This window comes from Cupriavidus sp. FW305-F7 (genome assembly GCF_058782875.1).
The window spans coordinates 282,998-338,960 of the sequence record NZ_JBYSYC010000002.1; the positions used below are offsets into that span (position 1 = coordinate 282,998).

53 protein-coding genes, 1 tRNA gene and 1 pseudogene are annotated in these 55,963 nt (G+C 64.7%); 39 read left to right on the forward strand and 16 right to left on the reverse strand.

The window, feature by feature from the left end; genetic code table 11:
* The first annotated feature begins 385 nt into the window (after positions 1-385).
* From AC3WL8_RS03080 to waaA, 3 genes are read left to right on the forward strand one after another with little or no spacing between them, the layout of a single operon-like run.
* On the forward strand, positions 386-1,771 hold the full coding sequence (locus tag AC3WL8_RS03080; RefSeq protein ID WP_492377876.1) for a phosphomannomutase/phosphoglucomutase: 1,386 nt from the start codon (positions 386-388) through the stop codon (positions 1,769-1,771).
* On the forward strand, positions 1,752-2,858 hold the full coding sequence (gene waaC / locus AC3WL8_RS03085; RefSeq protein WP_492377877.1) for a lipopolysaccharide heptosyltransferase I: 1,107 nt from the start codon (positions 1,752-1,754) through the stop codon (positions 2,856-2,858). The genes AC3WL8_RS03080 and waaC overlap by 20 nt, the downstream gene beginning before the upstream one ends.
* Complete coding sequence (gene waaA, locus AC3WL8_RS03090) at positions 2,858-4,147, forward strand: lipid IV(A) 3-deoxy-D-manno-octulosonic acid transferase (protein ID WP_492377878.1); 1,290 nt, start codon at positions 2,858-2,860, stop codon at positions 4,145-4,147. Before waaC ends, waaA begins: the two co-directional genes overlap by 1 nt.
* Before the next feature lie 8 nt (positions 4,148-4,155).
* On the opposite strand, the gene AC3WL8_RS03095 is transcribed toward waaA, so the two are convergent.
* Both AC3WL8_RS03095 and AC3WL8_RS03100 read right to left on the reverse strand, forming a co-directional pair.
* Complete coding sequence (locus AC3WL8_RS03095) at positions 4,156-5,247, reverse strand: glycosyltransferase family 4 protein (protein ID WP_492377879.1); 1,092 nt, start codon at positions 5,245-5,247, stop codon at positions 4,156-4,158.
* Positions 5,244-6,533, reverse strand: coding sequence for an O-antigen ligase family protein (locus AC3WL8_RS03100; RefSeq protein WP_492377880.1), 1,290 nt, complete (start codon positions 6,531-6,533; stop codon positions 5,244-5,246). Before AC3WL8_RS03100 ends, AC3WL8_RS03095 begins: the two co-directional genes overlap by 4 nt.
* Positions 6,534-6,887: 354 nt before the next feature.
* Here AC3WL8_RS03100 and AC3WL8_RS03105 point away from each other — a divergent pair, with 354 nt between their 5' ends.
* Entirely contained in the window at positions 6,888-7,712 is an 825-nt protein-coding gene (locus AC3WL8_RS03105; protein WP_492377881.1) for an META and DUF4377 domain-containing protein, read from the forward strand.
* A 68-nt stretch (positions 7,713-7,780) separates the two neighbouring features.
* On the opposite strand, the gene AC3WL8_RS03110 is transcribed toward AC3WL8_RS03105, so the two are convergent.
* The 6 genes from AC3WL8_RS03110 to AC3WL8_RS03135 all read right to left on the reverse strand — a co-directional run bounded on the left by AC3WL8_RS03110 (position 7,781) and on the right by AC3WL8_RS03135 (position 15,629).
* Complete coding sequence (locus AC3WL8_RS03110) at positions 7,781-9,298, reverse strand: TolC family outer membrane protein (protein WP_013957705.1); 1,518 nt, start codon at positions 9,296-9,298, stop codon at positions 7,781-7,783.
* Between the two features lie 75 nt (positions 9,299-9,373).
* Positions 9,374-9,697 carry a rhodanese-like domain-containing protein gene (locus AC3WL8_RS03115; protein ID WP_013957704.1) on the reverse strand — a complete coding sequence of 108 codons (324 nt, stop codon included), beginning with the start codon at positions 9,695-9,697 and terminating at the stop codon, positions 9,374-9,376.
* Positions 9,698-9,710: 13 nt separating this feature from the next.
* Entirely contained in the window at positions 9,711-10,364 is a 654-nt protein-coding gene (locus AC3WL8_RS03120; protein ID WP_010813784.1) for a protein-L-isoaspartate O-methyltransferase family protein, read from the reverse strand.
* Between the two features lie 113 nt (positions 10,365-10,477).
* Positions 10,478-13,714, reverse strand: coding sequence for an efflux RND transporter permease subunit (locus tag AC3WL8_RS03125; protein ID WP_492377882.1), 3,237 nt, complete (start codon positions 13,712-13,714; stop codon positions 10,478-10,480).
* Positions 13,715-13,725: 11 nt separating this feature from the next.
* On the reverse strand, positions 13,726-14,838 hold the full coding sequence (locus tag AC3WL8_RS03130; RefSeq protein WP_492377883.1) for an efflux RND transporter periplasmic adaptor subunit: 1,113 nt from the start codon (positions 14,836-14,838) through the stop codon (positions 13,726-13,728).
* 2 nt (positions 14,839-14,840) lie between these two features.
* On the reverse strand, positions 14,841-15,629 hold the full coding sequence (locus AC3WL8_RS03135; RefSeq protein WP_492377884.1) for a TetR/AcrR family transcriptional regulator: 789 nt from the start codon (positions 15,627-15,629) through the stop codon (positions 14,841-14,843).
* A gap of 298 nt (positions 15,630-15,927) precedes the next feature.
* On the opposite strand from AC3WL8_RS03135, the gene AC3WL8_RS03140 reads away from it, so the two are divergent.
* From AC3WL8_RS03140 to AC3WL8_RS03150, 3 genes are all read left to right on the forward strand, one after another.
* On the forward strand, positions 15,928-16,233 hold the full coding sequence (locus AC3WL8_RS03140) for a YkgJ family cysteine cluster protein (protein WP_211980115.1): 306 nt from the start codon (positions 15,928-15,930) through the stop codon (positions 16,231-16,233).
* 41 nt (positions 16,234-16,274) lie between these two features.
* Positions 16,275-16,835 carry a DUF1439 domain-containing protein gene (locus AC3WL8_RS03145; RefSeq protein WP_035816686.1) on the forward strand — a complete coding sequence of 187 codons (561 nt, stop codon included), beginning with the start codon at positions 16,275-16,277 and terminating at the stop codon, positions 16,833-16,835.
* An 80-nt stretch (positions 16,836-16,915) separates the two neighbouring features.
* A complete protein-coding gene (locus tag AC3WL8_RS03150; protein WP_153956473.1) occupies positions 16,916-17,797 on the forward strand; it encodes an undecaprenyl-diphosphate phosphatase in 882 nt (293 codons plus the stop codon).
* Between the two features lie 69 nt (positions 17,798-17,866).
* Here the strand turns inward: AC3WL8_RS03150 and trmB are convergent, their stop codons facing one another.
* The 5 genes from trmB to AC3WL8_RS03175 form a co-directional block, all read right to left on the reverse strand.
* Positions 17,867-18,655, reverse strand: a complete 789-nt coding sequence (gene trmB / locus AC3WL8_RS03155) for a tRNA (guanosine(46)-N7)-methyltransferase TrmB (protein ID WP_013957697.1) — start codon at positions 18,653-18,655, stop codon at positions 17,867-17,869.
* A 66-nt stretch (positions 18,656-18,721) separates the two neighbouring features.
* Positions 18,722-18,796: transfer RNA gene (locus AC3WL8_RS03160), tRNA-Gly, on the reverse strand.
* A gap of 98 nt (positions 18,797-18,894) precedes the next feature.
* On the reverse strand, positions 18,895-19,755 hold the full coding sequence (locus AC3WL8_RS03165) for a transglutaminase-like domain-containing protein (RefSeq protein ID WP_013957696.1): 861 nt from the start codon (positions 19,753-19,755) through the stop codon (positions 18,895-18,897).
* 138 nt (positions 19,756-19,893) lie between these two features.
* The gene (locus AC3WL8_RS03170; RefSeq protein WP_492377885.1) at positions 19,894-21,288 is read right to left on the reverse strand and encodes a PhoPQ-activated protein PqaA family protein; all 1,395 of its coding nucleotides are present in this window, start codon (positions 21,286-21,288) and stop codon (positions 19,894-19,896) included.
* A gap of 80 nt (positions 21,289-21,368) precedes the next feature.
* Positions 21,369-22,400, reverse strand: a complete 1,032-nt coding sequence (locus AC3WL8_RS03175) for a LysR family transcriptional regulator (protein WP_492377886.1) — start codon at positions 22,398-22,400, stop codon at positions 21,369-21,371.
* Positions 22,401-22,490: 90 nt separating this feature from the next.
* On the opposite strand from AC3WL8_RS03175, the gene AC3WL8_RS03180 reads away from it, so the two are divergent.
* From AC3WL8_RS03180 to AC3WL8_RS03190, 3 genes are all read left to right on the forward strand, one after another.
* The gene (locus tag AC3WL8_RS03180) at positions 22,491-23,480 is read left to right on the forward strand and encodes a tripartite tricarboxylate transporter substrate binding protein (protein WP_492377887.1); all 990 of its coding nucleotides are present in this window, start codon (positions 22,491-22,493) and stop codon (positions 23,478-23,480) included.
* A gap of 8 nt (positions 23,481-23,488) precedes the next feature.
* A complete protein-coding gene (locus AC3WL8_RS03185; RefSeq protein ID WP_492377888.1) occupies positions 23,489-24,601 on the forward strand; it encodes a CoA transferase in 1,113 nt (370 codons plus the stop codon).
* Between the two features lie 80 nt (positions 24,602-24,681).
* Positions 24,682-25,059, forward strand: a complete 378-nt coding sequence (locus AC3WL8_RS03190; protein WP_013957691.1) for a DUF5594 family protein — start codon at positions 24,682-24,684, stop codon at positions 25,057-25,059.
* Between the two features lie 14 nt (positions 25,060-25,073).
* Here the strand turns inward: AC3WL8_RS03190 and AC3WL8_RS03195 are convergent.
* Positions 25,074-25,400, reverse strand: a pseudogene (locus AC3WL8_RS03195) (aldose epimerase family protein); the annotation flags it as partial.
* A gap of 538 nt (positions 25,401-25,938) precedes the next feature.
* On the opposite strand from AC3WL8_RS03195, the gene AC3WL8_RS03200 reads away from it, so the two are divergent.
* The 27 genes from AC3WL8_RS03200 to AC3WL8_RS03330 all read left to right on the forward strand — a co-directional run bounded on the left by AC3WL8_RS03200 (position 25,939) and on the right by AC3WL8_RS03330 (position 51,858).
* A complete protein-coding gene (locus AC3WL8_RS03200; protein ID WP_492377889.1) occupies positions 25,939-27,624 on the forward strand; it encodes a ParB family protein in 1,686 nt (561 codons plus the stop codon).
* An 8-nt stretch (positions 27,625-27,632) separates the two neighbouring features.
* Complete coding sequence (locus AC3WL8_RS03205) at positions 27,633-28,193, forward strand: DUF2857 domain-containing protein (protein WP_013957688.1); 561 nt, start codon at positions 27,633-27,635, stop codon at positions 28,191-28,193.
* 262 nt (positions 28,194-28,455) lie between these two features.
* Complete coding sequence (locus AC3WL8_RS03210) at positions 28,456-29,232, forward strand: PFL_4669 family integrating conjugative element protein (protein WP_492377890.1); 777 nt, start codon at positions 28,456-28,458, stop codon at positions 29,230-29,232.
* Positions 29,229-29,777: a DUF3158 family protein gene (locus AC3WL8_RS03215; RefSeq protein WP_035816698.1), complete on the forward strand. Its 549-nt coding sequence runs from the start codon at positions 29,229-29,231 to the stop codon at positions 29,775-29,777. Before AC3WL8_RS03210 ends, AC3WL8_RS03215 begins: the two co-directional genes overlap by 4 nt.
* 1,627 nt (positions 29,778-31,404) lie before the next feature.
* Positions 31,405-31,983 (forward strand): PFGI-1 class ICE element type IV pilus protein PilL2, encoded by a 579-nt coding sequence (pilL2, locus tag AC3WL8_RS03220; RefSeq protein WP_013957682.1) that lies wholly within the window; start codon positions 31,405-31,407, stop codon positions 31,981-31,983.
* Positions 31,980-32,633: a hypothetical protein gene (locus tag AC3WL8_RS03225; RefSeq protein ID WP_013957681.1), complete on the forward strand. Its 654-nt coding sequence runs from the start codon at positions 31,980-31,982 to the stop codon at positions 32,631-32,633. The genes pilL2 and AC3WL8_RS03225 overlap by 4 nt, the downstream gene beginning before the upstream one ends.
* A 9-nt stretch (positions 32,634-32,642) precedes the next feature.
* Positions 32,643-33,368 (forward strand): TIGR03759 family integrating conjugative element protein, encoded by a 726-nt coding sequence (locus AC3WL8_RS03230; RefSeq protein WP_013957680.1) that lies wholly within the window; start codon positions 32,643-32,645, stop codon positions 33,366-33,368.
* Positions 33,353-33,928: a lysozyme family protein gene (locus tag AC3WL8_RS03235; RefSeq protein WP_013957679.1), complete on the forward strand. Its 576-nt coding sequence runs from the start codon at positions 33,353-33,355 to the stop codon at positions 33,926-33,928. The genes AC3WL8_RS03230 and AC3WL8_RS03235 overlap by 16 nt, the downstream gene beginning before the upstream one ends.
* A 7-nt stretch (positions 33,929-33,935) precedes the next feature.
* Positions 33,936-34,472: an integrating conjugative element protein gene (locus AC3WL8_RS03240; RefSeq protein ID WP_035816702.1), complete on the forward strand. Its 537-nt coding sequence runs from the start codon at positions 33,936-33,938 to the stop codon at positions 34,470-34,472.
* Positions 34,473-34,487: 15 nt separating this feature from the next.
* Positions 34,488-36,659 (forward strand): type IV conjugative transfer system coupling protein TraD, encoded by a 2,172-nt coding sequence (traD, locus tag AC3WL8_RS03245; protein ID WP_492377891.1) that lies wholly within the window; start codon positions 34,488-34,490, stop codon positions 36,657-36,659.
* A complete protein-coding gene (locus AC3WL8_RS03250) occupies positions 36,656-37,405 on the forward strand; it encodes a TIGR03747 family integrating conjugative element membrane protein (protein ID WP_492377892.1) in 750 nt (249 codons plus the stop codon). Before traD ends, AC3WL8_RS03250 begins: the two co-directional genes overlap by 4 nt.
* Positions 37,406-37,760: 355 nt before the next feature.
* The gene (locus tag AC3WL8_RS03255; RefSeq protein ID WP_492377906.1) at positions 37,761-38,081 is read left to right on the forward strand and encodes an integrative conjugative element protein, RAQPRD family; all 321 of its coding nucleotides are present in this window, start codon (positions 37,761-37,763) and stop codon (positions 38,079-38,081) included.
* Positions 38,078-38,317 carry a TIGR03758 family integrating conjugative element protein gene (locus AC3WL8_RS03260; RefSeq protein WP_492377893.1) on the forward strand — a complete coding sequence of 80 codons (240 nt, stop codon included), beginning with the start codon at positions 38,078-38,080 and terminating at the stop codon, positions 38,315-38,317. Before AC3WL8_RS03255 ends, AC3WL8_RS03260 begins: the two co-directional genes overlap by 4 nt.
* A 23-nt stretch (positions 38,318-38,340) precedes the next feature.
* Positions 38,341-38,706, forward strand: coding sequence for a TIGR03745 family integrating conjugative element membrane protein (locus AC3WL8_RS03265; RefSeq protein WP_035816709.1), 366 nt, complete (start codon positions 38,341-38,343; stop codon positions 38,704-38,706).
* A gap of 12 nt (positions 38,707-38,718) precedes the next feature.
* Positions 38,719-39,168 (forward strand): TIGR03750 family conjugal transfer protein, encoded by a 450-nt coding sequence (locus AC3WL8_RS03270; RefSeq protein WP_492377894.1) that lies wholly within the window; start codon positions 38,719-38,721, stop codon positions 39,166-39,168.
* A complete protein-coding gene (locus AC3WL8_RS03275; protein ID WP_492377895.1) occupies positions 39,165-39,854 on the forward strand; it encodes a PFL_4703 family integrating conjugative element protein in 690 nt (229 codons plus the stop codon). Before AC3WL8_RS03270 ends, AC3WL8_RS03275 begins: the two co-directional genes overlap by 4 nt.
* Positions 39,851-40,771 (forward strand): TIGR03749 family integrating conjugative element protein, encoded by a 921-nt coding sequence (locus AC3WL8_RS03280; RefSeq protein WP_492377896.1) that lies wholly within the window; start codon positions 39,851-39,853, stop codon positions 40,769-40,771. The genes AC3WL8_RS03275 and AC3WL8_RS03280 overlap by 4 nt, the downstream gene beginning before the upstream one ends.
* Complete coding sequence (locus AC3WL8_RS03285; protein WP_492377897.1) at positions 40,761-42,227, forward strand: TIGR03752 family integrating conjugative element protein; 1,467 nt, start codon at positions 40,761-40,763, stop codon at positions 42,225-42,227. The genes AC3WL8_RS03280 and AC3WL8_RS03285 overlap by 11 nt, the downstream gene beginning before the upstream one ends.
* The gene (locus AC3WL8_RS03290; protein WP_211980085.1) at positions 42,208-42,642 is read left to right on the forward strand and encodes a TIGR03751 family conjugal transfer lipoprotein; all 435 of its coding nucleotides are present in this window, start codon (positions 42,208-42,210) and stop codon (positions 42,640-42,642) included. The genes AC3WL8_RS03285 and AC3WL8_RS03290 overlap by 20 nt, the downstream gene beginning before the upstream one ends.
* The gene (locus AC3WL8_RS03295) at positions 42,642-45,527 is read left to right on the forward strand and encodes a conjugative transfer ATPase (RefSeq protein WP_492377898.1); all 2,886 of its coding nucleotides are present in this window, start codon (positions 42,642-42,644) and stop codon (positions 45,525-45,527) included. The genes AC3WL8_RS03290 and AC3WL8_RS03295 overlap by 1 nt, the downstream gene beginning before the upstream one ends.
* Before the next feature lie 10 nt (positions 45,528-45,537).
* Positions 45,538-46,296 (forward strand): DsbA family protein, encoded by a 759-nt coding sequence (locus tag AC3WL8_RS03300; RefSeq protein WP_211982312.1) that lies wholly within the window; start codon positions 45,538-45,540, stop codon positions 46,294-46,296.
* Between the two features lie 193 nt (positions 46,297-46,489).
* Complete coding sequence (locus AC3WL8_RS03305; protein ID WP_013957664.1) at positions 46,490-46,981, forward strand: JAB domain-containing protein; 492 nt, start codon at positions 46,490-46,492, stop codon at positions 46,979-46,981.
* 193 nt (positions 46,982-47,174) lie between these two features.
* The gene (locus AC3WL8_RS03310) at positions 47,175-47,615 is read left to right on the forward strand and encodes a TIGR03757 family integrating conjugative element protein (protein WP_492377899.1); all 441 of its coding nucleotides are present in this window, start codon (positions 47,175-47,177) and stop codon (positions 47,613-47,615) included.
* On the forward strand, positions 47,612-48,562 hold the full coding sequence (locus tag AC3WL8_RS03315) for a TIGR03756 family integrating conjugative element protein (protein ID WP_492377900.1): 951 nt from the start codon (positions 47,612-47,614) through the stop codon (positions 48,560-48,562). The genes AC3WL8_RS03310 and AC3WL8_RS03315 overlap by 4 nt, the downstream gene beginning before the upstream one ends.
* A 30-nt stretch (positions 48,563-48,592) precedes the next feature.
* Positions 48,593-49,975, forward strand: a complete 1,383-nt coding sequence (locus tag AC3WL8_RS03320) for an integrating conjugative element protein (RefSeq protein ID WP_492377907.1) — start codon at positions 48,593-48,595, stop codon at positions 49,973-49,975.
* Positions 49,972-50,325 carry a hypothetical protein gene (locus AC3WL8_RS03325; protein ID WP_211980081.1) on the forward strand — a complete coding sequence of 118 codons (354 nt, stop codon included), beginning with the start codon at positions 49,972-49,974 and terminating at the stop codon, positions 50,323-50,325. The genes AC3WL8_RS03320 and AC3WL8_RS03325 overlap by 4 nt, the downstream gene beginning before the upstream one ends.
* A 15-nt stretch (positions 50,326-50,340) precedes the next feature.
* Complete coding sequence (locus tag AC3WL8_RS03330; RefSeq protein WP_492377901.1) at positions 50,341-51,858, forward strand: conjugal transfer protein TraG N-terminal domain-containing protein; 1,518 nt, start codon at positions 50,341-50,343, stop codon at positions 51,856-51,858.
* 26 nt (positions 51,859-51,884) lie between these two features.
* Here the strand turns inward: AC3WL8_RS03330 and AC3WL8_RS03335 are convergent, their stop codons facing one another.
* The gene (locus AC3WL8_RS03335; RefSeq protein WP_492377902.1) at positions 51,885-52,268 is read right to left on the reverse strand and encodes a DUF3742 family protein; all 384 of its coding nucleotides are present in this window, start codon (positions 52,266-52,268) and stop codon (positions 51,885-51,887) included.
* A gap of 318 nt (positions 52,269-52,586) precedes the next feature.
* Here AC3WL8_RS03335 and mobH point away from each other — a divergent pair, with 318 nt between their 5' ends.
* Positions 52,587-54,431: a MobH family relaxase gene (gene mobH / locus AC3WL8_RS03340; RefSeq protein ID WP_492377903.1), complete on the forward strand. Its 1,845-nt coding sequence runs from the start codon at positions 52,587-52,589 to the stop codon at positions 54,429-54,431.
* 677 nt (positions 54,432-55,108) lie between these two features.
* Here the strand turns inward: mobH and AC3WL8_RS03345 are convergent.
* Positions 55,109-55,354, reverse strand: a complete 246-nt coding sequence (locus AC3WL8_RS03345) for a helix-turn-helix domain-containing protein (protein WP_041228056.1) — start codon at positions 55,352-55,354, stop codon at positions 55,109-55,111.
* Between the two features lie 194 nt (positions 55,355-55,548).
* Here AC3WL8_RS03345 and AC3WL8_RS03350 point away from each other — a divergent pair, with 194 nt between their 5' ends.
* Entirely contained in the window at positions 55,549-55,899 is a 351-nt protein-coding gene (locus tag AC3WL8_RS03350) for a DUF2958 domain-containing protein (RefSeq protein WP_492377904.1), read from the forward strand.
* The last annotated feature ends 64 nt before the right edge of the window (positions 55,900-55,963 follow it).

Sequence of the window (55,963 nt, forward strand, 5' to 3'; positions counted from 1 at the left end):
TACGCGAGTTTGTCACTGTACAGATTTACAAGATTTTGCAACTGCAACCGGTTTTTCCCGGGCCACCGGCTAGGTAAGCAAAGGTATGATGGTTAGTCCGGGTGGATGAGTGTGCACAATCTTGCGCTTCCCTGCGCACTTGGGCCCAAGCCCCACCGAGGGCGGGAATTCTGCAATCGGGGCGCATGATTATAACTGCCTCCCTATCCGGCGGTTCGAGGTGTGCACATTAGTGCATTGTGTGCGCCTTGACGTCGCAATCCAGTGTCCTTCCTCAATCTCGACGGTTACTGCGGTTGCACAATCCGGCACAATGCTGCTTTGCACACATTGGCGGTATCGACGCTGTCCTGTCGTAAACACGCATTCAACCATCGTAACGCTCATGCAAATTGACTCATCGATTTTCAAGGCCTATGACATTCGCGGCATCGTTGGCAAGACGCTGACGCGTGAAGCTGCGCGCTTCATCGGTCTCTCCTTCGGCTCCGCCGCGGTTGACCTGGGCGAAAAAACCATCGCCGTAGGCCGCGACGGCCGTCTCTCCGGCCCCGACCTCATCTCCGGCCTGGTAGAAGGCCTCCGCGCCGCCGGCCTGGACGTGATCGACATCGGCCTGGTAGCCACCCCCATGGTTTACTTCGCCACCAACATCGAGATCGACGGCGTCCGCCCGACCTCCGGCATCATGGTCACCGGCAGCCACAACCCGCCGGACTACAACGGTTTCAAGATGGTGCTCGCCGGCAAGGCGATCTATGGCGAGCAGATCCAGGCGCTGCGCCAGCGGATCGAAGCCGGCAATTTCACCGGCGGTGCCGGCACCTACAAGCAAGTCGATGTGCGCCAAAAGTACCTCGACCGCATCATCAGCGACGTCAAGCTGGCCCGTCCGATGAAGGTTGCCCTGGATGCCGGCAACGGCGTGGCCGGCGCGTTCGTGGGTGACCTGTTCCGTGGCCTGGGCTGTGAGGTGACTGAGCTGTTCTGCGACGTGGACGGCAACTTCCCGAACCACCACCCTGATCCCGCCCATATCGAGAATCTGCAGGATCTGATGAAGGCCCTGCGCGAGACGGACTGCGAGCTCGGCCTGGCCTTCGACGGCGATGGCGACCGCCTTGGCGTGGTGACCAAGGACGGTCAGGTGATTTTCCCGGACCGCCAGCTGATGCTGTTTGCCGAGGAGATCCTGTCGCGCAACCCCGGCGCGCAGGTGATCTACGACGTCAAGTGCACCGGCAAGCTGGCCCCCTGGATCCGCGAGCACGGCGGTGAGCCGCTGATGTGGAAGACCGGCCATTCTCTGGTCAAGGCCAAGCTGAAGGAAACGGGCGCGCCGATCGCGGGCGAGATGAGCGGTCACGTGTTCTTCAAGGACCGCTGGTATGGCTTTGACGATGGCCTGTACACGGGGGCGCGCCTGTTGGAGATCCTGTCGCGCCACGCGGATCCGAGCGCGGTGCTGAATGCGCTGCCGAATGCCAACAACACGCCGGAACTGCAACTCAAGTGTGCCGAGGGTGAGCCGTTCACGCTGCTGGACCAGATCAAGGCGAACGCGAAGTTCGAAGGCGCGCGCGAGGTGATCACCATCGACGGCGTGCGCGTGGAATATGCCGATGGCTTCGGCCTGGCGCGCCCGTCCAACACCACGCCGGTGGTGGTGATGCGTTTCGAGGCGGACAACGACGCCGCACTGGCGCGTATCCAGGCGGAGTTCAAGCGCGTGATCCTGGCAGAGAAGCCGGATGCTCAGCTCCCGTTCTGAGCGCGCGACGGTGCCGGCGGCATCGTCGGACGCGGCCGGTGTGGTGCAGCCCACGCCGGCCGCGGTTCCTTTCACACTGCCGGAACGGCCTCGCATCCTGCTGGTCAAGGTGTCGTCGCTCGGTGACGTGGTGCACAACATGCCGCTGGTGCACGATCTGCGCGCACGCTGGCCGGGTGCCGAGATCGACTGGGTGGTGGAAGAAGGCTATGTCGCGCTTGTCCGGCTGTTGCCGGAGGTGCGCCGGGTAATTCCGTTCGCGCTGCGGCGCTGGCGCAAGCGCATCCTGCAGGGCGGCACCTGGCGCGAGGTGGGCGAGGTGCGTGACGCGTTGCGCCAGGAGCGCTATGACGCGGTGATCGAGAGCCAGGGTTTGCTCAAGACCGCGGTGGTCGCGCGCGTGGCCGCGCGGGCGCCCGGTGCGCCGATTATCGGGCTGGGCAATGCCACGCAGGGCTCCGGCTATGAGCCGGCGGCGCGGCTGCTATACACCGATCCGGTGCGGGTGCCGCGCCAGACGCATTCGGTGCGGCGCTCGCGCTTGCTAGGTGCTGCGCTGACCGGGCTTGCGCCGGCGGAGCCGCCGCAGTTTTTCGGGCCTGCCGCGCAATCGCTGCATATTGACGATCCGCTGTGGGGCGACTTGCCGGCGCGCTATGCCGTGTGCTTCCATGCGACTGCTGGCGCGCGCAAGAAATGGGCGGTGCAGAACTGGCATGCGCTGGGCAAGCGGCTGGCTGATGAGGGTCTGGTGATGTTGCTGCCGTGGGGCAATGACAAGGAACGCCAGGCTGCCGAAGAGATTGCTGCCGGTGTGCCGCAGGCGAGGGTGTTGCCGCGATTCTCGGTAATGCAGGGTTTCGGGCTGATCAACCGGGCCGAGGTGGTGATCGGGGTCGATACGGGCCTGGTCCACATTGCCGCGGCGTTGTGCCGGCCGACGGTGGAGATCTATACGGCCACGTGGCGCTGGAAGACTGAGGGCTACTGGTCCGGGCACATCGCCAATGTCGGTGATGACGGCATCGTGCCGTCGGTCGATGAGGTCTACGACGCGGCTTGCCGCGTGCGCGGAGTGGCTGCCTGATGCTGCGTTTGCTCTATAGCATGTTGTGGGTGGTGGTGCTGCCGCTGGCGCTGCTGCGCCTGGCCTGGCGTGCGCGCAAGGAGCCGGGCTATGTGCAGCATGTCGGCGAGCGCCTGGGTGTCTACGGCAGCCTGCCACGGAAAGGTCCGTGGCTTTGGGTCCACGCGGTGTCGGTGGGCGAGACCCGCGCGGCGCAGCCGCTGATCGACGCGCTGCTCGGCGCCTATCCGCACCACCGCCTGCTATTGACGCACATGACGCCGACCGGCCGCCAGACCGGTGCCCAGTTGTTCGGCAAGGAGCCGCGCATCCTGCAGTGCTACCTGCCGTATGACCTGCCATGGCTGGTGGGGCGGTTCATGCGATATTTCCGGCCGCAGGCGGGCATGCTGATGGAGACGGAGGTGTGGCCCAACCTGGTGCGCGGCGCGCGCAAGGCCGGAGTGCCCCTGTTCCTGGTCAATGCGCGCCTGTCGCCGCGCAGCTTCCGGCGCACGGCGCGGTTTGGGCGCGCGGCGGCGGTTATGTATGGGGATTTTGCGGGCGTGCTGGCGCAGACGGCGGGTGATGCCGATCGCTTTCAGGCGCTGGGCGTGCCGGCGGTGCAGATCACGGGCAACCTGAAGTTCGATATGCAGCCGGCGCCGGCAGGCGTTGCGCTGGGTGAGCAGTTGCGCAAGGTCTTTGGCGCGCGTGCGGTGCTGGCAGCCGCCAGCACGCGTGAGGGAGAGGAGCCGATGTTGCTCGACGCCTTCTCCCGTTGGCAATCACTGGCGGGCAATGTCCCGCGTCCCGCTCTGCTGCTGATCCCCCGTCACCCGCAGCGCTTCGATGAAGTCGCCGCAATGGCGGCGCGTGCGGGGTTTTCGGTCGAGCGCCGCAGTGCACTGGATCTTGACGGCATCCAGTCGTCGCTGACTGCCGATATCGTGCTGGGCGATTCGATGGGCGAGATGGCAATGTACTTTGCTGCGTCGGATCTCGCCTTTATCGGTGGCAGCCTGTTGCCGCTCGGGGGGCAGAATCTGATCGAGGCCTGCGCGGTCGGCACGCCGGTACTGGTTGGCCCGCATACCTTCAACTTTGCGCAGGCGACGGAAGACGCGATTGCCGCGGGCGCTTGCCTGCGCGTCGACAATGCCGATGCGCTGATGCGCACCGCAGCAAGCCTGCTGGCCGATCCGGCCCGGCTGGCCGATATGCGCGCGCATGCGCAGACCTTTGCGGGCCTGCATCGCGGCGCCACCGTCCGCACCCTCGCTGCGCTGGCCCCGGCGCTGGAGGGCTGATCCGGTGCTTACCCTGGTGCCTTGACCAGGGCCTCCCACTGCAGGGCAAGCCGCTCCAGCGTGAAATGGCTTGCCTTGTGGCGGCCACCGGCGCCAAGGCGGCTCGCCAGTTCCGGTTGGCGGATCACCGTCAGCAGCGCCTTGGCCAGCGCATCGGCATCATCCGCTGCAACCACCAGCGCATCCTGCCCCGGGGTGAGCAGTTCGCGGGGTCCGGTCTCGCAATCGGTCGATACGATCGGCAGGCCAAAGGCCATCGCTTCGATCAGCACCAGTCCGAATCCCTCATAGCGCGAACTCAGGCAGAAGACCGATGCACGCCCGTAGGCTTGCGCCGGATCCTGGCAGATACCCGGCAGGCTGGCCCGGTCTTGCAGTTGCAGCTGGCCGATCAGGGCAGTGAGGGCAGGGCGCTCTTCGCCTTCGCCGTGGATGACCAGTTGCCATGCCGGTTCCGCTTCCGCCACCTTCTGCCAGGCGCGCAGCAAGACATCGAAGCCTTTCGCCGGAACCAGCCGGCCCATGGCCAGCACGGTCTTCTGCATGCGTGGCGCGGATTCGGCCGGCATCGGAAATGGCAGCGGATTCGGCAGGCAGACGACCTCGCTGCGCGGCCGCAGTGCCTCAAGCCAGCGGCGGCGGTCCCGCTCTGTCAGCACGACTACCTGCCGGCAGAACTGCGCGGCCAGTCGCCGAGCCACCTTGCGCGCCGGCCTGCCGAGATCCTCGTCGAAATGGCAATGCTCCCACGCGATATGGTGCAGGCCCAGGCCGAGGGTGGCAGGCAGCACGAACAGTTCGAGCATGGTGTCGACCTGTACCAGGACGTCGATGCGATGCGTGGTGCAGTGCCTGCGGATGCCGGCGACCGTGGCGAAGTAGGCGCGTTTGAAGGAGGGCCGTTGCGTGTACAGCGCTTCATGGCGCACGCGCGGATGTAACGGAAACTGGCTGGTAGCGTCCCAGAGGCTAAGAATAGTGACATGATGGCCAAGATCGGCCAGCGCATTGGCGATCGTTGCGGTCATCCGTTCCGCGCCGGCCATCGCATTCAATGTCCCGGTCAGGAAGCAGATGTGCCGTCGTGAGTCCTGGCTCAACTGGCCGCCTGCGCGGGCAAAGCGTCCTTGCGCGCAACCACGTAAGCAAAGCATACGGCCATGATCAGGCTGTAGAAGGCATTGACCAGGGTCGTGGCGAACATGACCTCGGTCAGGCCGAACACCATGAAGCCGCAGCACAGGGCCAGGCCCATGGCGCTGGCGACTTGCGTGCCCCGGTCTGCATTGCCAAGGTGGCGCAGGAAGAAGGCGGCCGGTACCAGATACAGAGCAAGGATTGCCAATAGGCCCGGGATGCCGAGCGTGGCCGTAGCATGCAGGAGTTCATTGTGTGAATGCGGCATGGTGGCAGCGAGCGGGGAGATCACGTGCTGCGCCCCAAGCGTTTCCAGGGTCTGCTCGAAGTTCTCCGGCCCCACGCCGGTCCAGGGGTGAGCCTGCACCATCTGGAGCGATGCTCGCCACAGCTGTAGCCGTATCCCGATCGACGTGTCCGGTGTTACATGGTGATCAAATTGAGACAGTTCGGATACAACCTCTGTCGTGCGCTGCTGCACCCAGGGGCTGCCGAACCAGATGAGGGCCATGAGACCAGCCAGTCCGACGAGGGCAGCCGCCTTGTGTAAGCGAGTCAATCTGCGTGATGCTGCCAACGCAATGATCGCCAGCACGGGGATGGCGATCCAGCCGCCACGCGTGCCGCTCATGTATGAGGCGTACAGGCCGGCAAAGCCGGCCAGCAGCTTCATGCCCGATTGCAGATAGTCTCTGGGACGATCCCATCCAATTGAAATCAGGGCGAGTATCCCCATCAGCATGGAAAGATTGCTAAGGGGAATGATATTGGAAGAGCCTACGTGAGCTGGGCGACCGGCAGCTGCCGCCTCGTGAATCCAGGCGGCGGAAAGGAGTGCGCAGGCCACGAAGCCCCACTGCACACTCCGCATCCCACCCCTGCCAAGCCGTACCATCCCAAAAACCAACGGAATGAACAAAGCAAAGCGCAGGTACAGGTAAGAAACATGCGGCTCCTCCGCCCCGGCCAGCAGTTGCTGCAACAGCACCGCAAGCGGCAGCGCCGCCATGGCCAGCATGAAGAACCAGTACCTGCGCAGCAGCGCGCCACATTCCGTCCGGCCCGCGCGCCCGCCGGCAACGAGAGTGATGGCGCTCCAGCCGAGCAGGAGTCCGTAGCAGAGGTTGCTAACCGTCGGCTTGACAAACATCAGCGCAGGGAACGCAGCCAGGACGGCACAGGCGGCCAGGTACAGAGCTTTGTCGACCCCATACGATTGGGATCTCTGCAATCTCGTCATCAAGAGCATGGAGAGAGGTTTCCGGAGGAAGGGTTGTGCACTCGGGATGCGGGCCGATCCATCCTTCTTATTATTGTTGCCGCCTGTTGAGCAGCGGAGCCTGTCGGTCACATTGCTGCGCCGGGCGAGGCAATTATATCGGATGGTCAGGGTGGGATTTCTTGACGTTCCGCATCCTAGCCCGCCGACGCGGTTGGGACGTTACAGGATGTATGTGATTTAATCGGTGCTTGACCGGGCTTTGGCGCAACCGCCTTGCTAAACTGATGTATCAGTAGGGGTGCACTTTTCGGCATGCCCTTTGTCAGATCTGTCGATTGCATCCATGCGGCCGTCTTGAGCGGCCTGTTACAGGAGTCCTTCATGCACAGCCGTACCAGCCTGTTCCCCTTCGCCCTGGCTGCCCGCAGCGCGGCCGCCTTGCTGGTGGCAACCGCGCTAGGTGCCTGCACGACCGCGACAGCACCGGACCTCCCCTCCGCTGGCACCAACCTCAACCAGACCCAACCCTCCGGCCCCAGCCGCTGGGAGCTGGTGCGCTGGCAGCAGCCCGACGGCGCGTTGCGCGATATCCCGCACGGCGACAACGGCCAGCCCATCATTTTTGAGTTCAATGAGGGCATAGACGCCGCGCAGGGTACGGTCAGCGGCACCAGTGGCTGCAACCGCTTTACCGGCAGCTATGGCAAGACCGATACCGGCATCCGCTTCGACCGCATTGCCGGCACGCGCATGGCTTGCCCGCCGCCGCGCATGGAACTGGAATCGGCCCTGCTCAAGGCGATGCAGACGCCGTTTGCCACGGTCGGCACACAGCCGTCGGCGGGCAGCACGGGTCGGCAGATCATCTGGAAGACTGCCGGCGGCGACCTGCTGCAGTTTGTTGAGCGCGAAGGCCTGGGCAAGCGCGGTGCGAGCGTGGACGCCGGGGGCGTGGAGAAGGTGGTCTACATCGATTCGCAGCGCGTGGAGTGCTCTGGCGTGGGCAAGATGACGTGCTATCGCTGGCGCGAATCGCCGGAGGCGCCGTGGCGGCTCTGGTATGGCCCGATCGAGGGGCTGGACTTTGAGCCGGGCGTGGCCTACAAGCTGCGCGTGCGTGAATACCAGGTGCCGAACCCGCCGGCGGATGCGTCGTCGATCCGCTGGCAGCTGCTGAAGGTGGAGTCGCGTACGCGGGCGAACTAGGGCGCGACGTCGTTTATGCAAATGGGCCGCAATTGCGGCCCATTTGCGTTGCGGCGCGCTGCGGAGGATCAGGTGCGCGGTGCGCCGGCAGGCGTGGCTTCGCGCCGCGTGCCGCGGCGCTCGACCGAGGCGCGCGGGGTTGCCGGGGCCCTGGCGCCGGCCTGGGCGGGCGCGGGCAGCTTGTACAGCGCACCCGGCGACGAGGTCAGCAGGGTGTTGATCTGCACCACGTCGGCTTCCTGCAGCACGCCAGTGGAGGCCTTCAGCCTCAGGCCGTTCATGATGGTGTCGTAGCGGGCTTTGGCGAGGTCGCGCCGGGTGGAGAACAGTTGCGCTTCGGCGTTCAGCACGTCGATATTGATGCGCACGCCCACTTCATAGCCGAGCTGGTTGGATTCCACCGCGCTGGTGGCCGAGCGTTCGGCGGCTTCCAGGGCCTTGACCTGGGCCAGGCCGTTGGACACGCCGGAGTAGGTCTGGCGTGCCGTCTGCGCGGCGGTGCGGCGCGCGAATTCCAGGTCGCTGGCGGCCTTGTCGGCCAAGGCCAGGGTCTCGCGCACGCGCGACTGGATCTGGCCGCCGGCGAAGATCGGCATGGTCAGTTGCACGCCGATCTGCGAGGCGTTGTAATGGGTGGAGATCGCCTGCGTGGCGCTGCCGGTCTGGTTGGTGAAGCCGTATGACGCCACCAGATCGACCGAGGGCAGGTGGCCGGCCTTGGCCTTGTTGGTCTCGCGCTGGGCGGTTTCCAGGTTGTAGCTGGCCAGGTTCACCTGCAGGTTGCTGGTCTCTGCCTGCGCGGCCCAGGCGTTGACGTCGGGCGGCTGCGGGCCAGGGATGGGCGCCTCGGGGCGCAGGCCCAGCACTTCGTCGACCGGCTTGCCGGTGATCTGCTGCAGCGTGGCGCGCTTGATCTCCAGGTCGCTCTGCGAGGCGATCTCGGTCGAGGTGGCCAGATCGTAGCGGGCCTGGGCGTCGTTGGTGTCGGTGATGGTGGCGGTGCCGACCTCGAAATTGCGCTTGGCCTGCTCCAGCTGCTCGGAGATGGCCTTTTTCTGCGCGCGTGCCAGGTAGAGGTTGTCCTGTGCCGCCAGCACGTCGAAGTAGGCCTGCGCGCTGCGGGTGATCAGGTCGAGCTCAGCCTGGTGGAAGCTGACTTCACCGGCGAGCGACGCCAGTTCGCCCTGCTTGTAGGTTTCCCAGCGGTCCCAGCGGAACAGCGGCTGGCTCAGTTGCAGCTGCCAGTTGTTGTTGTTGAAGAAGCGCGTGCCGGAGGCGCTGGCCCCGGCGCCGACCGGCAGCGAAGCCGTCTGGTCGAGCTTGGTGCGGTTGGCGCCCGCGGTGCCAACCACCTGCGGCAGCAGCCCGGCGCGGCCCTGGGGCAGCCGCTCGCGTGTGGCCAGCAGCTGCGAGCGCGCGCTGGCAAACTGCGCGTCATTGGCTTGCGCATCGCGATAGACCTGCAGCAGGTCGGCCGCGCTTGCCGGTGCCGCCGGCAGCATGGCCAGCAGCGGGGCAAGCACGGAAACCGCGATCGCCAGGCGTGTCCGGATCACTCCGGGCAGGGCGTTGGGCGCAAACGTCATGAAAGCTCCAGGTTGCCGGGCGCGGGCCGCGGCTACAGTCATTTCTTCTTGGTGTTGCTGTGCTGGACTGCCGCTTCAGTACTTCGGCATGGCCGGGTCGACATCGCTGGCCCAGGCGTCGACGCCGCCGGTCAGGTTGTAGACCCTTGCGTAGCCCTGGCGCTCCAGGTAGGCCGCCACCTGCATGCTGCGTGCGCCGTGGTGGCAGATGCAGACGATGTCGGCGTCTTCGTCCAGTTCGGCCGCGCGCGCGGGGATGTCCCGCATCGGGATGTGGGTGATGCCGGGCATGGCGCAGGTCTGCACCTCCCAGCCTTCACGCACGTCGAGCAGGACCGGTTTGGCGCGGCTGGCATCGGCCAGCCACTGGGCCAGTTCGGCCGCTTTGATGACCTGCATGGTGGTTACGTCCTCAGAACTGGAATTGCGACGGCCGGGCCGCGCCCTGCAGGGGCTTGACCGCAGTTTCGAACAGGTTGACGACCTGGTATTCGGTCTCGGACACGCGCGTGACCAGGCGCGCTTCCATCACCGGCAGCTCGCCGATGAAGGCGGCGATGCGGCCGCCCACCTTGACCTGCGACAGGATCGACTGCGGAATCGCCGGCAGCGAGCCCGAGATGCAGATCACGTCGTAGGGCGCGGCGGCGCTCCAGCCGTCGGCGGCGTTGCCTTCGGCCACGTCGACGTTGGTGACGCCGGCGTTGGCCAGGTTGGTGCGGGCCAGCTCAACCAGCTCGGGCACGATGTCCACGGTCAGCACGTGGCGCGCGCGGTTGGCCAGCAGGGCGGCCATGTAGCCGGAGCCGGCGCCGATTTCCAGCACGTTCTCATGCTTGCGCACGGCCAGGTCCTGCAGGATGCGGGCTTCCACGCGCGGGGCCAGCATGTTCTGCCCGGCGGGCAGCGGAATCTCCATGTCGACGAACGCCAGCGAGGCGTACGCGGCCGGGACGAACTGCTCCCGCTTGACCACCGCCAGCAGGTCCAGGATTTCCTGGTCCAGCACGTCCCACGGGCGGATTTGCTGTTCGATCATGTTGAATCGGGCTTTTTCGAGATCCATCTTGCCATTCCTTACCAATGCCAACCGCTGTCGGTCTGTGCGCCGGCCGCGCGGTGCCACGGCCGGACAGTCTTATCAAACCCTTTATTTTAACCTTGCAGACGCCGCCGGGCTCATTCCGCGCTGGCGTCCGCCGGGGCCGGCCGGTCCGGAGCCGCTTGCCGGCCGGGTGTGGGCGGGGCGTGCGCTGCGGGCCCGCTGGCCGCCTTGCCTTGCCACAGCCGGCGCAGCCAGGCCCCGAAATCATCAAGATACGTATAGATCACCGGCACCACCACCAGCGTCAGGATCGACGAGGTAATGATCCCGCCGATCACGGTCTGGCCCATTGGCGCGCGCTGCTCGGCGCCTTCGCCCAGGCTGAAGGCCAGCGGCACCATGCCGAAGATCATGGCCAGCGTGGTCATCAGGATGGGGCGCAGCCGCACGCGCGCGGCCTCCACCAGCGCCGCCTCGCGCGACAGCGGCTGGCGGCCGTCGGCGCCGTCGACATGGCCCTGGCGCGCCTGGTTGGCGAAGTCCACCAGCAGGATCGCGTTCTTGGTCACCAGCCCCATCAGCATGATGAAGCCGATGATCGAGAACATGTTCAGCGTCGAGCGGAACAGCAGCAGCGCCGCGAACACCCCGACCAGCGTCAGTGGCAGCGAGGTCATGATGGCGATCGGCTGGAAGAAGCTGGCGAACTGCGAGGCCAGGATCATGTAGATGAAGATCACCGCCAGTGCCAGCGCCGACACGGCGTAGCCGAAGGACTCGTTCATCGACTTGGTCGAGCCGCCAAAGCGGTACTTGTAGCCGGCCGGCCAGTTCATGCCGTCCAGCGCGGCCTTGACGTCGCGTGCGACTTCACCGGCAGAGCGCCCGGCCACGTTGGCGGTCAGCTCGACCTCGCGGTTCAGGTCGCGCCGGCTGATCTGGTTGGCGCCGGTGGTCGGCACCAGCTCGGCGATCTGGCGCAGCGGCACCATCCTGGGCGAGCCGTCGGCGTTGGTCTGGCTGCTCGCGATCATCAGCGCGCTCAGGTCGGCCATGCCGGTGCGCGCGTCCTTGGGCAGGCGCACGCGCACGTCGTAGTTCTCGTCATCGGGCGCGCGCCATGAGCTGATGGCGTCGCCGGCCAGCAGCGGGCGCAGGGCGTTGCCGATCTGCGCCACGCCCACGCCCAGGTCCGAGGCCAGCTCGCGCCGGATGCGCACCTCGATGGTGGGGCGGTCGTCCTTCATGCTCGAGTCCAGGTCGGCCAGGCCGCGGATCGCTTTCATGCGTGTGCCCGCTTCCCTGGACAGGCGCCGCAGTTCGTCCAGGTCATCGCCCTGGATCGATACCTGAATCGCCTTCTGGCCGCCGGCGCCGTCGGGCATGCCCACCATGGTCAGCGTGATGCCGGCAATGCCCGCCAGGCGCTGCCGGATCAGCGGGTTGAGCTGCGCGGTGGACAGCTGGCGCGAGCGCCGCTCGGTCAGGCGCACCGACACCAGCGCGTTGTTGCGGCCCGAGGCATTGCCCGAGTTGATGGTGGCGTAGGTGTAGGCCACTTCGGGGAAGGATTTCAGCGCGGCTTCCACCTGCCGCACCTTGGCTTCGGTGACTTCGATCGAGGTGCCCACCGGCGTGGTGAAGCCCACCTGGGTCTCGCCCAGGTCGGCATTAGGCACGAATTCCGTGCCGATCAGCGGCACCAGCGCAAAGCTGCCGAAGAAGGTCACCGCGGCGATGATGGCAGTGGCCAGCCGGTGCTTCAGCGCCCAGCCCAGCATGCCGGCATAGCCGTTGCCAAGCTTGTCCATCTTTGCCGAGAACCAGTCCAGCAACCGCCCCACCGTGCGCCCGTACCAGCTCTTCTTGTTGCCGGTGCCGTGCAGGTCCGGGTCGTGCCAGACCGACGACAGCATCGGGTCCAGCGTGAACGAGACGAACATCGAGATCAGCACCGCTGCCACCACGGTGATGCCGAACTGGTGGAAGAAGCGCCCGATGATGCCGCCCATGAAGCCCACCGGCAGGAACACCGCCACGATCGAGAAGGTGGTGGCCAGCACCGCCAGCCCGATCTCGTTGGTGCCGTCCAGCGCCGCAGTGCGGTGGTCCTTGCCCATCAGGTTGTGGCGCACGATGTTCTCGCGCACCACGATGGCATCGTCGATCAGCAGGCCCACGCACAGCGACAGCGCCATCAGCGTGATCACGTTGAGCGTGAAGCCGCACATATACATCACGCCGAAGGTGCCGATCAGCGCAATCGGCAGCGTCAGCCCGGTGATCACGGTGCTGCGCCACGAACCCAGAAACAGGAACACGATCGCCACCGTCAGGAAGGCTCCTTCCAGCAGCGTCGATCGCACCTCCTTGACGCTGCTGCGGATGCCGCGCGCGGTGTCGTTGACCACGTTCAGCTGCACGCCAGCCGGCACCAGCTTGCGTGTTTCTTCGGTCATGCGCACCAGGCCGTCGACGGTATCGACGGTGTTCTGGCCCTGTGCCTTCACCACCGACAGGAACAGCGCGCGCTTGCCGTCCAGCAGCGCCAGGCTTTCCTGCTCTTCCTGGCCGTCGCGCACGTCGGCAATCTCGCCCAGCGTCACCGGCTGGCCGGCGCGGCGCGCCACGATGATCTGGCGGAACGCCTCCGGCGTGGGCACGCGGCCCTTGATCTGCACCACCGTTTCCGTGGCCGAGGAACGCAGCTCGCCCGCGGGCAGTTCCTGGTTCTCGTTGCGGATGGCGTTCATCACCTGGTCCACGCCGATCCCCAGCGCCTCGAGCTGCGCGGGCCGGATGCGAATCTCGACCTCGCGCTTGGTGCCGCCCACGATATTGATGGCGCCCACGCCGCGCACGGTCTCCAGTCGCTTGCGCACGATCTGGTCGGCGATGGTGGTCAGCTCGCGCTGGCTGCGGGTGGCGCCCGGTGCGTTGGAGACCGAGAGATAGAAAATCGGTGCGTCGGACGGGTCATAGCGCAGCACGCGCGACTCTTTCACCTCGTCGCGGAACTGCGGGCGGATCAGCGCGATCTTGTCGCGCACGTCCTGCGCGGCCTGGCCGACGTCGACGCTCAGGTCGAACTTGATGACGACGACCGAAGTGCCCTGGTAGGAGTGCGAAAAGATCTCGTCGATGCCCGAGATGGTGTTGACGATCTCCTCGACCTTGCGCGTGACGTCGGACTCCACCGACTCGGGCGCGGCGCCCGGGTATTCGGTCTGCACCACCACCACCGGGAAGGTGATGTCGGGGAACTGGTCGACCGGCAGCCGCTGGTAAGAGAACAGCCCCACCACGATGAAGGCCATCATCATCATGGTGGCCAGCACCGGGTTGCGGATCGACAGGCGGGTGAACCACATGGCGCGGGTCCCTACGCCTTGACGCGCTTTACCTGGCTGCCGCTGCGCAGCGTGCCAAGGTTGTTGCGGACGATCTCGGTGCCGGCGTCCAGCCCCGAGACGATTTCCACCATGCCGCTGGCCTCGTCGCGGATGCCAAGCTGCACCGGGCGCTCGGCCAGCGTGTCCTTGTCGATGGCATAGACGAAGGCGCGCTCGCCTTCCGTGCGCACCGCCGAGGACGGCACTGCCACTACGCCGGCCCGCTCGCCCAGCACCAGCGCGCCGCGCGCGAACATGCCGGCGCGCAGCGTCTGGTCTGCATTCTCGACGCGGATATAGACCATGATGCTGCGCGTGCCCTGGCTGACGGCCGGGTTGATGCGTACCAGCTTGCCGGTAAAGCGGCCGGCGCCTTCCACGTCCAGCGCCACCGGCTGGCCGACCGCGGCGCGCGCCACGTCCGCCATCGGGATCGGTGCTTCCAGTTCCAGCACGCGCAGGTCGACCACGTCGACCAGGCGCGTATCCGGCGAGACCTTCTCGCCCGGCTGGACCGCGCGCGCGGCCACCATGCCGTCGAGCGGCGCCTTGACTACGGTGTCGGCCAGCGCCTTCTGCGCCACCGCCAGGCCGCCCTGGGCGGCGTCAAGGTTGGCGCGGGCGACGTCCAGGTCGGCCTGGTACTTGTCGAACGCGGTCCTGGAGATAAAGCCCTTGCCGACCAGTTCGCGGTTGCGCTCCCAGGTCTGGCGCGAGTTCTCGAACTGTCCGCGCGTGGCCAGCATCTGGCCGCGCGCCTGCGCGACCTTGGCCTCGTACTCGGTGGGATCGATGCGCACGATCACCTGGCCGGCGCGCACCGGCTCGCCTTCGCGCACCAGCACCGTCTTGACCTCGCCGGAGACCTTGGCCTTGACCGAGGCCTGGTTTAGCGCACGCAGGCTGCCCGACAGCGGCAGTGACACCCGGAGGTCCTGGCGCGCAACGCTGACCAGGTCGGTCTGCAGGAATTCCACCACGTTGACGGCGGCCTGTGCCGGCGTCTGCGGCTGGCGCGCGCTGCCGGCCTTGCGCACGGCGACCGTGGCGGTCAGCGCAAGGGCGACGCAGGCGGCGGTGATCAGCAGGGTCTTTCGCTTCATGTTCAGGGGCCGGGTCGCGGCGCGGGGGGATCGGGGTCGGCGTCGGCTTCCATGGCGGCGGCGCGTTGCGCCAGCATGTCGTCGCGGATGCGTTCCCAGATGTAGGGGCCGGTCTGCGGCGGCAGCGGGCGATTGCGGGCGTCGCCGCTGGTGAGCCCGAACAGCAGCGTGTCCAGCAGGCCGTCCAGGAAGGCCTCGGGGTCGATGTCCTTCTCGGCGGTGGCACGCAGCGCGCGCTGCCACAGCATCAGGAACACCAGCGGCGCACAGACCAGCGTCGTGGTGGGGTTGGCCGGCATGGCGCGGAATTCGCCGCGCGCTACACCACGGGCCAGCACCTTGGCGAACAACTCGTCGCCCGGCACCATCACTTCCTGGTTATAGAAACGGGCGATGTCCGGGAAATTGGCCGACTCGGCCATGATCAGCTTGGTCAGTCCCGCCACCGGCGTGGCGCCGATCAGGCCCCACCAGCCGCGCAGCAGCTCGCGCAACAACTCGGGCGTGCTGCCGTCGTAGGCGTCGACCAGGTCGGAGCCGCGCGCCAGTGCCGGCACCAAGTTCGCGCGTACCACCGACTTGAACAGCTCTTCCTTATTGGCGAAGTAAAGATAGACCGTGCCCTTGGACACGCCGGCCGCGGCGGCCACGTCTTCCAGCCGCGTGGCCGCATACCCGCGCTCCACGAAGAGGTCGAGTGCCGCGGCCACCAGCTCTTGCGGGCGGGCGGCCTTGCGCCGGCTCCAGCGCGGCGTGTCTGCATCCTTGTGCGGATCGGCGGGCGTTTTCATGGATGTCTTGCGGGTCCTGCGGGGCACGGGGGGACGGGTCGGAAAGTTAATAACTTGTCGGTCAGTAATGTAGATGAGCGCCATGGGAGGGTCAAGCACAGGCCGGCGACCCTCGGGAACACACCGAGACGGCACTGAGGCTAAATTACGACTTGTGGCTTACGGTGCGCTTTTTTTCCGGCGGTGCGCGGGCGCGGCTTACTGCGTTTTCCTTTTCTTACAGGACGGCAGCGGCCCTTCGGGCACAATGTCCTCTTTGTGCTGGCCGCCTGGCGGCCGCCCATCCTGAACCATCGTCATGAGTTGCCGGTCAGACCTTTCCTGTCGCGCAGGCTGCGGCGCCTGCTGCATCGCCCCGTCGATCGCCTCGCCGCTGCCCGGCATGCCTGGCGGCAAGCCGGCGGGCGAGCCGTGCGCGCAGCTGCTGCCGGATATGCGCTGCGCGGTGTTCGGCAGGCCGGACCGGCCTGTGTTCTGCGGCGGCCTGAAGCCGTCGGCCGAGATGTGCGGCGATTCGCGTGAAGCCGCGCTGCACTGGCTGACCCGGCTGGAAATCCTGACCGCGCCGCAGGCCACGCCCGGGCGGCCCGGTGCGCGCGCATGACGCCTGGTACGCGACCCGACTATCCCGCAATCGGAGGCAATATGATCCGGACTTCCCGACGGCGCTGGCTTGCCGCGGCTGGCGCGGCCACGCTGGCCGTGGTCCTGGCCGCCTGCGGCGCCTTCCGCAACGAATACACTTTCTCGCAAAGCCAGCTGCAGGCGGCGCTGGAGCGCAAGTTTCCGTTCAACAAGCGCTATATGGAGCTGTTCGACATCCAGCTGGCCAACCCGCAGCTGACGCTGGACCCGGCGCGCAACCGCGTCAACGTGCAATTTGACGCCATGATCGACAACAAGCTGTTCTTCAGCCGGGCCCTGTCAGGGCGTTTTGCGCTGGACAGCGGCCTGCGCTATGACGAGCCCACGCGCTCGGTGGTGCTGCAGGACCCCGAGGTGCAGCGCTTCGACGTCCAGGGCATGCCCGCGCAGTTCTCGCGCCAGCTCAACGCCCTGGGCGGCATCCTGGCCGAGCAGCTGCTGCAGGGCTATCCGCTCTATACCTTCCGCGAAGACCAGCTGCGGGTTGCCGGCATGAATGTGGCACCCGGTACAATCACCGTTTTGCCCGACGGCATCAACGTCAAGATCAACCGCCCCTGACCGGGGCGCTCAAACAACAATCCAGGGCGGTCCCGGCGCGCATGCCGGGCAACGCCCATGACAACGTTTCTCCGTTCCGCATGGAAATCGCACTTGCCCTGAAAGCCGTGATACTCGGTATCGTCGAAGGACTGACCGAGTTTCTGCCCATCTCCAGCACCGGCCACCTGATCCTGGCCGGCCAGCTGCTTGATTTCAACGACGAGAAGGGCAAGATCTTCGAGATCGTGATCCAGTTCGGCGCGATCCTGGCGGTCTGCTGGGAATTCCGTACGCGCATCGGCAACGTGGTGCGCGGCCTGCGCGCCGACCCGCTGGCGCAACGCTTTGCCGCCAACGTGGTGATCGCCTCGGTGCCGGCCATCGTGCTGGCCTTTATCTTCGGCAAATGGATCAAGGCCCACCTGTTCAACCCGATCTCGGTGGCGCTGGCCTTTATCGTTGGCGGCGTGGTGATCCTGCTGGCCGAATGGCGCGACGCGCGCCGCGGCACGGTCTCGCATCCGCAGGGCAATGCACTGCTGGAGGCCGCCAAGGCCGGCGCGCCGCGGATTGAATCGGTCGATGACCTGAACTGGCACGACGCCCTCAAGGTCGGCCTGGCACAATGCTTCGCGCTGGTGCCGGGCACCTCGCGCTCCGGTGCCACCATCATCGGCGGCATGCTGTTCGGGCTGTCGCGGCAGGTGGCCACCGAGTTCTCGTTCTTCCTCGCGATCCCGGTGATCTTCGGTGCCACCGTCTACGAACTGTACAAGGCGCGCGCGCTGCTCAACGCCGACGACCTCGGCATCTTTGCAGTGGGTTTCGTCTTTGCCTTCCTGTCCGCCTTCCTGTGCGTGCGCTGGCTGCTGCGTTTCGTCGCCACGCATGATTTCAAGCCGTTTGCCTGGTACCGCATCGCCTTCGGCATCGTGGTGCTGGTGACCGCATACTCCGGCCTGGTGTCCTGGCACGCCTGAGCGGGTTTGCCGCGGGCAACAAAAAAGCGTGGCATCTGCCACGCTTTTTTGTTGGTCGGCTGCGAGCGCTCAGGCGCGCTTGCGGAAGACCACGTCCCACACGCCGTGCCCGAGGCGCACGCCGCGCCGCTCGAACTTGGTCACGGGCCGGTAATCCGGCCGCTCGGCAAATCCGTCCGCAGCGGTCGAGGTGTTCTCCAGCAACGGCTCGCCCGACAGTACTTCCAGCATCTGGTGCGCATACTCTTCCCAGTCGGTCGCGCAGTGGATATAGCCGCCCGGCTTCAGGCGCGCGGCCAGCACCTTCACCAGCGGCGGCTGCACCAGCCGGCGCTTGTTGTGGCGCTTCTTGTGCCAGGGGTCGGGGAAGTAGATATGCACGCCGTCCAGGCAGTCGTCGGTCAGCATATGCGCAATCACTTCCACCGCATCGTGCTGGAGGATCCGCACATTGCCCAGGCCGCGCTCGTCGATCAGCTTGAGCAGCGCGCCCACGCCGGGCTCATGTACCTCGCAGCCCAGGAAGTTGTCTTGCGGCCGTAGGCCGGCGATATGCGCGGTGGTCTCGCCCATGCCGAAGCCGATCTCCAGGATCGACGGTGCCTTGCGGCCAAATACAGCTTCCCAGTCCAGTGGCTGTGGCGCATACGGCACCATCATGCGCGGCCCGACTTCGTCGATGGCACGCTGCTGCCCGGTCGAGGTCCGCCCCGCGCGGCGCACGAACGAACGGATCCGGCGCGGATGCGCAACGCCTTCAGGATCGGCAGGAGAGGGAGCGGACGCTTGTCCGGCGCTGTCTACCGGCGCGGCGTCGTCAGCCGGCGTCGGATCGGTGCTGGGGTCTTGGGGAAGCATGGCAACAAAAAAGCCGCCGGGCAGATCACCGTAATGGTGGCAAAGGCGGCTTGTCTCGACTGGAAGTGGAGCGGGCGATGGGAATCGAACCCACGTCTTTAGCTTGGGAAGCTAAGGTAATAGCCATTATACGACGCCCGCGAACCCGCGATTTTATGCGGATTTCTGGCGAGGACGCAAGCAGCCATCTGCGGTGCTGGCAAAATAAGTGCCTGTGCCAGCACTAACGTCCTGATCCGCTACCACGTCGAAATCGCCTGCGGCGTAAACACCGGCATGCCGATACCAGCCGCCGCATCCGTCAACGGCTCGATTTCCACCGCGGGCCGCTCCGACCTTACCTGGCCGAAGATGGCCGCAAACGGTATGTCCGCGGCATCCCGGCCGGTGCCGATGCGAAGCAGGCCGGTGGGGATCGAGATGCCCGAAGGATCCAGCAGGTACCAGCGGTGCGACAGGTAGACCTCCACCACCGCGTGGAAATCCGGCGCGCCCGTGCTTGGGTCCGCACCATAGTCGAGGCTGCTGGACATGCGTGCCGGGATGCTCAGCGCGCGGCACAGGGCGATCATCAGGTGGGCGAAATCCCTGCAGACACCGGTGCGCTCCACGATGGTGTCGGCAGCCGAGGTGCGTTCGTTGGTGGACCGCGACAGGAAGCGCACGTGATTGCGCACCCACTCGCGGATGGCGTAGACGCGCACATAGCCCCGCAGCATGCCGCCGAACTCGCGGCTGGCGAATTCCATCAGGCGGTCAGACTCGCAGTAGCGGCTTGGTGCCAGGTAGGGCAGGACATCGAAGGGCAGCTCGGCAACGGGCACTTCCGACAACCTGTCGCCGTCTTCCAGGTAGTGATCGATGTCGATGATCGCCTCATAGCGGATGCCGAGGCGGCCCCGGGGCGCGCGCAGCCTGAGCAGCCGGTTGGCCAGCACGGGATCGGTGTAGCGGGCGGTCTCGAGGCCGGGCGGCAGCGTCAGCTGCTCCGAGACGACGGACTGCCGGGGCGTGCGGGCGGCTTCGATATTGAGCAGGAAGTCTGCCATGGGATCCATGACCTCATAGGACAGGCTTACTGCGTACCTGAGGCGGTTCATCGGGTGGTCAGCACTGGCTGGGGCCGGGAAAAGGCGGCCGGTTCCCTTGCGCCGGAAATGGCGGTACATCCATTTCCAGTGTAGTGCGGGCCGCCGGCCCTGCCTGCGCCACGGATGCCGCGGCAGGTTCCTGCTGTGCTAGTTCGCAAAGTTCACCAGCGAACTGACAAATCCTGTCCCGCCTGTGCCTTTGTCCTCCACTTCTATGTAGTACGCCAGCCGATACCCATCGCGCAGCGGCAGTCCGGCGGCATACATCTCGCCATCGGTGCGCATCGGCACCGACTCCCACCTGGCCTTGCGCCAGTCGGCGGTGACCGGGTTGTAGGCGTAATAGAGCAGCACGCGGGCAGGCGCCGCTTCGGCCCTGACGCTCGCCCGCACCGCGAACTGCCCGCCCTGCGCCACCCCGCTGGCTTCGATCGTGGGCAGCTTCCGGCCCAGGAAGGTATGCGCCAGCCACATGCGCCATGCAGCCAGGTGTTTGGCCGAGACCCACGAGTGAGGCAGGTTGTCCACCGCCAGGAAGGCCTTGTCGCCGGACATCTCGGTCAGCATGCTGTTGGGAGTGCCCAGCGCGAAGAACTCGTCGTTGGTGCCGAGCGCGACCAGGAAGCTGGATCGCATTTGCTTGCGCCACATATACGGGTCAAAGTGCGTCAGCATGCGAAAGCCCGTGGGGTTGTTGATCGTGCGCAGCACGGTGTCGGCGGGCTGGAAGCCGGGGCCGGTGCGCTGCTGCGCGGGGCCGCCGACGCCGGGGCCGAACTCGGCGTACTTGCGCGCAAGGAAGTACAGGCTGTTGCCGCCGTAATAGCAGGTGGCCATCACCCCCGCGACGCGGTCAGGGTCGACGCCGGTGGCGATGCTGACGGCGAAGCCGCGCTTGGAGCAGCCCATCAGCACGGCGCGCTCGGTGCGTACGCCGGGCAGGTTGTGCATCAGGGTGATCGCGCGCAGGTAGGCCATTGCGATCGGGTAATAGCCGTTCCAGGTCAGGTCGCCGGTTTCCATCACCTGCTTCAGCGCATAGCCGGTCAGGTCGGATTCGTTCATGCCCCAGTAGTCTTCGGCCGGGTTGGAGAACAGCATGACGGGCATGCCCAGGTCGATGGCGGTGCCTTCGGCGTATTCGGCTTCGGTGTTCAGGCCAGTGCCGGGGATGGTGTGGCGCGGCCAGGCAGGCTCGTCAAAGAACTGCCGTTCGGTGCCGATGATGCCCGCGTTGCCGCCGCCCTGGTAGCCGTCGGGCACGTAGATGCGCGCCGGGTGCGTCCATGGCAGGCCCTTCCAGTCCTGGCTGGTGAAGCGCAGTTCGATCACGCGCACGCGCTTGCCGGGGCGCGCGCGGCTGGGCACCACGGCATCGCGGGAAATCACCGGTGCCAGCGTGCTTTCGTCGCGTACGGCCTGCATGTCGAAGAACGCCGCCGGGCCGGCCGGCTGCGCTTGCGCTGCGGCGATGCCGGGCAGCAGCAGCGACGCAAGCAGCCAGGCCGCTTGCCGCGCAATGCCCATGATCCGTGTTGTCACGATGTCTCCTTCCTGTGATGGGAAGAGGCATTGTCGTGAGCGCGGCCATTACCGGCAATTCGCCAGTTTGCATAGCGCCATCACGAATTGATATGACCCGTCAAGCGTTGCCGCGCGCGTGCCGGCGGTGCACCGGTGTCCTGCCTTGTCACCGCTTCGAGGGCTTCGCGCAACCGGATTACGGCGGGCGGCGCCTCGATCTCCGCCGGGGTGATGAAGACCAGCCGGCCCGAGGCAAACGGGGTGCGCAGCCGCACTTCCCGCACCATCGACATGGCCTGGTAGTGGGCCAGCGCCGTGGCCGGCGCCACCGTCAGGAAGCCACCGGAGGCGGTCATGGCCAGGTTGCTGTGGAACGAGGCCGATTCGATATGCGGCACGGGCGGCAGCTGGCCGGCGTCGAGGAATGGCTGCTCGAACACGTCGCGCGTGTGGGTGCCGCGCGGCGGCAGGATCCAGGGGCCTTCATGCAGGTCCGCCAGCGCAACCTCGCGGCGCCGCGCCAGCGCGTGGCCGGGGGCGCAGACCACGGCCAGGTATTCGTCGCGCAGCGGGGTGATGTGGACCCTGGCCTTGAGCTGGTCGGTGTCGCCTTTCTGCAGCCGGCCCACGATGCAGTCGAGTTCGCCTTCGCAGAGCATTGCGGTCAGGCCGCCGACGGTATGTTCGCGTACTGCCAAGCGCGGCAGCGCGTCCTGGGCCCGCAGCAGCGCGACCGCCTGCGGCAGCACGTCCACGCCCACCAGCGGCAGCATGCCCAGCCGGACCAGTGGCACCTCCGGGCGCGCCTGCAGCGCCTCGCCGGTGGCGTCGATCACGCCCAGCACTACGCGCAGCCGCTCCAGCGCGCGTTCGCCCGCGGCGCTCAGCCGCCCGCCGCGCGTGGTGCGTTCGATCAGCTTGCAGCCGAAGGCGTGCTCCAGTTCCTGCAGCATCTTGGTGACGGCGGGCTGGCTGATATGCAGCGCTTCGCCGGCCGCGGTCAGCGAGCCGCTGCGCGCCACCAGGTCAAGCAGGCGCAGGTGCCGGATGCGCAGCCGGTCGATCCGGTTGGGAGAAGGGGTGGCGGCGGGGGCGGCGGCGCTGGCGCGCGTTGGGGAGGCGGGACTCATAACAAAGCGTGATGGCTCCATCAAGACTGGATAATTGTTTCGAATGGCCCGGCGCCGGACAATCGGGGCAAACCATGGAGGAGACATGCGATGCATGCCAACGTCGGGCGCCGCCTGCTGCTGAAGTCCCTGCTGGCGCTGCCGGCCGCTGCCGCGCTGGGCAGGGCCGATGCGGCCAGTCCCTATCCCAACCGGCCGATCCGGCTGGTGGTGCCCTACGCCGCCGGCGGCGGTCCGGATATCCAGACCCGCAAGCTGGCTGAGTTGCTGGCGCGCGAGCTTGGCCAGCCGGTGGTGGTCGAGAACAAGGTCGGTGCAGGCGGCATTTTGGCCGCGGAGTTCGTCGCGCAGCAGCCGGCGGATGGCTACACGCTGATGCTGGGTGCCTCGACCCATGTCACGCAGAAGCTGCTGCAGCCCGGCGCAAAGTTCGACCCGATGGCGTTCACCCACATCATCCGCGTCGGCGTCAGCCCGGCGGTGCTGGTGGTCAGCGCCAGCTCGCCGTACCGGAACGTGGCCGACCTGGTCGCCGCGGCGCGCCGCGCGCCCGGCACGCTGAACTATGCCTCGGGCGGGATCGGCTCGGCCGCGCATGTGTCGGGTGCGGCGTTTGCGTCGGCCACCGGCATCGACGTGGTGCATGTGCCGTACAAGGGCTCGGTCGAGATCGTGCCATCGCTGATCAAGGGCGACACGCAGTTCGGCTTCCCGGTGGCGGCGACGGCGATTCCACAGATCGCCAGCGGCAAGGCGCGGGCCCTGGCGGTGACCTCGGCCAGCCGCGCTGCGGTGCTGCCGCAGGTGCCCACGCTGAATGAGGCGCTGGGCCGCAAGGATCTCGATCTCGACGCATGGAGCGGCATCTGGGCGCCGCCGCATCTGTCCGCGCCGATCGTGGCGCGGCTGCATGCCGCGGTGATGCAGGCGCTGGGCGATCCCGGCCTGCGCCGGCTCTATGCCGAGATGGGCGCGGTGCTTGCGCCGACGCCCACGCCTGAAGCCTTTTCGCGGCTGGTGGCCGATGAGACCACCCGCATCCGCCAGGTTATCGACAAGAACCACATCACCATCGAATAGGCCATCCCATGACCCTCACTCCACAACCAGACTTTGCCCCGCTGGCCGGCATTAGCGTGCTGGATTTTTCGCACGTGATCGCCGGGCCGTTTGCCACCTTCCTGCTGGCGCAGCTGGGGGCGCAGGTCACCAAGGTCGAGAGCGCCGGCGGCGGCGACGTGATGCGCCGCGCGGGCAAGGGGCATGCCGCCTTTGTCGCGCTCAATGCGGGCAAGTCGTCGCTGGCGCTCGACCTGTCGGATGAAGCCGGGCGCGAACACGCGCTGGAACTGGCCGGCCGCTGCGACGTCTTCGTCGACAACCTGCGGCCGGGCGTGCTCGAGCGCTTCGGGCTGGGCTATGAGGCGGTGCGAGCGGTCAATCCGCGCGTGGTCTATTGCAGCATTTCGGGCTTTGGCCGCGGCGCGGCGCAGTGGCATGGACGGCCTGCCTACGACCACGTGGTGCAGGCCGCCACCGGCATGGCCTGGATGGCCGGCACTGAGGGCGATCCGCCGATGAAGACCGGCTTCCCGGTGATCGACTCGGCCACCGGCATGCTGGCCGCCTTTGCCATCCTGGCCGGCGTGCGCGAGAGTGAGCGCACGGGGCGGGGCATGCTGCTCGATGTCTCGATGGCCACGGCCGGCCTGCAGCTGATGTATCCGATGACGTGCGATGCCATGACCACCGGCGGCGTGCCGGCGCGGCAGGGCAACCAGGGGTATTCGGGCAGCCCGTCGGCCGATTTCTTCCGCACGCAGGATGGCTGGCTGGCGATCGGCGCGAATACGCCGAAGCAGTTGCTCGCGCTGCTCAAGGCGCTCGGGCTGGGCGAGCTTGCGCAGGATCCGGCCTTGTTCGAGATGCCGCTGGATGCCGGCGCCTTGCCTGCCTTCGTGCGCTCGCTCGATCCGGCCGCGCTCAAGCGGGCAATTGCGGGCGCGGTGGCGGCGGGCACCGCAGAGGACCTGGAATTGCGCCTCAACGCGCTGGGGATCCCGGCGGCCCGCCTGCGCAATATCGCTGAGTTTGCGGGGGAGTCGATGGCCAATGGCAGCCTGCGGCCGGTGGCGCTGCAGGAAGGAAAGACCGAGGTGCTGTCGCCGGGGCTGGGCTTCCAGGTCTACCACCCGGTATGACACCCGGCGGCGTATAGTTGCTGGCACGGCGCACGGCAGTGTGCCGCCATCGCCCTTCGCAACGTCAGGACGCCCCCACCTTGACCACCGATTTCTTCGCCCGCTTTGAAGCCGAATGCCTGCCGCGTATTGTTGCCGCGATCAGCCAGCACGACCGGCGCGTGCAACTCCACACCCTGCCTGCCGATGCCCCTGGCTGGCCGCCGCGCCTGCGCGTGACGGGCGATGGGCCGCCGGACCTGCGGCGCCATCAGTATGCGCTCGATATCACGCTCGCGTGGGACGGGCTGGAGGTGCAGCGGCTGTTCGCGGATGGTGGCGAGGCGCGCTTTGCCGGCTACCTGGCGGCGCTGCCATCCAAGCTGCGTGCCTGGCAGGAGCCGCGCGGGATCGATTTCCGTTCTCTATCGCAGGTTGACCCGCAGATCCTGATCGGCGGGCTGGATTTCGAGCACTGAGCGCGTGCGCTGATTCAGGCCGTCACCCGCAGCCGGCACACCGCACTTTCAGATTGCCCTGGTTAATCCAGCGCAGCCCCTGCCCGTGGTGGATGGCATCGGGCAGGCCCACCCACGGCTCCACGCAATAGAAATCGGAAGTCGCGGACTCCGACCACGTGGTCACGGCATGCCAGGGCGCGCTGCCGGGCAGGTCGGGTTCGAACCTGATGCGGCGACCCGGCATCGCCAGCGCCGCACAGCCGGGTGTTGCGGAAGACGTGGAAGGTGTCCTGCATCCGTGGATCGTCGAGCTGGTATGTCGTCTCCCCGGGCTCCGCAGGCCCGGGGCTGCCATCAGGCGCTCTGATTATGCCTCCAGGCGCAACAATTCATACAAAATCGGTCTTTGCCAAGTGCTTGCAGAGCAGGTCTAATCACGCAGGTACGCCCCGCTGCATATGTCGATATGACGGTTGCGCATCGCCTGCAGACGGAAGAGACCCAGTATCCGTCATTGCATATGAGCGGTCCTTGGGAGTCGTTGCGTACGCCCGGTTCGCGAAGCCGAAGGCAACAGGTTTGCCGAAGAGGAAACTCGCGAGATCGCATGCAGGGATTCCAGACTGGAGACTTGGGTGCACGCCTTATTGCCCACTGGCAATAAGCCGGGAACCTACGTTGTCTGCGTAGCGGTTCGAGCGACTGGCAATTTCACTATCCAACGCGGCAGAGATGTGGTCCAAGGCATTGCGCATCGACATTGACCCGGCTCCAACGGAGTGACGGATACCGATACACAAGGATAGCTTAAGACCAAGGAGTCGCGGGAGAAGGCCGAGTTACACACGGCGCGCTATCCCTTCCCGGCCTGAAGGCCGAGGTTTCCCGCGCATTCGGATGAATCTTCGGGACAAGGACGAAAAATTGATCGCGGCCAAGGCTCAGAGGGCCGTCCCTTCGGCGACAGCTGGGAGCGATCCCATCGCTGACACACCGATGATTGTGACGCTGGACCAATTGCGCTCGTATGACCACGATCCGCGCGTTATGCGCAATCCGGCTTATGAGGAAATCAAAGCCTCCATCCGAGAGCGCGGCTTGGACGCGCCACCGGCGATAACCAGGCGCCCAGGTGAAGCACATTTAATCATTCGCAACGGTGGCAATACGCGACTGGCAATACTTCGCGAGTTGTGGGCAGAGACCAAGCAGGAACGGTTCTTTCGCATCTTCTGCCTATTCCGTCCGTGGCCGGAACGGGGCGAGATCGTCGCCTTAACGGGCCACTTGGCAGAAAACGAACTGCGCGGCGGATTGACTTTCATCGAGCGCGCCCTGGGAGTCGAGAAGGCGCGCAGACTCTACGAGCAGGAGGCAGGTAGCAAACTGAGCCAGTCCGAACTCGCCCGGCGCCTGACGGCCGATGGCTATCCGGTGCAGCAATCACACATCAGCCGCATGCAAGATGCGGTGTGTTATTTGCTGTCGGCGATACCTACCGTGCTGTACCAAGGGCTCGGCCGGCATCAGGTGGACAGGCTCGTGGTGCTGCGCAAGGCGTGCGAGCGAACCTGGGAACGAAGGGCTCAGGAGAGTCACCTCGTGGTGGACTTCGCCTCGCTGTTCCAGGATGTGCTGTCGCAGTTCGACGCGCTACCGGATGGCTTTTCGCTCCAGCGGGTGAAGGATGAACTAGTGGGCCAGATGGCCGAGCTGCTGGGCACAGGCTATGATGCGCTGAGCCTCGAAATCGACGGCAGCGAAAGCCGGCAGCGCGCGTTGAGCAGCGAGCCGGCGCCGGCGAAATCGACGGCCTCTACCATATTCTGGACGCCAAAGCCGGCATCCCTTCCTCAGGCGGCGGCGACAGCCCAGCCGGCCGGCCTATCGACTGAACTGGCGTTCAAAGAGGCCTCAACACGGGCTGCAATGGTGTCTGCGGCTGGCAGCGGGCTAGTTGAGGAAGAAGCTGCCGCGCCAGTACGGGCTGACCGTGATGGGCAGCCCGTGCAGGGGCATATCGTGTCTCCGGCGCCGACCACCGAACGCATGCAGTGCGTTCAGGGCCAGGTATCGAGCCAGTTGGGCGACAGGCTACTCGACTTTGACACCAATGCTTCTTGCGCGATTCCGGTTCTGGTCGGTGGCCTCTACCCGATCTCGGATGTCTGGCATATCGAGCCAGGATTGGACGAGCCAAGCCGACTTCGGGTGCATATTGCACAGTTTGCCCGTGAAATTGCCGAAGAGGCGGTGGTTGCCAATCAGATCGTGCCAAGTGACAGTGGTATCGGCTTCATTTGCATGATCCCCCGCGTTGGGCAGGTGAGCGCTTTGCCTGATTTCCCTCGCGCGCTTCTGGCGCTGTTGCATGCGTTGAGCATGCCCGAGTCAATCGCGACAGGATTGAATCGTGCGCGACTGGATAACGACCTGGCGCCGCTGCTGCATGGCGCTGGGGCAGCGTCCACGCGACTGAGCGACACTGGCCTGATGAAGTTGTTCCGGCTCCTGCGTCTGGCGCGACGGCTGCGAGACCTGGAGCACGGTACGGGGTTCGCCGATCAGGGCCGCGATTCCTGAGGGCCACCATGTCGTCATCTCACCCGCTCAACCAGGCTGTCATCGCCCAAGCGTTGCACGATCTGCGCAATGGCCAATTGCGTCGGTGCAAAGCGATGGGATTCGGCGAAGAGGAACTGGAGGCGCTCAAGCATCCGGCGCTAGTCAGTGTGCTGGTCAACGCCACGGTGTCGTGGTGTTCGGTATCGGTCAATCGTGAGGTCCTGAAGCGGCTGCTAAGCCAAGTGCATGACGTGGAGCAGGAAATTGCCACGGTGGATCGCATGCTGCGCCTGGGCGCGAGCACGGAGATGGTGAGCCGCTTCTACGGCCTCACGCATCAAGAAATCGCACTGCGGCGCGACATTCTCGGCTTGCCCAAACGCAAGGGCCGGCACCCGGTGCTAGACGAGACACAGGGCATCGCACTGTGGAAACACTGGAAGGCCGGAGTCGGCGAGCGTAATCTTGCGCTGGACGACGATCCGCCCATGCTGGGCCTGTCGATGGACCTGGCCGAGACCCTGACGTTACCGATGTCGGTGGTCTGGGCGTCGATCCGAAATTGGATCGACGAGGGGCTGGTGTAGACCATTGGGAAGGGCAGTGCGCCCTGGCGTGATGGCCCCATAGCACTGTCGGCATGGTTCCTCGATACACAAGAGAGCTGGCATCGGCCCCATCGTGCTCTCCATGAAAATGGCTGACTGCCAGCTATCCCCAGGGGATAGCTGGCACACCCGGCCTTCCGCATCGAACAAAGCGGGCAATCCCGGTCTGCGCTTTTTTGACTGACGCCCTTCCGGGCGACGCGGATGCTAGCGACTCATTCCTCCTTTTTGAGTCGTCGCTATGGCTAATGAACCCTTGCAACTAAATCTCGGATCGTTGCGCAGCGCGATATCGCTGACGCTGCACACTCACCACGCTTCCCGTATCTGGCATGGCCGCCCCGCGGCAGAGGGGCGGCCCGGCATCATCGGCCTCAACGGCTACATCAGCATGATGGGCAAGATGAAACGCGGCGCCGAGCAGGACGATCCCTACTCCGACTGGTGGATGCTTCGCATCGAAGACAAGCTGGACGAAACTAAGAGGTGCCTGCAGACGCTGCGCGAACAGGTGGAGCAGGCGCTGGCCAGCGTACCCCCTGCGCTCAGCCTTGGTGAGAACCTGAATCTTCAACCGGTGAAACTTCCGCTGTTCGTCAACGCCCAGCTCGGCTTTGCGGCCATTTACTTGCTGGCCGATTACGACGACCTCGCGCGCAAGCTGATGCTCGCCCACCATACGGCGCTGATCGACCGAAGCACGCTGGAGCGCTGGCTCAACGATGGCGCGCACGCAATGCGCAGCCTGTTTTCGCTCGCCCAAGAGTATTGCTTCTCTGGCGCAACCCGCGCTGACTTTGCGGAGAACAATGTGGCGGCGCAGGCGGCAGTGCAGAAGCTCGGCCAGTTGCCACAGGAGGTGCTCGAAGGCACGCGCCGTTCACGCTTTGCACCGCCTATTGTGCGCCGAGGCGGTAGTCGCGAATCCGCGGCTGCGCCCACCGCGGTGGGGCCGACTTTCGCCTCCATCGATGACCCAACCGGCACTGCCGCACGCGACGAGGATGCGACGGAATGACGGTACATACCATGCCTGTCCAGCCGAGGCGCTTCACGGCGCTGGAACAGGCGGACTTCCAGCGGCTGGAACACGCAGGCTACCTAAAAGGCCTTTTACAACCTTTTAAAGGTAAGGGGAGTTTGGAGGCTTGGGCCGGTCAATGCCTGGCGCTGCGCGACAGCGTGATCGTGCTGGCACAGCGGCGTGTGCTGCCCCAAGCCAGAGCCTATCCCTTCAACCTGCTAAATGTGCAGCTGGCCCAGCAAACGACTGGCGCAGGGACGACCTTCCTACGCTGGCGCAATGTCGACCGCTCATCCATGGGCGTCGCCTTGTGGGAATCCCTGATCGGCAGCCCTGCGATACCGGCCTCGCTGATTGACGACCTGTATGCGATGGAGATGCAGCGCATTGCGCTGAACATGCAGATCAGCCTGACCCACAGCATCGCCCGCAACGCTTTGGAATGCGCCAACAAGATGGCCCAGGCTGAGGCCGCTTACCTGCGGCGCACCCATAGCCATTCCACGTCCACTGTCACCATTCCCAAGGAGTCACCATGAGCACATCGTTTGTCGGCGAAGACAACATCGGTCTTGCGCCGGACTACCGCGAGTTTGTCAATGGCAATCGCAAGCCGGGCCGGCTGCCGCGCCACACTGTTCCAGCTCGGCGTGCGGGTCTGCGGCGAAGAGCGGGTGCCGACGAGAACGCTGTCGTATACAAGCGCCGGGCAGCTGTAGCATGCCCGCCGTGCGCCGTGTGCTATCGGCCGGGACAGATTCCCAGCGGTCGACTCGCTCCCATCCGCTCTCCTGAGGCAAGCTTGGGGTCCCCTTGCTGGTTGCGAACAATCGACGCATGCTGCGGCAATTGTCCCTTCGACGGTCATTAATCGGCGTCCATGCAGTCCGGCTTTTTTGTGGCCCGTCTCATTCGGCGCAGTCATGCTGTCACCCATCCGGCGAGCCGCCCATCGACAAGGAGCCTTCATTGTCGGATCCAGAAACCGAGGATGAAGATCTCACCGGCAGGGCAGCGCATCTCGCAGTGGCGTACATCAGCCAGGTCGCCATGACAGGTGGCGCTGGCCTCGCGAACCCTGCGTCATGCCGGCTGCATTAGCCGGCGTGGCCAATTGCCCGCATCCCGCGGGAAATCCCAGCGCATGTCACCTTCTGCAACGTTGCGCGCGTCTCACGGTGCCGTTATGCACATGCGAGGCGAGAAGGTCGTTCCTTGATAGACCGCGCTCGGCGCGGTTGCGTTGATCCAGTTGATTCCGTCGATGGCGAAGGGTCTCCTGGCGGCTTGCGGGCCTGTGCCGCAGCGAGCCTCGAGGAGACCCGTCGGGTCGTCGGTATTCGTTGCCGGTGCCCGCCGGTGGAACAACGGGCTCCCTTTGTGCACGGATGTGTGCCCAAGGATGTCGACCCCAGCCACGATACGGGTCGAGTGCGACTGCTGGCGCAGCAAATGCCGTTGACAGGGCTGCAGCAGCCACAGGTGGCGCCTTTGTCCAAGGCTGAAAGCCTAGTGCTTTCAGCCGATTGTTCTTTGCCTGGTCAGAAAGTGGCGCGGCCCCGGGCATGGAGGCTGCCGCCCGGTCGGCGCGAGGCGAGGCCGCTAGGATTTTCAAGTCTGTAAGACGTGATCGCCGCATGCATCGCAACAGTCCGCTTCGCATTGTCTCCCTGCGGCGGCGCGTCTTCCCGACGCCGATGCGCTTCTTCTGTAAGCCTTTGGGACGATTCCGTTTCCGTCATGGTGTGGGGCTTTCCGTCCCAACGGCCATCTGGCCAAGGCCTACACGGGCAAACACCTATCCTTGCAGGTGCTTTCCAGCGCCGCCGGCCACTACATCTGCACTGCCCACCGTGAAGGATCGGTATCACGTGAGGCAGTGGAGTATTTCCCCTCACGGGAGGCGGCAGAGGCGGCCCTGCCGACGGGGCACTGGCAACAGCGGTGCCAGGCATGAGCCCAGCCTGCAGGAGTGTCTTGGGGAGTCTTTATCCCAAGGCGTGATTGATCACACTGTGGCGGAAGAGCGGCCCCGCGGCGCTAACTGGCTCTCCTCGATCCCGGGGCTGCATCGCCAAACCGGTGAGGATGCGATTCCCATTTGGTGCTGCCGTTTGCATCGAATGCGGCGAAGGTAATGGCTGCGTGTTTCGGAAGCCAATATAAATGCGACTGTCCGCCTATTCTCTCCCGCTCGCCGGTCTTGCCGGGGCCGTCCTTATCACGGGTTGTGCTACCACCGTACCACCGGCCGATCTGACACAGACGCCCGGGCCACCCCAGCAATCCCAAGCGCTGATATCCGGGACGAATACGCCAGGCAGCCCTGTGCCCGTCGTCCGCTACGGCCGCTACACCTTGACGGAACTGGTGGCGGAGCCGGGGCAGCGGGACCTAATGAAGCAGGTCGTGGACATCACCATCCCGCCCTCGCTCGACTCCACGGTCGGCGACGCCATGCGCCATGTCCTCCAGCGGTCGGGATATCGGCTGTGCGAGGGCTCGCAGGCCGTAATGCTGTATGCGCTGCCGTTGCCGGCGGCTCATCTACGGTTGGGGCCGATGGTTCTGCGCGATGCGTTGCTGACGCTCGCCGGTCCGGCGTGGGACATGGCCGTTGATGAAACCTCGCGCCAGGTTTGCTTCAAGCACGCGGTGGCGCCCGCTACCACCACTGCCGAAGCAACGGCTGTGGATTCCCTCGAAGGCATTGACCGCGTTGATAATCCGGAGGTGCAACAATGAATGCACCGAACAAACCGGCCTCGTCCAAACGCGATCGACGCGTACGCTGGCCGTGGGTTGTCGCCTGCATCTGGCAGCTGCTTGTCAGCGCACTGACGATCCTCAATAGCGTTGGCTTGTCGCGTCTGACCGAGCATAGCCGCGCCAGCGCTCAGAATGCCCATGTCCAGGCGCTGGCGACGCGTGTCGACGGTCTGGAAAAGCAGGCCGAGGCCGTTAAGCTGCAGCCAACGCCCGTCATCCGGGCCGATCTCGATGCCACGCGCCAAGAGCTGGATGAGCGCCTGTCGCGGGTTGAGCAGGCTCAGACCGCCGATGATAGTGCCAGCGGGTTGCAGGCGTTGCAAGCGCGCGTCGGCGCCATTGAAGATCGCCTAAAGAGGACAGCGCCGGCCATGGCCATGGTACCGCGGCGCAAAGCTGAACCTCCCAAGCCAACGGTACCCGAGCCGCCCTTCAATGTCATCGGTCTGGAGCTGCGCGGTGGAGAGCGCCTTGTATCCGTCGCGGCGCGGGGCGCAGCTTCGGTGCGCGAAGTGCGGCTGCTTCGTGAGGGCGACACCATGGGCGCCTGGCGGCTCCAAGCCATCGAAGCGCATGGCGCGGTATTCCGCATCGACGGCCACACGCTGCGCATCGCAATCCCGTAGGGGCGGACTATGACGCAAGTACCTGTGGCCGTCCTTGCCGTGTTCCTGGTAGTCGGCTTACGCGGTGCATACGCACAGACAGCGCCGCTGGTGACCCCGCGCGTAGCTCAGAGCCAGCTTATGAAAAGCACTGACGCCGCGCTCGACGAGCGCCAGGCCAGGGATTGGGGCTTGCGTCCTGAAGAATGGACGCGATACCGGCAACTGATGCAAGGGCCGCTGGGCGTTTATTCCCCCAACCTCGATCCTCTCACGACCTTGGGCATCGAGGCACGCAGTGACGAGGAGCGTAACCACTACGCCGAGCTGCAGGTGCAGGTTGAGGCAAGGCGCGTGAACAAAACCCTCGCCTACCAGAGGGCCTACGACGCGGCTTGGAAGCGCCTCTATCCGGGCCAGCAGCGTGTCAATCTCCCGGGTGCACAGACACTGAGCGCTGGTAACAGCGGTTCTGGTCGCCTGGCCGTTTTCGTCAGGGCTGACTGCGCGCCGTGCGACCAGCGCGTGCGCCAGTTGCAGACGGCGGGCACGGAGTTCGATGTCTATATGGTCGGCAGCCGCCTGGACGATGCTTATATCCGCCAGTGGGCGACTCGGGCCGGCATCGACCCGGCCCGAGTCCGCGCACGCACGATCACGCTCAACCATGATGCCGGACGTTGGCTGTCCCTCGGCGTGTCGGGCGAGCTGCCGGCCGTGGTACGTGAGCTGAACGGCAGATGGCAGCGGCAGTAAATCCGCAATCCGCGTTGCGTGTCGCGCTCCTGCTAGTCGCCTGCGTCTGGGCATCAGTTGCGCCCGCGCAAGAGGAGCCGCCGCCGGCCTACCAGATTGCCGCGAAGCACGCAGGTGTGCCGTCGCCAGTACTGTACGCGGTGGCCTTGCAGGAGAGCGGCACCAGACTGCGTGGACGGTTGATTCCTTGGCCGTGGACACTCAATGTTGCGGGGAGGGGCGAGCGTTATGCCACGCGGGCTCAGACCTGCGCGCGCTTGCGCCAAGCGCTCACCCGCATCCCAGCCAACCGGATCGACGCCGGCCTCGGGCAGGTCAATCTCGGTTACCAGGCGCATCGCTACAGTCATCCCTGCGAGCTCCTCGACCCTTACAGGAATCTCGCGATCGTCGCGGAAATTCTCATGGAGCAGTACAAAGAGGGCGAGGACTGGCTAGCCGCCATCGGTCGCTACCACCGTCCAGCCGGCGGCGCACCGGCCGCTCGTTACCGCCGCAGTGTTCATCAGCACCTCGTTCGCGTGCTGGGGCCGCGCACAACGCCTTCCGCTATCAAGTGACCTGGCCATGAATCGGATGCTCTGTACTTCCGCCCTGGGGCTGCTCATTGCCACCACCGCCTTGGCGAAATCGACCGCCCAGCCCCTGATCGTTGTCGAGGACCGCGGCGGGGCCCCGGCACTGCCGTATTACCAGGCACTGAATGCCGAGGGTGAGGGGGCGCCAGGGCCGGCCGCACCGAAGCAGACACCCCGCATCGGAGATCGGGAAGAAGCCGAGGCGGTCATGCTGCCGGTGCGCTCGACACGGCTGTCGCCGGGTAATGAGCCGCGGCGCGTCATCCGCGCGCCGGCCATCACACCATTGTTCCTGATCGGCGACGATGACCGCTCCCGCGCTTGGCTGCTGCAGCGCCGGGGAGCGTTGAAAGCGCTGCACGCGGTGGGACTGGTGGTCAACGTGGTGTCGCCCGATGCACTGGCCACACTGCGCCGCCTAGCGCCGGGCCTGATGCTGTCGCCCGTCTCCGGGGACGACCTGGCTCAGCGGCTGGGCATCCGTCACTATCCAGTGCTGATCACCTCCACCGGCATTGAGCCGTGATGTGAGACGCCGGTTATGGCCAAGTCCCGGAACATCGAGGTTCTGCTGCGCCCCGCGGTGGAGCTGTACACCGTCGCGGCCTGTGCGGGCGCCGCGCTGCTGTGCCTGACGGCACCGTGGTCGCTCGCGCTGAGCCCTCTGTTGGGCCTGGGTAGCGCGCTTGCGTTCCTCATCTTCGGCGCCATCCGGCTGCGGGACGCCTGGGCCATCCTCCGCTACCGACGCAACATCCGCAGGCTACCGCGCTACGTGATGACCAGCCGGGACGTGCCCGTCAGCCAACAGCGGCTATTCGTTGGCCGTGGCTTTCGATGGGACCAGCGCCATACGCAGCGGCTTATGCAGACCTACCGGCCGGAGTTCCGCCACTACGTGGAACCGACAACGCTCTACCGAGCGGCGCGGAGGATTGAGGCGCGGCTGGAGTTCGCGCCATTCCCTGTGTCCAGGTTGGCGAAGGCTCTGGCCTGGGACAGTCGGCTCAATCCAGCGCGCCCGCTGCCGCCAGTCGGCGGCCTGCCACGTCTGCACGGCATCGAGCCGCACGAGGTCGACGTCACGCTGCCGTTGGGCGAGCGGGTCGGCCACACGCTGGTGCTGGGCACCACGCGCGTGGGCAAGACCCGCCTGGCCGAGCTGTTCATCACCCAAGACATCCGCCGCAAGGTGGGCGGCCAGCACGAGGTGGTGATCGTCTTCGACCCGAAGGGGGACGCCGACCTGCTCAAGCGCATGTACGTGGAGGCCAGGCGCGCCGGCAGAGAAGGGGAGTTCTACACCTTCCACCTGGGCTGGCCGGACATCTCGGCACGATACAACGCCGTGGGCCGTTTCGACCGGATATCGGAGGTTGCCACTCGCATTGCGGGCCAGCTTTCGGCCGAGGGCAACAGCGCAGCGTTCCGCGAGTTCGCCTGGCGCTTTGTCAACATCATCGCGCGCGCGCTGGTCGAGCTGGGGCAGCGTCCCGACTACCTGCTGATCCAGCGCCACGTCATCAATATCGACACGTTATTCATCGAGTACGCCCAGCACTTTTTCGCCAAGAGCGAGCCGAAAGCCTGGGAGGTCATCGTCCAGCTCGAGGCGCGGCTAAACGACAGGAACACGCCGCGCAACATGATCGGCCGCGAGAAGCGGGTCGTGGCACTGGAGCAATACCTTTCGCAAGTGCACATCTATGACCCCGTGCTCGATGGCCTGCGTAGTGCCGTGCGCTACGACCGCACCTATTTCGACAAGATCGTTGCTAGCCTGCTGCCGCTCTTGGAGAAGCTGACCACCGGAAAGATCGCGCCACTGCTCGCTCCGAACTACTCGGACTTGAACGACCTGCGGCCCATCTTTGATTGGATGCAGATCATCCGCAAACGCGCCGTGGTCTACGTCGGGCTGGACGCGCTATCGGACGCCGAAGTCGCGGCCGCCGTGGGCAACTCAATGTTTAGCGACCTGGTATCAGTCGCTGGCCACATCTACAAGTTTGGCATCGAGGAAGGTCTGCCGGGCCCATCGACCGGCGTGAAGGTGCCCATCAACGTCCACGCCGACGAGTTCAACGAACTGATGGGGGACGAATTCATACCGATGGTCAACAAGGGCGGCGGCGCCGGGATCCAAGTGTCAGCCTACACGCAGACCCTTTCTGACATCGAGGCGCGCATGGGCAGCCGCGCCAAGGCCGGGCAGCTGATCGGCAACTTCAATAACCTGTTTATGCTGCGCGTGCGCGAGACCGCCACGGCCGAACTGCTGACGCGGCAACTGCCGAAGGTCGAGGTGTATGCCGCCACGGTGACGAGCGGCGCGATCGACAGCTCGGACCCGAGCGGCAACACCGCCTTTACCTCCAACACCCAGGATCGCATCAGCAGCACCAGCGTGCCGTTGATCGAGCCCGCGCACGTGGTCGCGTTGCCCAAGGGGCAATGCTTCGCGCTGATCGAAGGCGGAAATCTATGGAAGATCCGCATGCCGCTCCCCGCGGCCGACCCCGATGAGGTCATGCCAAAGGATCTCCAGGAACTCGCCGCCTACATGCGGCAGCACTATGGCGAGGCGGGTGACTGGTGGGCGAGTCAAGGCGCCCCTGTCTCGCAGAAACAAGCGTTTCCAGACGATCTGCAAGCGAACTCTCAGCAGACTACCGCGGCCAATGAGGCTGGTGGCGAAGACGTCGAAACATGAGCGATCCGGTCGTCGCAGCGCAGCGCCAGCAGGTCTACCAACAGGGGCTGGTCGCGAGTGTCATCACCTTGCCGTTCCGCATCTTTGGTGTGCTGTGCGGCTCACTGCTTTTGTGCATCGTGATCGAATGCATCGGGTTGCACTTCTTCTGGCCTCAACAGGGCTGGCGTCACGCGCAGAGCATGCTCAATCACGAGTTGGCCCTGGTATCGGAGAGCTTTACGCGCAGCGTGATGGTGCAGGAACCAGGCCGCACCGCTCGGCATCTTGTCGAGCTGGCCTTCGACTGGCTTTTCGTCAAAAGCGGGCTGCTCGACGTGATACGCGATGCCGCTACGCAGGCAAGCGCCGGTGTCCGCAGCCAGGCACATGATTTGCGCTATTACCTTGGCGTGGTCTATGTGCATGTTGAGAGCTACTTGATCGCCTCCGCCTACACTGCTCTCGTGTTTCTCGTGCGGCTGCTGGTGCTGACGCTGACCTTGCCGCTGTTTTTGATGGCCGCCTTCGTTGGCCTGGTGGATGGGCTAGTTCGGCGTGACGTGCGCAGCTTCGCAGCCGGCCGCGAATCGGGATTCGTCTACCACCGAGCGAAGGCGAGCCTGATGCCGCTGGCCATTCTGCCGTGGGTCATTTACCTGGCGCTGCCGGTGAGTCTTCATCCGCTGCTAATCCTGTTGCCCAGCGCGTCAATGCTGGGCGTAGCCGTATGCATCTCCGCCGCGACGTTCAAGAAGTATCTCTAGGCGATTCTGGAAGGTGAACGTGTCCGACTGCGCCTTGCCCGCAGCAAGGAACGTGCACTAGCCCCCACGCTTGGGGGCTGGCACTTTGTAACTTCCCTCATGGCCGCGGCGGTCATCCCGACGTGTAGGTTCTGCGCACTCATGCCATATGTGCTCAGCAGCTTCTGGAAAGGGAAAAGCTTGCGCGCTGAAATGCCGCCGTTGGCGCAACATGACGCCGTCAATCTGGTTGTGCAGAAATCCTCTTTCTCTGCGGCGCATGACTGCGGCGCGCTGCAGTATTGACACCATCCACTTCACCAGGGGATGGAACATGAAACAAACATGCCGACGCACTGGCGCGTGGCCACGCCGGATGGTCATCTTGCTCCTGTTGCTTTCGTTCTCAAGTTTGCGTGCGGCCATGGCTTCCAATGGCGCCATGGAGCGTGAGCAACTCGGCGCCTTGGCGCGTCAGATTGAACTGGCGGACAGCATCGCAGCGCACGCCGCCAACACCGCAATGGATGAACGTGCCCGCTACCACTTCGATTATGCCCAGCTGCATGCTGACCTTGAGCGCATCCGTGCAGGCGTGCAGGACTACCTCGCCCCCGAGCGTGCCCAGCCGCGCGATCCCGTTCCCATCGCCGGCGACTACGTACGAAGCCATGAACCGCAGGAGTCATCGCCATGACGCTTGCCGCTGATCAAGTCGCCGCTTTCCAGGCCAACAGTGGCTTCACGCCTGCGACCGTCTCCACCGTTGTCCTCGGCTTCATCTTCGCCGTTCTGCTGCTCTGGGGTGTTTGGGCGCTGCGTACCGCCTATGTCGGTTGGGCCGAGAACCGGACAACCGAGCGCCAGTTCGTCGGCGTGGCCGTACGATTCGTCGCGATGTACCTGACGCTGAGCTTCTTTCTCCTGTCCTGACCACCACGAAAGTTTGAATCGCTATGAAAACCTGTTCGATTTTCCATCGCGCCACATGTGTTGCCACCGCACTCGTTGCGCTATGCATTACGGGCATGCCAAGCGCTTCGTTCGCTGCCGGCCTGCCAACCATGGAAGACCCATCGCGCGGCGCGGGTAAAGGCATCCTCCAAACGCTGCAGAACTACGGCTACGACATCGTGCTGCTCATTGCGCTGCTTGTGGTTTCCTCGATGTTCATCGGGGTCTGCTACCACGCTTATACGCGTTATGCCGAGATCCACACCGGCCGCGCTACCTGGGGCCAGTTCGGCCTCACGGTGGCGGTGGGCGCCATTCTGTTGGTCGTTGGCATCTGGCTGATGACCAAGGCCACCGGTGTGCTCTGAGGGTGTGCAGCGATGACCGGCTACCCCCAGAACCCGAGGCAGGCTGCGCAGGATGGTCTCAATGATGGGCTCGTCGTCTTCCTGCCGCATCGCTTGAACCGCCATCCGGTGGTGATACGCGGATTGACTGCCGACGAGCTGTGGGCCTGCGCCGGCTTGTCCGGTGTGGCCGGCTTCCTGACAGGCTTGGCGGCGGCCTGGCTGACCCAGAGTATTGCCATGGTGCCGACCCTGGTCGTCGTTGGCATCGGGATCGGCGTGTTCGGGGGTGGCGGCTTCCTGCGCCGAAAGAAGCGCGGTCGGCCTGACACCTGGCTATACCGCCAGCTCCAGTGGCGGCTCGCGCTGCGCTACCCCTCGCTGGCTGCTCAAGTAGGCGGACGGCAGATCATCACTTACTCCGGCTGGTGGACCACACGGCGCGCGTGGCCTTCCACATCCATTCGTCGGTGCGCCGCATGAGCCGGTTCAAGAACGAGGTCATGCACCTCGAGGCGCATGTCAAGACCTTGCGCCTAGCCGTGGCAGCGCTGTTCGCCCTGGCCCTGGTGCTGGGGTTCGGCTGGTGGAGCGTGCCGAAGACCCTGACCATCCACGTGCCCCCTGATCTGCGTTCGGGTAGCACCCGAAAGTGGTGGGACGTGCCTCCGGAAAACGTCTACGCCTTTACCTTCTACATCTGGCAGCAGACCCAGCGCTGGCCGGCCAATGGCGAGGAGGACTACCCGCGCAATCTCAAGGCGCTGTCCGCTTACTTCACGCCTGGGTGCCGGTCCTTCCTGCAACAGGACTACGAATTGCGGCGAAACAACGGCGAACTGCGCCAACGGGTGCGCGGCATCTATGAGATCCCCGGCCGAGGCTACGGCGATGATCCCACGTCGCGTGTGCAAGTCGTGTCAGCAGCGGATTGGATCGTCATGCTCGAGGTAAGTGCCGACGAGTACCTAGGCTCCGAACAGGTCAAGCGCGCACTGGTGCGCTATGCCTTGAAGGTCGTTCGCTTGGATGTGGACCCAGAGCATAACCCCTTCGGCCTGGCGCTGGACTGCTATGCGAGGGCGCCGCAGCGCATTGAATCGGCGCCGGCAACTGTATCCGGCCCCCAACCTGCCGCTGTCAACCCTCTGCAAGGAGAAGCGCCATGAAGCGGCGTATCCTTTCGGCCTTGGCTGGCCTTCTGCTCGGCATTGCGCAAGTCTCCATCAGCCACGCTGTGGAGCTCCTGCGCTGGCAACGTTTGCCCCTGGCTGTGGCGCTAGTGGTCGGTCAGGAGCGCGTGATCTTCATCGATCGTAACGTGCGCGTCGGCCTGCCGGAGAACATCGCATCGCACCTGCGCGTGCAGAGCGCCGGCGGCGCGATCTATCTGCGCGCGAGCGAGCCGATTCCGCCCTCGCGGCTGCAACTGCAAGACGTGGAGTCCGGGGCGCTGATCCTGCTCGACATCGCTGCCGAGCCAGCCAAGGCAGGCCAGCCTGCGCTCGAGCCTGTGCGCATCATCGTGGGCGATGCGGCATCATCGCCGGCGAACGCTCTGGCCGGTACCGTCACAAGCGAGCACCAGCCGCGCGAGACGGCAGGCGCGGCGACGCGGCGCGCGAGCCCGGTGCCTGCGGTGCTGACACGCTATGCGGCACAAAACCTCTATGCACCGCTGCGCACGGTGGAGCCGGTGGCCGGCGTCCGCCGCGTGAATCTACGCCGCGATCTGGCTCTACACACATTGCTACCTGTGCTCCCGTTGCGCGGGCAGGCGCTGGCCGCGTGGCGGCTCGATGACCAGTGGGTGACGGCAGTGAAGCTCACTAACACGTCCGCACGGCGCTTGGTACTCGACCCGCGCGCACTGCAAGGCGATTTCGTCGCGGCAACCTTCCAGCATGCGACCTTGGGGCCGGCTGGCGCTTCGACCGACACCACCGTGGTCTATCTTGTTACCCGTGGCCATGGCCTGGCCGAGTCGCTGCTGCCAAAGGTGGCAACCTTCGACGCCACCGCTAGCATGCCGGTGGCGGCCGCGGCCGGCCAGGCCGAAGGAGGAGATCCCCATAATGAAAAGTAATCCCCTCCTCAAGTGGTTGCTGATCCCGATGGTGCTGTTGATGGTCTTCGCTGGCATCAGGCTCTTCTCAAATGAACATGGTGCCGAGCCCGCCAGGCCCGATCGTGCCAATCCGCTCTCGCCTGAAGAGAGGAAAGCCTTGGGTATCGAGGGCGATACGCCGCGCGATACCGTTGCCACGCTGGTCGCCCAGGTTAAGCAACTGCGCAACGAACTACAGGCAGCGCTCAACGACAACAAGGACCAGAAGGCCGAGAACGAGCGCATGCGTGTCCGTGAGAGTGCGATTGACCAAAGCATCCAGACCGCATTGGAGGGCGAGCGCGGCCGCGTGCAACAGGAGCGTGATCAGATCGCAAACGATCGTCAGCAGACGCAGGACCGGTTACAAGACTTGCAGCGGCGCCTCGACGGGCTTTCTGGCGAGGGCGGGCAGCCCGACCTGCCCATCGGGCTGGGCCTGGAGGAGGGCGATGGCAAGCACAGAGGCGGTGCTCGCAAGAGCGGCGGCATGCACTGGGTGGAGCCAGATGACGCAACGCCTGTCAAGAGTGGCGATGTACGTAGCGGCCCGAATCTGCCCACTAGCCTCGGACCCGCGCAGAGAACTCTGACGGATATGGCTGAAAACACTGCGAGCGCCGCCGCTGAGGCCGTCAGCAGCGCCGCAGAGACCTACGCCAAGCCGATCTACACGGTGCCGTCCAACTCGACACTCATTGGGTCGATTGCCATGACAGCGTTGATCGGACGTGTGCCGATCGACGGTACGGTCAACGACCCGTATCCCTTCAAGGTGCTGATCGGTCCGGACAACCTTACCGCCAACGGCATCGATATTCCCGACGTAGCCGGTGCAGTGGTGAGCGGCACCGCCTCGGGCGACTGGACACTTTCATGCGTGCGCGGCCAGGTCCGCAGCGTGACGTTCGTTTTCCAAGACGGAACTATCCAAAACGTGCCGCAGAAGAGTTCGCGCAGCCAGGGCGCCATCGGTGACCAGGCTAGCAGCACCGGCATGGACGGCAGCGCGGTGCGGGGTAGCTTGGGCTGGATCAGCGATCCCCACGGCGTCCCCTGCGTCTCCGGCGAGCGTCGCAGTAACGCGCAACAGTACCTCGGTTCGCAGGCGTTGATTACCGCGGCCGGAGCAGGCGCGGCCTCGCTCATCAAGTCGGACACCGGCAGTGTAGCCGTGGTCTCCAACAGCAACGGCTCGCTTGGTACGGTCGGCATTTCAGGCAACGAGGCCATGGGCCGCATTCTCGCCGGGGGTGTGCGCGACATGGCCGACTGGGTCAACAAGCTTTACGGGCAGGCCTTTGCCGCAATCTACGTGCAGCCCGGGGCCAAAGTCGCTGTCCATCTGGAGCAGCCCCTTAACATCGACTACGACGTCAAGGGGCGGCGGGTCAATCACCGCATCGGAGAAGCTCATGCGTCAGATCTGGACTGAAGCCGCCGCGATGCTGATTGCAGCCCTGGTGCTGGGAGGGTGTGCCACCAGCAAGGACAAGCTACTACCACAAGGCGATCACACAATGCTCGATGTCTGGCAACAGGAGACCGGCGGCAGTGCGGGAGGTGGTCAGCCCGCGAGACAACTGATCGATGTGCGTCAGGGCTTGCGCCGGCCGCTGACTGAGCCCGATGTAAAGAGCATGCCCGCGGCCAATGCAGCCTACACCCGCACCGCCGCCAACGAGATCTACCGCCAGTTCCACCGACTGCCCAACCCGGACCTCGTGATGTACGTCTTCCCGCATCTGTCCGGAAGCGATCCAGTGCCGGTGCCCGGCTACACCACGGTGTTTCCGCTTTACCAGCGGGTGCAGTACGCGATGCCGGGCGAACGTTTGGAGGATTACTAATGATCCGCTCATTCTTTAGGACGCGCCGGGCCGAAAGGGCAACCGGTGCCAGTGAACCGGCTGACGAGGCCTGGACTCGGCATGTGTCGTTACTGGCCGCGCATGGCATTACCGAGCCCGGCAGCGCGTTGGCCGCCGGCCGCCGCAACCCGGCCACCGAGGCGCACGCCCAGGCGCTCTATGATGTGGCCCCGTCCTTCGCCGATCTGCTGCCCTGGGTCGAATATCTTCCCGAATCGATGAGCATGCTGCTGGAGGACGGCGATTCGGTCGCGGCCTTCTTCGAGTTGGCCCCTGTCGGCACTGAAGGGCGCGAATTGGCCTGGCTGTGGCAGGCGCGCGACGCGCTGGAGAACGCGCTGCAGGATTCCTTCGATGAACTGGAAGAGCATCCCTGGGTGGTCCAGCTCTATGCTCAGGACGAGGCGAATTGGGACGGCTATCTGCGCACGCTGGCAGACTACGTCCGGCCACGTGCTCAGGGCATCGCCTTCAGCGAGTTCTATCTGCGCTTCTTCGCGCACCATCTGCGCGCGATCGCCAAGCCAGGCGGGCTCTTTGAGGACACCATGGTCACACGCTTGCCGTGGCGCGGCCAGGTCCGGCGCGTGCGCATGGTAGTCTACCGGCGCGCACCCGCGACAGCGGTTTCCCGACGCGGCCAGTCGCCCGAGCAGTCTCTCTGCACGATCTGTGATCGACTCGTGGGCGGGCTCGCCAATGCGGGCGTGAAGGCCCGCCGCATGCATGCGGCCGACATCCATGACTGGCTGCTGCGCTGGTTCAACCCGCATCCGACGCTGCTGGGGCCGAGTGCTGAAGATTGCGAGCGCTTCTACGCGCTGACCCGCTACCCCGAGGAGGGGGAAACAGGCGAGATCGAACTGGCTAGCGGCGACTTTGCCCAGCGCTTGTTCTTCGGGCAGCCGTGCTCGGACGTGGCCAACGGCGTCTGGCTCTTCGACGGGATGCCGCATCGGGTCATTGTGATGGACCGCCTGCGCATGCCTCCGGCGACGGGACACATAACCGGTGAGACTCGCAAGGGAAGCGATGCAGTCAATGCGCTATTCGACCAGATGCCGGAAGATACGGTGATGTGTCTTACCCTGGTCGCTACGCCTCAGGACGTGCTAGAGGCGCACCTGAACCACCTGAGCAAGAAATCGGTGGGCGAGACACTAGCTTCGGAGCAGACTCGCCAGGACGTGCAGCAGGCGCGCAGCATGATTGGCAGCGCGCACAAGCTCTACCGCGGCGCGCTGGTCTTCTACCTGCGGGGGCGCGACCTGCAGCAGCTTGACGCCCGCGGCCTGCAACTGGTCAACGTCATGCTCAACGCTGGTCTACAGTTGGTGCGCGAGGAAGACGAGGTGGCGCCGCTCAACAGCTACCTGCGTTGGTTGCCCTGCGTCTTCGACCCGGCCCTGGACAAGCGGCAGTGGTACACCCAGCTCATGTTCGCGCAGCACGCCGCGAACTTGGCGCCGGTGTGGGGCCGCAGCCAGGGCACGGGGCATCCGGGCATCACCTTTTTCAACCGTGGCGGCGGGCCGATCACCTTCGATCCGCTTAACCGGCTGGACAGGCAGATGAACGCGCATCTGTTTCTTTTCGGTCCCACCGGCTCGGGCAAGAGCGCCACGCTCAACAACATTCTGAATCAGATCACGGCGATCTACCGGCCGCGCCTGTTTATCGTCGAGGCGGGCAATAGCTTCGGTCTTTTCGGCGACTTTGCCTCGCGCCTGGGCCTGTCGGTCCACCGTGTCAAGCTCGCTCCCGGCGCTGGCGTGAGCTTGGCCCCTTTCGCCGACGCCTGGCGCCTGGTAGATACGCCTGGTGAAGTGCAAACGCTGGATGCCGATGACCTGGATGAGGACCGCGCCGAGACAACGCGGGTCGCAGACGCTGACGAGCAGCGCGATGTGCTCGGCGAGCTGGAGATCACGGCGCGGCTGATGATCACCGGCGGCGAAGACAAGGAAGAGACGCGGATGACGCGAGCAGACCGCAGCCTCATTCGTCAGTGCATCCTCGACGCGGCTCAGCGTTGTGTGGCCGATAAGCGAATGGTACTCACGCGCGATGTGCGCGACGCACTGCGCGGGCGCGCTCACGATTCGACACTGCCGGAGATCCGTCGCGCCCGACTGGCGGAAATGGCCGACGCAATGGACATGTTCTGCCAGGGCGTGGATGGCGAAATGTTCGATCGGCCCGGTACGCCTTGGCCCGAAGCCGACATCACCGTCGTAGATCTGGCGACCTTCGCGCGCGAGGGCTACAACGCCCAGCTCTCCATCGCTTACATCAGCCTCATCAACACGGTGAACAACATCGCCGAGCGCGACCAGTTTCTCGGGCGGCCGATTATCAACGTGACCGATGAGGGGCACATTATCACCAAGAACCCGCTGCTTGCGCCCTACGTCGTCAAGATCACCAAGATGTGGCGCAAGCTCGGCGCCTGGTACTGGCTTGCGACTCAGAACCTTGATGATTTGCCCAAGGCGGCCGAACCAATGCTCAACATGATTGAGTGGTGGATTTGCCTGTCGATGCCGCCGGATGAGGTAGAGAAAATCGCACGCTTCCGCGAGCTGAGCCCGGCACAGAAGGCGCTGATGGCGTCGGCACGCAAGGAGACGGGCAAGTATAGTGAGGGCGTGATCCTCTCCAAATCGATGGAAGTGTTGTTTCGTGCTGTCCCACCCAGCCTCTACTTGGCCCTGGCTCAGACGGAACCGGAGGAGAAAGCCGAGCGCTTCCAGTTGATGCAGCAGTACGGCATTGGCGAACTGGATGCTGCATTGAAGATCGCTCAGAGGATCGACTGCGCCCGCGGCATCGCATCGCTTCCGCTCGATGGATTGACGCCGTAAGGAGCGCATGATGCAACGTTCCGGCGCTACCCAATCCCGGCCCCTTCTTGCCGTACTGCTGGTGGCCGCCTCGCTGATAGGCGGAGGCGCCTGGCTGGTACTGCGTCCGCAGGCCATGGCGCCTGCTACTGTTCAGGTTGAGCCCCATGCCGAGGCGAAGACTGGGGGCACGACAGTACCCGGACCGCCTTGGCGCCGCGGCCGTTCTGACGCGCGCTTCACGGTGATCGAGTATGCCGACCTGGAATGCCAGTTCTGCCGAGCCTACTTCCCAGTTCTCAAGCGCTGGATCGATGAACACCCAGACGTAGCCTTGCAATGGCACCATCTGCCGCTCGCGATGCACGAGCCGGCCGCATCCGCCGAAGCCCGCCTCGTCGAATGCGTCGGTGCTGCCGGCGGCGATGCTGCGTTTTGGCAGGCGGTCGAATGGGTCTATACCCATACCCGCGGTAATGGCCAGGGCCTGCCGGAGGAACTGCGCTATCCCGACCTGTCGCCTGCCACGCAGCAGTGCTTGGCGTCCGAGCGGCCCAATGCAGTTATTCGCGCCCAAGCCGAGGAGGCGGCCAAGACCGGTGTCACGGCCACGCCGGCCCTGCTTCTACTGGACCGTGAGACGGGTAAGACGCTGCTGCTGCACGGGCCAGTCGAGGGCGATGCCTTGCTTTCGGCTCTCGATTTGCTCGCCGCTGGCGGCCACACCGCTGCCGATCCGTACAGTACTACAGATATGCCCGCCGCAATCGTCGGCGACATGCCCAGGTAGCCTCGATCTTCAAGGCTACGGCGCGGCGCGACCGCGTTGATCGAAACCCCGTTCGCATCGCATCCCTGGCGCGAACAGCCATCGCCACCGCGGTGGTGGATGCCTGTTTGTCCGATGCCTCATGCCGTCATCCATTGGAGGGTTTTGCCCTCCCGGGGCATGCGCCTCCGACTTTAACCATTGGAGGTTTGCAATATCTTTCGTGTCTGATTCCACCCCGCAGTCGCTCGCTCTGCTTGCCGCGCAGCACGAGGATTGGATCATCCAGCAGGCCATCACCGTGCTGGAGAAGCGTGTCTTCAAGTCTGGTCCGGTGCTGAACGGTCTCGCGGCCGTGTGCGACTTCCTGCGCCTCAAACTGGTTGCGGAGCCCAACGAGGTGTTTGCAGCGGTGTTCCTCGACGCTCAGGACCGGGTACTCGCCTACGAGCCGCTGTTCAAGGGCTCGCGTAGCGAGGTCGCGGTGTATCCACGAGTCGTTGTTCAGCGCGCCTTGGCCCTCAACGCATCGGCGCTCATCCTTGCGCATCAACATCCGTCCGGGATAACCAAGCCGTCGATGGCCGATCGAGTGCTCACGGATCAACTCAGCGTCGCCTTGGCGCTGGTGGATGTTCGTCTGCTGGAGCACGTCATCATCGGCAAGGGCACACCGTACTCGTTCGCCGAATCGGGGCTGCTGTAACCCGGTCACGGCGACGTTCCGGACGCGCATATTCCACCCTGCGGGAGCTTCGGCTCCCGCTTTTCTTGTCGCCAATGCAACGCGTTTCTTGCTGAGCCAACAAACGGAACGCGCGCAGTGCGTCTTGTTTGTCGAGGCGATGCCGCCTTCAGCGCTTGACTATGGCTCTGATCAGCTTCCAAGGATCCCGTGCATGTCAGCCCTTCTACTCAAGTTCTTGCCGGGGTGGCCGGCCCCAAGCTTCGCTGCTGTATTGCCAACCATGCTGATCACATTCTGCACGCCCGCCTTCGCCGCCGACGTGCTTGTCATCACCGACAGCCGCCATCCAGTACGAGCCATGGGCGGTGAGCGAATCATCGAACTGGACCTTCCCTCGCGGATCGAGGGCGAGCTGTCTGCGGGCCTGCCCGCAGATGCGATCCTCGCCGCCGACCTCGTGCGCAAGCGCCTACGCGAGGGCAAACTTCAGCGCCGGATAGGCCAGGCCTACCAAGGGTTCGCCGATGCTCGGGCCCTGGGCATCACCAAGGTGCCTGCCGTAGTGGTCGACGGCCGCTATGTGGTCTATGGCGAGCCGGACGTTGCGCGCGCCGTGGCGCGCATTGAAAACCATCGGAGGGAACAGCCATGAATCGCCTGCTCTTGCCACTCTCTCGCCGGTTTCGGCTGGCTATGGCTTTAGCGCTCCTGAGCGGTGCCGCGTCGGCATTCGCTTTGACCACGGCCACCATCGTGGCCTCTTCTGCGTCGCCCGGCTGTCTGGAATACCGCGTCGTCGGCATCTGCTACTGGCTGTATTGCTCGTGGTCGGGGTGCAGTGTGCGTACGTCGTTGAAAGTACGTCATTACGTGCCGGATGCGGTGGTATCGAGCTATTCGAATACTGGCGAGAACCCATGGATGGAAGTGCGTGCGATGAGCATGCCGAATGACACCGCGCAAGCCGGTGGCGACGGCACCGTGAACCATGGCAATGATTACAACGTGGCGAAGTTCAAGAACACCGACGTGATTGGGCACCCTGCGGGTTCGGTATTCAGCGAGTTCGCCAGGACCTTTGGTTACACCTGTCAGGGCGCGGGTACGGCTTTCATGCCGTACTTTCTGAGCACGCTCGACACGGCGGCCTGGCGCTACAACGTGCCCGAGATGGCGTATCCGGAGGCGCTGACCTCTGGTATGCGAGAGATCGGTAGCCGCGTGACGGGGGATCTGTGGGGCAATGTCTATCCGCGCGGCGGATTCTTGCATCAGACCGATGACTACAAGAGCGCTGCCGTGGTCGCGCAGCGCGCGGGCGACGTCGTTACACGGCGCGCCCAGCCCCACGTCTATCAACCGCTGCTGGCGAATACCCGGGATGGTTACTGGCCGGCTGGCGGACTTTTGGAAGGCAACGCTTCCACCGGAAAGTGGCAAGAGCTGAGTCCGACGCTCTCGAACTCCTGTGCCGTTTTTCCGCACAGCAGCCCGCGTGTGCAGGCCAAGCAGGGCGACTACGCTTGGGCGCTGTGGCGGCCCTATGCCTGTTGCCAGCGTCGGGGACAGGTCTTCCTTGGTAGCGTTGATTTAACATGAGGTTTCCCGATGAAGGTGTTCTATTCCTGCATGACAGGGCGTGCTAGGCCCTACGCGTTGATTATCGCGCTCGCTTGCGCCGTCACGGCGGCAGCTGGCGTCACGTGGGCGCAGACCCATATCGACCGCAATGGCGCAAGCGCGAGCGGCAGCGTCATTGGCGATGACGTGCTCTACAGTGTGGGCGGTGGCCGGGCCGTGTCCATGAGCGGGGCTGGGAACATGAAAAGCATCGGCGTCGGTGTCGGCTGGAACAGCAACCTTATCTGCGGGGACATGAGTCTAACGACGACGCTGCAGAACCAGCTGAACGGTGCCACTAGCGGCTTCCAGTCCATCATGTCCTCAGTGATCCAGAACGCCACCAGCGCCGTGGCGTCGCTGCCGGCGCTGATCATCCAGCGCGCGGATCCGGCGCTCTACAACCTGTTAGCCAACGGCGTGCTGCAGGCGCGCCTGGACTTCGACCGCTCCAAGATGACCTGCCGGGCCATCGCCAACCGGATGGCGGATTTGGCCGGCGGCCAGGCGGGCTGGGACCAACTCGCCGAGGGTATGGCGCTGCGCAATGCGGTGAGTAGTACCGATGCCGTGTCAGCTATCGCGCGGGCCGAATCGAACAAGGGCAACAACGGCGTGCCATGGGTAGGCGGCCGCAATGCGGGCGGCTCTAGCCAGAGTCCAATCAAGGTGGTGAGCGACGTAACGCGTGCGGGCTACAATTTGCTCAACGGGCGCGACGTCACGGAGACGTCATCGATTTCGCCTGCGTCCTGCGGCAATAGGCTGACGTGCCTCACGTGGTCCTCGCCACAGGCTGCTATCAACTTCGCTACCCGTGTGTTGGGCGAGCGCGAGCAGCGTACCTGCGACAACTGCACCAAGACGCAGACCACGCCGGGCGTCGGCCTCACGCCGGTGATTCATGAAGAGTACGAAGCCAAACTGCAGGCACTGCAGGAGCTGGTGACGGGTGTGAAGCCGACGACAGTAGCGAACCTCGAGGCGGCCGGCAGCAATTCGCTGCCGATCACCCGCGGCGTGATCGAAGCCCTGCGAGACGAGCCCGACCAGGATTTGCTGGGCAAGCGGCTGGCTTCCGAGGTGGCGCTGTCAAGTGTGCTGGAGAAGGCCTTGCTGCTGCAGCGCACGCTGCTGACCGGCAAGAAGGAGCCGAACGTCGCAGCCAATGAGTTGGCCGTGAAGGAGGTCGACCGGGAGAACGGCACGTTGGCGCAGGAGATCAACAACCTCAAGACCGAGCTGGAGTTGCGGCGCACACTGGCCGGGAACTCCGCCTTGGCGATCGTGCAGCGCCACGACACCCGCGCCGGCGGATCGCGCGGCATCTTCGAGGGCGACACCACGCGCGATCGGCTCAAGGAAGTGCAGAAGCCGCGGAGCACGCCGTGACTGCCCGGACCTGGCTGCGGCCGGCCTGGCTGCTCAGCCGCCGCGTGGGCATTGTGCTGCTGTGGATACTGGTGGCAGCCGGCATCTTCGTGGTTGTGAGTGTGGCCGGCATCCACGTCATCGGCAGCATCGACGGCTGGGAGCACTGGCTGCGTGCTCACGCGACCCATTTCCTCGTCTGGCGGCTGCTTCTCTACGGAGCGACGGCTTATGGCTGGTGGTGGATGCGCGGGCGCCTGCGGCAGCGCGAGCCATCGGGCGAAGCGCATCAACGCCTGCTGCGAGTCGAGATCGCGGCCGTGATCACCATCGTGCTGCTCGAAGGCAGCCAACTGCTGCGCCATGCCTGAAGCTGGGATGACCTCATGACCCTCTACACGACCGACTACCTGGAGTATTACCTGACCCTGGTGGGGTGGGTGGTCAACAACGGCATCTGGAACATCCTCGTGGAAAGCGGCCTGTTCGCGCTGCCGTTCGTTGCCATCGTGATCCACGAGTGGCTGCGCGCGAGGACAGAAGGCGCGGACGAGGGCAACAAGGGCGTGTTGTCCTCGATGCGCATTGAGAACCGCGTGTGGGTTGCGATCGTAGTGATCCTGTTCGCCGGCATCCCCTTCATTCCGGTTGATCTCAGCACGATCAAATTCGACACGAGCCGTTCCCGGCAGTGCCAAGTCAATGTCCCCCAGCCGGCCGATACGGGTTGGTCCAGCTCCTATACGACGCTCAACAACCAGAGCGCACTGGTGCCGGTGTGGTGGTTCTTCATGCACGCCATCTCGAAGGCCGTCACGGGCGCCGCGGTGGCGGCGATTCCTTGTGGAACTGACCTGCGGCAGATGCGCATGGATGTTGACGCCACGCGCATCGATAACCCGGTGCTGGCCCAGGAAGTTGGCGATTTCGTGCGTGACTGCTATGGCCCTTCGCGCGCCAAGCTGTTCATGAGCCGGCCGACGCTCTCCGACGAACAGATGAACGACGTCACCTGGATCGGTTCGGGCTACTTCCTCAACACCGCCGGCTTCTACGACACCTACCATTCGAGCACACCGCGCACGGCTTGGCCTTATGACGCGGCCCGCGATGCGGGGCTGGCCCAGGTGGACAGTGGCGGCGGCTATCCGACCTGCCGGCAATGGTGGTCCGATGGCAGCAGTGGGCTGCGCGCACGCCTGCTGGGCCAGGTCGATCCCGATCTGCTCTCTCGTATCGGGCGATGGGCGGGGTTCCTCTCGCAGAATGAGGTCAACGACTCGGTGGTCCGCGCCGTCGTCTCGCCCCGGCATCAGAAGATGAACCAGGGGGCTGTTTATACCGACTACGGCGGTCAGATCGAGAAGACGCTGCCCAACATTGTGGCGCGCGGCACTGGCGATCTCGGCCTGGCCGCCGGGTCGCCTGGTTTCTTCCCAGCCATGGACGTGGTGCGCCAGGCACTGCCGATGGTGCTGTCGCTGCTCAAGATGGCACTCGTCATCTGCATCCCACTGGTGCTGCTGTTCGGCACCTACGAGCTGAAGGCCGTGGTCGCTGTGAGCTGCGCCGAGTTCGCGCTGTTCTTCGTGGACTTCTGGTTCCAACTTGCGCGCTGGCTGGACAGCACGATCCTCGATGCACTCTACGGCTGGGGATTTGGTGCGAACCGGCCGCACTCAAACTTCGATCCCTTGATCGGCCTTAACAATGCCTTCGGCGACATGCTGCTGAACTTCGTCATGGCGACGATGTTTATTGTGCTGCCTACGTTTTGGGTGGCGGCTCTGTCCTTGGCAGGAGTACGTGCCGGCGGCATGCTCCAAGGTCTTTCGGATGTCACGCGGCCAGCGGGTCAAGCCGGTGGAAAGGGGGCGGGGGTCGTGTCGAACAAGCTCAGGTGAATACCAGCCTCTCCGCTTGCCGGTCTTCAGTCTTTGTCAAACCGGGGGTCGTAAAACCGGGGGTCTGGAGTGTCGTTATAAAGAATGGGGTCGTATCCTGGATTCTTCTTGTGCTTAGCTTGCTCCCCGATCGCCCATTCCTCTGGTTCGCCATATTCGGTGTTCCGAGCCACCCGAGCCGCCGCCACAGCGAACGTGAGCAGCAGTGACGCCCAGAAAGCGGTGTAGAGCAGCAGTCCGAGTGCAACGAGCTTGGTGACCAGGACCACCACCTTGGCAACGCCAGGTGCCAGCCCATGCGCCGTCAGCCAGCCAGTTGCCTTCCTACCCAGGCGCATGACACGCCGCGACAGCCGGCCCAGGGTCCGGCCCACACCCTCCGCGAAAGTGGTTTGTGCAACGTGTTTCATCGTGGCTACCTCATGCCCCTGCACGGTTTTTCAACCGAGAGGCTGATTTCCCTGCAACATCCAATCAGACTGCGTGGCGTGCCCAAAATTCCGCGGGCGTGAGGACGGGGTACTGGCGGCCAGCAGCCCCTTGTCGCCGGTTATCAGGTGGTCGACCTTCGGCGCCAACAACGTGACAAGCCCTAACCTGGTCAGTGGGGTCTCGCAGGAACCGACGGTCAATCCGACTTTGGCGAAGCCCGCATTGACTGTGGCCTGTGAAGAACTGTTGACGCTATATCCAAGGATCCAAAGTTTGTCCGTCATCCGAAATTCGCCATGCTTTCGTTGTTCCTACGCAGGAGAGTGCCGCCCAACACCGACACCCGGTCTACGGCCACCATGGAGCCTCCTAATGGGCTGACGCGGCCAGAATCGGCCGCGTCACTGCTGGCGACACCGCGCCGACAGAAGCTGCTGGAGCACATTTGGCAGCGCACTTCCGTCTCCCGCAACCAGTTCGCCACGTTGTACGGCGCGCCGTTGGAACGCTACGCCGAGCTGGTCCAACTGTTTCCGGCCTCGGAAAGCCACCACCATGCCTACCCCGGCGGCATGTTGGATCACGGACTGGAAACCGTCGCCTACGCGCTGAAGTTGCGACAAGCCCATCTCCTTCCGGCTGGCTCGACGCCGGAAGCTCAAGCTGCCCAAGCGGAAGCCTGGACCGCGGGCACGGCCTACGCGGCACTGCTGCACGATGTCGGCAAGGTCGCTGTGGATCTGCAGGTCGAGTATGGCGACGGCACTGTCTGGCATCCCTGGCATGGGCCACTTCGACTGCCGTACCGCTTCCGTTACCCCAAGAATCGCGAGTACCGGCTTCACGGCGCAGCAACGGGGCTGCTGTACGCGCGCCTGCTCGATACGGACATTCTCGACTGGCTGAGTGGGTATCCTGACTTGTGGACCGCCTTGCTTTATGTCCTGGCAGGCCAGAACGAGCACGCCGGCATGCTAGGCGAGCTGGTGGTTCAGGCCGATCAGGCCTCGGTCGCTCAGGAGCTCGGCGGTGATCCGAGTAAGGCGCTGGCTGTGTCCCGCAACGCGTTGCAGCGCAAGCTGCTGGAGGGCCTGCGTTATCTGCTCAAAGAGGAGTTCAAGTTGAACCAGCCTCAGGCTTCCGATGGCTGGTTGACTCAGGATGCGCTCTGGTTAGTGAGCAAGACCGTTTCCGATAAGCTGCGGGCACACCTGTTGTCGCAGGGCATCGACGGGATTCCGGCGAGCAATACGGCCGTGTTCAACGTGCTGCAGGATCACGGCATCGCCTTACCCACTCTGGACGGCAAGGCGATCTGGAAAGGTACCGTGACAAGCGATGTCGGTTGGTCCCATACCTTCACGCTTCTGCGCCTCGCACCCTCGCTGATCTGGGAAGGAGATCAGCGGCCCCCATCGTTCACCGGTACGGTGACGGTAGTCCAGGAAGCGGGGGAGGCAACGAATCTCGGATCGGTGCCGAGCAGTGCGCCTTCGCCCGCAACTCGGTCTTCGTCAGCTAGCCAGCCAACGGGCGATAGCGGCGAAGCGTTGGATCTGCTAGTCGCTCCCGGCGCAGCGTCGGCGGCTACCTTATCACTCACGGAAATCGACCCATCAGTTATAGAAGACCGGACCGTCGAGTCCGCAGAGTCGAGGGCGCCTATCGACTCGGTTTCCCTGGCACCCGCCTTAACTTCGGGACAGGAGCAAACGCCGTCAGGCGAGCATTTTGTTGCTTGGCTGCGCCGGCACATCGAAGCACGCACGCTCATCATCAATGACGCCAAGGCATTGGTGCATACGGTCGCCGATACCGTCTATCTAGTCAGCCCCGGTGTGTTCCAGCGCTATGCCCAAGAACATCCCAAAACCGCTTTCCTTGCCAAGCAAGCTCGAGTGCCCGATTGGCAATGGGTGCAGAAACGGTTCGAGAAACTGCACTTGCACCGCAAACAGCAGGACGGCGCGAATATCTGGACCTGCACCGTGGTGGGGCCGCGGAAGTCGCGGAGACTTCATGGCTACCTGTTGGAAGACCCACGAGTCCTGTTCTCCGATATGCCGCCGAACAACCCTTACCTGTCGCTATCCCCGTCCGCCAGTTCTGGGCAGGAGTCACCGCGTGTAGTCCCGGCCTAAAAAGCATAAGGTTGCGCAGCGGGCATCTTCCATGGAACTGAAGGAGGCGCTGCGACGCAAGCGGGGAGCGTAATTTCAATTTTGATCGGCGTCCGTCTGACTTTGACGCCCCTGAGCGAGCGCGAGGGAGCCGGCAATATGTGCGATTCCTAACTCCTGGGGGGCGGTACCGCATTGCCGATGCGCTCGCGTCAATTTTGCAATAGCTTGCATAGGTATTGGCGCGGCTCGGTAAGCTACTGGAAGCCAAGATGACCAGGGTAGTCGACGTATGGCAATCTGTCACATTGTTGTTATGGCGTGCGTCTTGATCTTTGTAGCTTACATAGCGCTGTTCTGGTTCTGCGCTTCCTCGTTTGTGATGAGCTCAGTCCCGGTCGCGGCGGTCGTCACGGTCACTCACGGGACTTGGACGGTGAGGTTGCAGATCAGCGCGGCGTCGATGTCAAGCAGGAACGGGTCGCGGATCATGCCTGCTCTTTGCCTGGGTGCGTCGTCGAATTTCAGGGTCCCTAGGTTGGTCCCAAGCAGGGGAGGGCCGCTAGTCAAAGGCCGCTGCGCCGCTTTGTGACTATGTCAGTCTAATTCAAGACGACGGCGGTCCAGATCGACATATCTCGGCGCGGCGTGGAAAGAAGTCAGCCAGTCGAGCGACCCTAGGTGTCCATGACCATCTCTTACACGCCTGACTGAGTGAGAAGCTCACCGGCAGACGTGCCTAGCACGCTCGCGATCCTAGCCAAGTTGAGCACTGTCAGATTGTGTTCGCCCCGCTCAATACCGCCGATGTAAGAGCGGTCCATATCTGTCGCAAGCGCCAAATCTTCTTGTGAAAACCCTTGGACCTTCCGAATAGCACGGACCGTCTTGCCAATGGATGCAAGTGCGGGGTTGCCAGAGTGTTTCGGTGAGGGTCTCGCCATGCGTCAATGGTCGCAATTTGACGGACGCGATACCACGGGATAGGATACCCAGAAAATGATCTTTTGCTGCTGCGGGCGTGGCCCGCGCGGTCCCTATGCGCGAGCTTCGGCGCGCAAAGTTCGGGGGGACGCCAGGCCGGCCCCGCTATCGCCTTGCCCCCCGCCGGTGGAGTGAATTTTTAGGAGAAACATCGATGTACCCAACCCTAATCACCGAGGAGCAACGTGCACAGCTACTCGCCAACGGCCACGCGTACGCAACCGGCCACGCCAGCGACCCGCTGCCTGTGGTGCGGCTGCTTACGCCTGACGCGCATGCGACCTGGCTACTGGCCGCGCTCGACCCGGCCGATGGCGACACCGCATACGGTTTGTGCGACGTGGGTATCGGCATGCCCGAACTGGGCCATGTGAAGCTGTCCGACCTGGCATCCATCGTTGGACCGCTCAAAAAGCCGATTCTTCGCGACCTGTACTTCCGGCCAAACCGACCGCTTTCGGCGTATGCGCAGCTGGCGCAGGTTGACGGTTCGATCCCCGACTGACCGGACCCGCTGGCCATTCCGGTAGCCGGCCCGGCAGCCCTCTGCTGCGCCTCATTGGTTGCAG

Bases quoted from the DNA above. Each gene is read 5' to 3' on its own strand.
- AC3WL8_RS03280 (WP_492377896.1), top strand. From the start codon at position 39,851: ATGAAGCGGCGTATCCTTTCGGCCTTGGCTGGCCTTCTGCTCGGCATT.
- AC3WL8_RS03125 (WP_492377882.1), bottom strand. From the start codon at position 13,714: ATGTGGTTCACCCGCCTGTCGATCCGCAACCCGGTGCTGGCCACCATG.
- AC3WL8_RS03225 (WP_013957681.1), top strand. From the start codon at position 31,980: ATGAATGCACCGAACAAACCGGCCTCGTCCAAACGCGATCGACGCGTA.
- AC3WL8_RS03320 (WP_492377907.1), top strand. From the start codon at position 48,593: ATGACAGGGCGTGCTAGGCCCTACGCGTTGATTATCGCGCTCGCTTGC.
- AC3WL8_RS03105 (WP_492377881.1), top strand. From the start codon at position 6,888: ATGCACAGCCGTACCAGCCTGTTCCCCTTCGCCCTGGCTGCCCGCAGC.
- AC3WL8_RS03120 (WP_010813784.1), bottom strand. From the start codon at position 10,364: ATGGATCTCGAAAAAGCCCGATTCAACATGATCGAACAGCAAATCCGC.
- AC3WL8_RS03100 (WP_492377880.1), bottom strand. From the start codon at position 6,533: ATGCTCTTGATGACGAGATTGCAGAGATCCCAATCGTATGGGGTCGAC.
- AC3WL8_RS03205 (WP_013957688.1), top strand. From the start codon at position 27,633: ATGTCGTCATCTCACCCGCTCAACCAGGCTGTCATCGCCCAAGCGTTG.
- AC3WL8_RS03285 (WP_492377897.1), top strand. From the start codon at position 40,761: ATGAAAAGTAATCCCCTCCTCAAGTGGTTGCTGATCCCGATGGTGCTG.
- AC3WL8_RS03210 (WP_492377890.1), top strand. From the start codon at position 28,456: ATGGCTAATGAACCCTTGCAACTAAATCTCGGATCGTTGCGCAGCGCG.
- AC3WL8_RS03290 (WP_211980085.1), top strand. From the start codon at position 42,208: ATGCGTCAGATCTGGACTGAAGCCGCCGCGATGCTGATTGCAGCCCTG.
- AC3WL8_RS03315 (WP_492377900.1), top strand. From the start codon at position 47,612: ATGAATCGCCTGCTCTTGCCACTCTCTCGCCGGTTTCGGCTGGCTATG.
- AC3WL8_RS03300 (WP_211982312.1), top strand. From the start codon at position 45,538: ATGCAACGTTCCGGCGCTACCCAATCCCGGCCCCTTCTTGCCGTACTG.
- pilL2 (WP_013957682.1), top strand. From the start codon at position 31,405: ATGCGACTGTCCGCCTATTCTCTCCCGCTCGCCGGTCTTGCCGGGGCC.
- AC3WL8_RS03140 (WP_211980115.1), top strand. From the start codon at position 15,928: ATGAGTTGCCGGTCAGACCTTTCCTGTCGCGCAGGCTGCGGCGCCTGC.
- AC3WL8_RS03115 (WP_013957704.1), bottom strand. From the start codon at position 9,697: ATGCAGGTCATCAAAGCGGCCGAACTGGCCCAGTGGCTGGCCGATGCC.
- AC3WL8_RS03275 (WP_492377895.1), top strand. From the start codon at position 39,165: ATGAGCCGGTTCAAGAACGAGGTCATGCACCTCGAGGCGCATGTCAAG.
- AC3WL8_RS03230 (WP_013957680.1), top strand. From the start codon at position 32,643: ATGACGCAAGTACCTGTGGCCGTCCTTGCCGTGTTCCTGGTAGTCGGC.
- AC3WL8_RS03150 (WP_153956473.1), top strand. From the start codon at position 16,916: ATGGAAATCGCACTTGCCCTGAAAGCCGTGATACTCGGTATCGTCGAA.
- AC3WL8_RS03130 (WP_492377883.1), bottom strand. From the start codon at position 14,838: ATGAAGCGAAAGACCCTGCTGATCACCGCCGCCTGCGTCGCCCTTGCG.
- traD (WP_492377891.1), top strand. From the start codon at position 34,488: ATGGCCAAGTCCCGGAACATCGAGGTTCTGCTGCGCCCCGCGGTGGAG.
- AC3WL8_RS03270 (WP_492377894.1), top strand. From the start codon at position 38,719: ATGACCGGCTACCCCCAGAACCCGAGGCAGGCTGCGCAGGATGGTCTC.
- AC3WL8_RS03080 (WP_492377876.1), top strand. From the start codon at position 386: ATGCAAATTGACTCATCGATTTTCAAGGCCTATGACATTCGCGGCATC.
- AC3WL8_RS03295 (WP_492377898.1), top strand. From the start codon at position 42,642: ATGATCCGCTCATTCTTTAGGACGCGCCGGGCCGAAAGGGCAACCGGT.
- AC3WL8_RS03110 (WP_013957705.1), bottom strand. From the start codon at position 9,298: ATGACGTTTGCGCCCAACGCCCTGCCCGGAGTGATCCGGACACGCCTG.
- AC3WL8_RS03240 (WP_035816702.1), top strand. From the start codon at position 33,936: ATGAATCGGATGCTCTGTACTTCCGCCCTGGGGCTGCTCATTGCCACC.
- AC3WL8_RS03345 (WP_041228056.1), bottom strand. From the start codon at position 55,354: ATGGCGAGACCCTCACCGAAACACTCTGGCAACCCCGCACTTGCATCC.
- AC3WL8_RS03215 (WP_035816698.1), top strand. From the start codon at position 29,229: ATGACGGTACATACCATGCCTGTCCAGCCGAGGCGCTTCACGGCGCTG.
- AC3WL8_RS03180 (WP_492377887.1), top strand. From the start codon at position 22,491: ATGCATGCCAACGTCGGGCGCCGCCTGCTGCTGAAGTCCCTGCTGGCG.
- AC3WL8_RS03265 (WP_035816709.1), top strand. From the start codon at position 38,341: ATGAAAACCTGTTCGATTTTCCATCGCGCCACATGTGTTGCCACCGCA.
- AC3WL8_RS03165 (WP_013957696.1), bottom strand. From the start codon at position 19,755: ATGAACCGCCTCAGGTACGCAGTAAGCCTGTCCTATGAGGTCATGGAT.
- waaC (WP_492377877.1), top strand. From the start codon at position 1,752: ATGCTCAGCTCCCGTTCTGAGCGCGCGACGGTGCCGGCGGCATCGTCG.
- AC3WL8_RS03260 (WP_492377893.1), top strand. From the start codon at position 38,078: ATGACGCTTGCCGCTGATCAAGTCGCCGCTTTCCAGGCCAACAGTGGC.
- AC3WL8_RS03250 (WP_492377892.1), top strand. From the start codon at position 36,656: ATGAGCGATCCGGTCGTCGCAGCGCAGCGCCAGCAGGTCTACCAACAG.
- AC3WL8_RS03185 (WP_492377888.1), top strand. From the start codon at position 23,489: ATGACCCTCACTCCACAACCAGACTTTGCCCCGCTGGCCGGCATTAGC.
- AC3WL8_RS03135 (WP_492377884.1), bottom strand. From the start codon at position 15,629: ATGAAAACGCCCGCCGATCCGCACAAGGATGCAGACACGCCGCGCTGG.
- AC3WL8_RS03310 (WP_492377899.1), top strand. From the start codon at position 47,175: ATGTCAGCCCTTCTACTCAAGTTCTTGCCGGGGTGGCCGGCCCCAAGC.
- AC3WL8_RS03335 (WP_492377902.1), bottom strand. From the start codon at position 52,268: ATGAAACACGTTGCACAAACCACTTTCGCGGAGGGTGTGGGCCGGACC.
- AC3WL8_RS03175 (WP_492377886.1), bottom strand. From the start codon at position 22,400: ATGAGTCCCGCCTCCCCAACGCGCGCCAGCGCCGCCGCCCCCGCCGCC.
- AC3WL8_RS03255 (WP_492377906.1), top strand. From the start codon at position 37,761: ATGGTCATCTTGCTCCTGTTGCTTTCGTTCTCAAGTTTGCGTGCGGCC.
- trmB (WP_013957697.1), bottom strand. From the start codon at position 18,655: ATGCTTCCCCAAGACCCCAGCACCGATCCGACGCCGGCTGACGACGCC.
- mobH (WP_492377903.1), top strand. From the start codon at position 52,587: ATGCTTTCGTTGTTCCTACGCAGGAGAGTGCCGCCCAACACCGACACC.
- AC3WL8_RS03350 (WP_492377904.1), top strand. From the start codon at position 55,549: ATGTACCCAACCCTAATCACCGAGGAGCAACGTGCACAGCTACTCGCC.
- AC3WL8_RS03145 (WP_035816686.1), top strand. From the start codon at position 16,275: ATGATCCGGACTTCCCGACGGCGCTGGCTTGCCGCGGCTGGCGCGGCC.
- AC3WL8_RS03200 (WP_492377889.1), top strand. From the start codon at position 25,939: ATGAATCTTCGGGACAAGGACGAAAAATTGATCGCGGCCAAGGCTCAG.
- AC3WL8_RS03235 (WP_013957679.1), top strand. From the start codon at position 33,353: ATGGCAGCGGCAGTAAATCCGCAATCCGCGTTGCGTGTCGCGCTCCTG.
- AC3WL8_RS03330 (WP_492377901.1), top strand. From the start codon at position 50,341: ATGACCCTCTACACGACCGACTACCTGGAGTATTACCTGACCCTGGTG.
- waaA (WP_492377878.1), top strand. From the start codon at position 2,858: ATGCTGCGTTTGCTCTATAGCATGTTGTGGGTGGTGGTGCTGCCGCTG.